Genomic DNA, 55,870 nt, shown 5'->3' with positions numbered 1-55,870 from the left:
TGGGCGGACGAGAAAGGCCGCATCGACCACGGCTCCTTCGTCGGGACGGCCGTGCGCGAGGGGCTGATCGACCCCGAAACGTCGATCCAGATCGGCATCCGCACCCATGCGCCTGATGATTGCGGCATCCGCATCCTCTATGGCTACGATGTCGAGGAGATGAGCGCCGGCGCGATCGCCGATGCGATCGTGCATCACATCGGCGATCGCGCGACCTACCTGACCTTCGATATCGACTGCCTCGATCCCGCCTTCGCCCCCGGCACCGGTACGCCCGTTTCGGGTGGCCCGTCGAGCGCGAAAATCCTGTCGGTCCTGCGCAAGCTTGGCGCGCTCAACATCGTCGGGTCCGATGTGGTCGAGGTCGCGCCGGCCTATGACCATGCGGACATCACGGCCATCGCCGCTTCCAACATCGCCATGTACATGCTGGGGCTGCACGCCGAAGCGCTCGCCGAACGACGCTGAAAACAGCACATTGAATGCGACGGACCAAGGGGCTATATCGGCCGGAAACCGCTTTCCGCAGGCGGCGACGCAAAACCGTCGCACGGTTCTGCTGGAATGCTTTCAGGCTTCTTGAAGGATTGGATTGCAGATGAAACCGAAGATCTTCATCGATGGCGAACACGGCACGACGGGCCTGCAGATCCGCACGCGCATGGCCGGCCGCGACGATGTCGAGCTGCTCTCCATCCCCGAAGCCGAGCGCCGCAATGCCAAGCTGCGCGAAGACCTCCTGAACAGTGCCGACGTTGCCATCCTCTGCCTGCCGGACGATGCGGCGAAGGAAGCTGTCGCCATGGTTGCCGGCAACAATTCCGTCCGCATCATCGACACCTCGACGGCGCACCGCATCCACCCCGACTGGGCCTATGGCTTTGCCGAGATGGACCGCGAGCAGCCGAAAAAGATCGCCGGCGCCCGCCATGTCGCCAATCCCGGCTGCTATCCGACGGGTGCGATCGGCCTCCTGCGTCCGCTGCGCCTCGCCGGCTTGCTGCCCGAGGACTATCCGGTCACGGTCAACGCCGTCTCCGGCTATACGGGCGGCGGCAAGCAGATGATCGCGCAGATGGAGGAGGCAGGCCATCCCGATCCCATCGACGCGCCGCACTTCCTTTATGGTCTGCCACTGAAGCACAAGCATGTGCCGGAAATGCAGGTGCACGGCCTTCTTGCCCGCGCCCCCCTCTTCTCGCCGTCGGTCGGAAAATTCCCGCAGGGCATGATCGTGCAGGTGCCGCTCTATCTCGCCGACCTCAACGACCACGCCTCGCTCGGCTCGATCCACGAGGCGCTGGTGGAGCATTATGCCGGCCAGGATATCGTCGAGGTCGTCGACCTCAAGGAAAGCGCCAACCTCGCCCGCGTCAACGCCGTGGAACTCGCCGATACGGACCGCATGAAGCTCTACGTCTTCGGCACCGCAGGTGCGCCGCACGTCAACCTCGTCGCCCTGCTCGACAATCTCGGCAAGGGCGCTTCGGGCGCGGCCGTGCAGAACATGGACCTGATGCTGAGGGGATGAGCAGCAGCCTGCCGCCCTTCCCCGCCGAATGGCGGATCGAAAATGCCGAGCCGATCGCCGATACCGTTGCCGGCAGCGTCTATGACGTGACGCTTGCCGAGGGTGTTCCTGCAATCGTCAAGCACCTGAAGCCGAAGGTTCTGGAAGACAGCCAGCGCGGCGCGGATTTCCTGGCCTGGCGCGACGGCGTCGGCTGCGTGAGGCTTCTTGCCCGCACCGGCACGATGCTGCTGATGGAACATGCCGGCAGGATAACCTTGCGGGACCATCTTGAAGCCCAGGGCGATGCGGACGCGACCCGCATCGCCGCGGAAGCGCTTCTCGCGTATCACCGCCCCTCCGAGACGCCACCGCCGACGAGCCTGCAACCGCTGCCGCGCTATTTCGCAAGCCTCTTCGACAAGGCCGAACGGGACCGCCGGGAGGGCTTCGCCGGCCCGTTCGCCGAAGCGGCGGACATGGCCGAGGCGCTGATTGCCGACCAGCGGGACATCAAGCCCCTGCACGGCGACCTGCATCACGAGAATATCGTCTACGGCCCGCGCGGCTGGCTCATCATCGATCCGGCCGGGCTGATCGGCGATGCGGCGCTCGATGTCGCCAACATGTTCTCCAACCCGCTCGACCGTTTCGACCTCAACCGCAGCGAGGAACGCATCGCCGCGATGGCCAGTGTCTTCGCCGAAACGCTCCAGCGCGATGTCCGCACCATCCTGCGCTACGCCTTCGCCTATGGCTGTCTGTCGGCGGCCTGGCATGACGAGGGAGGCGACACGGAAGAGTGCGACAACGAGCTTGCCGTTGCCGCCGCCATCCGCACCGTCCTCAGGCAGGTTTGAGCGGATCAGTCGTCCGCGATCTCCCTTGGATATTCACCGTAGAACCCGCGCCAATGGGCGATGGCAAAGCCGAGAACGACGAGCGCTCCCCCCTGATGCGCCAGCGCCCAGCCGAGCGGCACCTGCCAGATCAATGTCAGGATGCCGATCGTCGCCTGGAGACAGACGAGGCCGAACAGAACCAGCGCGCGGCGGGCATGCGTCGTTTCCGGCGCGGCACGCAGCGAGGCGATCATGTGCATGACGACGAGGGCAAAGAGCACGTAGGCGCCGATGCGATGGACGAACTGTACCGTCTTGGGGTTTTCGAAGAGGTTGATCCACCAGGGATTTTGCACGAAGAGGCCACCAGGCACGACGGCGCCGTCCATCAGCGGCCAGGTGTTGTAGGTGAGGCCCGCGTCGAGGCCGGCGACGAGCGCACCAAGATAGATCTGGAAGATCGCCATGCAGGCGATGATGCCGGCCATGCGGCGAGAACGGTCCGTCGGCGCGGCATCGTCGCTGTGCGGCGAGAGCACGCGCATCAACCATGCCGTCCAGGCGAAGATCAGACAGGCGATGGTGAGGTGCGTGGCGAGCCGGTACTGGCTGACCGAGACACGTTCGGCAAGGCCCGACGAGACCATCCACCAGCCGATGAAGCCCTGAAAACCGCCGAGCGCCAGGAGACCGACCAGCGGCCAGCGCAGCTTCTTCTCGATCCGGCCGGTCAGCCAGAAGAAGGCGAGCGGCACGGCGAAGACGAAGCCGATGGAACGGGCGATCAGCCGGTGGGCCCATTCCCACCAGAAGATCGTCTTGAACTCCTCGACGGTCATGTCCTTGTTGACCTGCTGGTACTGCGGAATGCGCTTGTAGAGGTCGAACTCCTCCTGCCACTCCACGTCGGTGAGCGGCGGCACGACACCGTGGATCGGCTTCCACTCGGTGATGGAGAGGCCCGATTCGGTGAGCCGCGTCGCGCCGCCGACAAGCACCAGCACGAACAGCGTGAACAGCACGAAACCGAGCCAGCGGCGCACCTGGCGGCGGTCGCGGTCGATCCTGTCCGTGTCACTGGGGCTGCGGTATGCGGTCGCGGTCGTGGCGCTCATCGTCTCGGCTCCTTTTCCGGAATGGCGGGCCGGCCGCCGTTCCGGTTCCTTTCTCGCGTCCTTCCGGGTGCAAAACCGCGCGCGCGGCTTCAGCGGGAAGGACTGTGGCGTTGATTTGCCTGACCGGCCCGTGCAAAACAAGGCCCGAACCTTTGCGGCATGCCGTCGCGCCATTTTGCCGCTACCCAATCGAAAGACTGCCTATGCCCCCTCGCCTCCGAAAACTGATCGGCACGATCCTGATCATCATCCTCGTGCTCGTCTATGCGCTGGTCGCGACCACCATTGCCGCCGCAACGCTTGGAGAAGCGCCCTGGTATATCCACCTTCTCTACTTCACCGTGACCGGCCTTTTGTGGATCCTGCCGGCCATGCTGATCATCAAGTGGATGGAAAAGCCCGGCAAGCCGCGCGACGAATAGGTCATTTTTCAAGATGGGCAGCAAGGCCGGTGGGGTACAGCTCCACGCCGGCCGGCAGCGCTAGCGGATAGAACCAGCGTGCTGTCCAGATGGAGCGGTCATGCTCGACGAGCGTGATCTCGGGCCGCCGATAGAGGCTTTCGTCGAGCAGGTAGATGTTCACGGCGAAAACGAATTCGTGGCCCTGCGCGCCTTCATGCCAGAAGATGTTCTCGAAGGTCGTCCATGGCCCATCTATGGCGATCTCGCAGCCGAGCTCTTCGCGGAACTCGCGGGCAAGCGCCTGCTCCCGTGTCTCTCCGAATTCGATGGAGCCGCCGGGCGGGCGCACCCCCTTGACCGTGCCGTCGTCGCGCGTCACTTCCGCCGCCAGCAGCCGGCCGGCGTGCCAGGCAAGGCCCAACACCTTCACGTGGATTTTCTGCGGCGGTCGCCAGGTCTGCATGGGCTCCTCCTGCCGGCGGGCGCTCCGCCCATTGTTCCCGTTATCGACTTGCTAACCGCTCCGGCCGATTTCACGGGGCATACCGGGCAGGGTCAGCGGATGTAAACCAATTGCGCAAGCCTAGCGCCTATGGTGTCGCTGCGGCAACCGAATGCACGAAAGCCAGGTATGGGAGCGATGCAACTCCATTTCCAGATTATGCCGTCCGAGCACGACCTTGCACACGGCAATCTGGCGCCGAGCGAGAGCGGCGGCCAAGCACGTTCACCGATGCCGCTGTCGATACGCCTGCACGAACAGATGGAACCGGTGGAGGCCTGCTGGCGGGCACTCGAAACGGAAAACGCGCTTTCGCTCCACCAGCGCTACGACTGGTGCCGTTCCTGGGTGGAAAGCCATGCCTGCAGGCTTCTGATTGTCGAGGGCTTTTCCGCCGGGTGCACGCATCTCCTGCTGCCTTTCGAAATCGTGCGCCGCGGGCCGATCCGCATCGCCCGCTTTCTCGCCGCCCCGTTCAGCAACATCAATACGGGCCTCTATTCGCGGGATTTCCGTACCCTTGCCGCCCCGCCCCGGCTTCGGCAGGCGCTTGAGACGGCGCGCAGCCAGCTTGCCCGGCACTGCGACATCCTCCTTCTGGAAAACATGCCGCTCGACTGGCGCGGCGAAGCCAGCCCCTTTTCCGATCTGCCCGCGGTGCTGAACCAGAACGCCGCCTTCCAGATCGAGCTCTTCGCCGATTTCGAACGCACGCTGGCGCAGGTCAATGCCCGTCGCCGCCGCAAGAAGTTCCGCGCCTCCGAACGCCGCCTGATGGCGCTTGGCGGCTACGAACACATCATCGCCGAGGCCGGCGCGGAAAGCCGGGCATTGCTCGAAACCTTCTTCCAGCAGAAGGCCGCCCGTTTCGACGCCATGGGCCTGCCGGACGTCTTTCGCGACGCGAGCACACGGAATTTCTTCCGGCGACTGGTATCGGTACCCGAGACGGACGGCAGCTACCCGCTGCAGCTCCACGCCGTGCGCCTCAGGGGCGAGAATGACGGCCGTATTGCTGCGATTGCCGGCCTGTCGCGCAAGGGCGACCATGTGATCTGCCAGTTCGGCTCGATCGACGACACGATCGCTGCGGATGCCAGCCCCGGCGAGTTCCTGTTCTACCTTGCGATCGGCAAACTGTGCGGTGAAGGCGTGCGCCTGTTCGACTTCGGCATTGGTGACCAGCCCTACAAGCGCTCCTGGTGCACGATCGAGACGCGGCAGCACGACGTGCTCTGGCCGACGACACTGGCCGGCGCGACGGTCGCCGCGCTGCACCGGGCCAAGGCCGGCGCGAAACGTCGCATAAAACAGAGCCCGCAGGTCTATGCCTTCCTGCAGCGCCTGCGCTCCGGCAAGGCAGCGCGTCCGCACGAGGACAGTGTGGACTGACCGCCTTTACGCCGCCCGACGGCCCGGATAGCGCGGCGGCTCGGCTCCCTCTCCCGTCATCAGCATGACTTCGCTGTAGCCAGCCTCGCCGAAGGCATCGATCAGTTCGACGATCTCGTCCTCCTCGGCCCCCGGAAGCGAGAGGAGAACATCCGTCTCCTGGTCGCGCGTCAGGCGCCGCACGCCCTCCACGTCGGCCGGGCCGCATTCGACGATCACCGTGTCATAGGCGTCGGCGAACGAGGAAATGACCATCGCCAGCCGGTCGATGCCGCGCATGGCGCGCTTGATATTGGCATTGCCGCGCGGAATGATGTGCGCGCCGGACAACCGGTCGCCATGGATGATGTCACCGAAGACGGCATCGCCGACGAGGAGATCAGTGATGCCCGGCATGTGGGCGGAATCAGCCATCAGACGCGTCGGGCAGGCAGAACCGGTCAGGTCGATGACCAGCGTCTTGCGGTGCTCCTCGGCAATACGGCGCGCCAACATGACGGTGGCGGTCGAACCACGGTCGCCGGAGGGCGAGACGGAGATCGCGACGGAAATGTTGTTCTCGATCATATAGCGGGCGACGGCGGCAATCGAGAACTCGACTTCCTCTTCCTCAGGCTCCGGCTCGTCGAGCAGCAGATCGTCTTCGCTCTCATCGGCCAGCAGCTCCTCCTCGTCCGGCTCGATATCGGCCAGCAGCGATTTCGTGGGGGCTTCGGCATCACGGACCGGAACATGGTCGAAGCGGGCAACCGGATCGCGGCGCACGACGGGCGTCTTCTGGACCACAGGCTCTTCCGCTGCAGCCTCCGGCTCGAGCGCATCCTCGACAACCTCTTCCTCGCGCCGCAGCGGCACCGCCGCGGCAGCACCGACCGGCTTCAGCGCGCGGCCGCTGAAAAGTTCGGCGAGGAGAATGGCGATCGCGCTCAGCATGAAGCCCGCAACGCCGCCGACGACGGTGATCGGCACGATCTTCGGGAAGGCCACCTCCGTCGGCTCGACAGCGGCCGAGATGATGCGGGCATCGGCCGGCGTGGAACCGCTGTCGGTGCGCGAGGTCGCCTCGCGGTAGCGGGCGAGATAGGTTTCGAGCAGCTGGCGCTGGGCGGTCGCCTCGCGCTCCAGCGCCTTGAGGCCGACTTCGTCCTCGCCGGCGCGCGCGCTGTTCGCCTTCACCGTGTTGAGCTGCTGCAGGAGCTGGGTTTCACGCAGCTGGGCGGTCTTGGCCTCGTTTTCGAGGCTCGACAGGATCTTCTGCGTTTCCGACTTGATCTGTCCGCGGATGCCGACGAGCTGCGAGCGCAGCCCCTTCAGACGCGGATGGCCTTCGAGCAGCGAGGTGGAAAGGTCGGAGATCTGCCCCTGGATCTGCGCTTCGCTTTCCTTCAGGCGCTGGATCATCTGCGAGCCGACGACATCGCTCAGCGTGTCGGGTGCGCCGCCGGTCTTGAGCACGGCGCGCACGCTTTCGGCCCGTGCCTCCGCATTGGCGCGCTCGCCGCGCACGCGGGCAAGTTCCGTCGAGATGTCGGTGAGCTGGCGCGCGGCGAAGTTGGAATTCTCGCCGGTCGGCAGGAGATCGGACTGCGAGCGATACTCGGCAACCTTCTGCTCGGCCTCGCGCACCTTCTCGCGCAGGTTGGCGATTTCCGGCTCCAGCCAGCGCGTCGCCTCGGAATTGGTGTCGAGTTTCGCCCCGCTCTGCAGCGAGAGGTAAACCTTTGCCATCTCGTTGGGGATTTCAGCAGCCAGGCGCGGGTCTTTCGAGGAGAACTCGATGCCGATGACGCGCGAGCGCTCCACCTGATAGACGGCAAGCTTGTCGGTGAATTCCTTCAACACGCGCTCTTCCGGTTCGGTGTCGAGCGGGCTTTTCTTCAAGCCCGAAAGAACGAGCAGGTCGGAAATGGCAGAGGGTTTTGCCGCCGGGTCGAACTCTTCCAGTTCATAGAGCTTCATGTTGCGCGCGACCTGCTTGATGAGGTCGGCGGATCTGAGGAGCTGGACCTGGCTGGCGATGCCGAGTTCGTCGAGCGCCGGCTGCGGATCGCGGCCCTGCGTGCGGTCGGAGCCGGTCGTGAAGGCCGGTTCGCGCGTTTCGATGAGAAGGCGTGCCTCGCTCTTGTAGCGAGGCGTGACCAGGCTGGCGCCGGCAAAGGCAATGCCGGCGCAGGCGACCGTGGCCAGCAGCACGCGCATGCGGTTGCGCCAGATCGCGCCGAAAAGGCCGCCAAGATCGATATCGACATCCTGCTGGCTGTTTGCGCCCGACATATCCCAACTCCAAACACCACGATTTCCGCGCAAGGTAAACAAACATGGTAACGCAAGGGTTAATTATCGGCGGTTGTCTTGCCCTTCCCTCTCACCACCCTTGCGAAAAAAATCCGTGTCCTCCTGCCCATCCTTGCTGCGCCTTTACCAGCCATTAACCCTAACGGATCGATAACGGGCTCCAGACTTCTGATTCCGGGATTGGGTAAAGCGAATGACATTCGCAACGATCAATAAGGGCATGCTGCTTGCGCTGGCGCTCATCGTGCCGGCCGTCGCCGGCTGCAGCGGCTACCGCCCCGCCCCAAAGGCATTCCACGAGGCAACCATTCAGCCCTACCGCCTCGACAGCGGCGACAGGCTGCGCATCACCGTCTTCGAGCAGGCGGGCCTCAGCAACACCTATTCGATCGATCAGGCCGGTTATGTCGCCTTCCCGCTCATCGGCGCAGTGCCGGCACGCGGCCAGACGATCCAGGAACTGGAGCGCGTCATCGCGACAAAGCTCAAGCAGGGATATCTGCGCGACCCGGACGTCTCCATCGAGGTCGACCGCTACCGCTCGATCTATGTCATGGGTGAAGTCGGCCAGGCCGGGCAGTACAGCTATGTCGCCGGCATGACGATCCAGAACGCCATTGCCGTGGCCGGCGGCTTCTCTCCGCGCGCCAACCAGGGCGATGTCGACGTTACCCGCAAGATCAACGGCAAGATTCTCACAGGCCGTGTGTCCATCTCCGATCCGGTGCTGGCCGGCGACACGATCTATGTCCGCGAACGGCTGTTCTAAGCACAATGGCGGACGATGGGCCCCTGCGCATCATTCACTGCTTTCGCTCCCCTATCGGCGGGATCTTTCGCCATGTGCGCGATCTCGCCGAGTTCCACGCGAAGGCAGGCCATGACGTCGGAATCGTCTGCGACAGTCTCACCGGCAGCTCCTACGAGGACGGCCTCTTCGATGAAATCCGCCCCTATCTCTCGCTCGGCCTCACACGCCTGCCGATCAGCCGGTCGATCAGCCCGCGCGACATCGGCGCGTTCTGGAGCAGCTATCACGAAATAAAAAGTTTGCAGCCGGATGTCCTGCACGGGCACGGCGCCAAGGGTGGCGCCATTGCCCGGCTCATCGGCTCAGCCCTGCGGGTCAACAGGTATCGCGTAGCCCGCCTCTATTCGCCGCATGGCGGCAGTCTGCACTACAATCGCCGCACGGCTACCGGCATGGCGATTCTCACCGCCGAGCGCCTCCTGGAAAGGCTCGGCGATGCGCTCGTCTTTGTCTGCGACTACGAGCGGGAGGCCTATGCCGCCCGTGTCGGCCGACCGCGCGTCAGGGCGGAGCGCATCTACAACGGCATCCACGACCGCGACTTCGAGCCCGTCTATTCCCGGGAGGACGCCGTCGACTTCCTCTATATTGGCATGCTGCGCGACCTGAAGGGCCCCGATGTCTTCGTCGAGGCCTTCGCCCGCACGGAGCGCCGGATTGGCCGTCCGCTTTCCGCCCTGATGATCGGCGACGGACCGGACAAGGCGAAATACGAGGACATGATGCTGCGCATGGGCCTCGGCCGGCGCATCGGCATGCTGCCGGCCATGAAGGCGCATGACGCCTTCGCGCTCACGCGCAACGTCATCGTGCCTTCGCGCGCCGAGGCCATGCCCTATATCGTGCTGGAAGCGCTCGCCGCGCGAAAGCCGGTCATCACCACCCGCGTTGGCGGTATTCCTGAAGTGCTCGGTCGCGACAGCATCGCCCTCACGGAACCGGGCGATCCAGACGGCCTCGCCGCCCTGATGGCCCGGGCCATCACCGATGCGGACTGGCCGCGCAGAGTGATGCCCGAACCGACGGGGTTCAAAGCGTCCTTCTCCGCCTCCACCATGTCCGGCGCCCTGCTCGACCTCTATCGTGACATCCTCACCCGGCAGACCGGCGGAAATCGGCACAGCACCTGACGCTGCGGCAACCGCAACGTAAACGTTTCTTAGGGGCTTCGTGCTATTTCCGGGACAGAGCTCCCTGCAGGTGCGTGCCATGAACCATGTCGATAAACCCGTCTCCTTCGATCCGGAAGCGCTGAGGCGCAAGGTATCCGAAATATCGGTCGCCGCACCCGGCGAGAACCAGGATGCCAACAGCCCTGTCGAGCTCAACCCGCTCGCCCGGAAGATCGCCGCACAGTTCCGCGTCGACACCTATTCGCCGAGCATGATCACCGGCCTCCTGCGCCTTTTCGAATTCGGTGCGCTGCTGGCGCTCGGCTATGGCATTCATGTGCTCTATGTCAGCGGGATGAGCCTGTCCGTCTTCTACCTTTTCGTTCTCGGCGGCGGAGCGGCGATCGGCGTCCTGATGCTCCAGCTGGCCGATGCCTATCAGGTTCCGGCACTGCGCTCGCCCTGGCGCATGACGCCGCGCATCCTCGCCGCCTGGGCGCTCGCCTTCGGCGCGATGGCGCTCATCGTCTTCTTCTTCAAGTCGGGTGAGGAATATTCCCGCGTCTGGTTCGCCTCCTGGTTCGTGGCAGGTGCCGTCTACCTCGTCATCGAGCGGCAGATGATCGCCTATTCGATCCGCCGCTGGGCACGCAACGGCACGATGGAGCGCCGCGCCGTCATCGTCGGCGGCGGCGAACCGGCCAAGGAGCTCATCCGTACGCTCGAACACCAGCCGGAGAACGACATCCGCATCTGCGGTATCTTCGACGACCGCGACGAGCGCCGCTCGCCGGCGATCATCGCCGGCTATCCGAAACTCGGCAATGTCGCCGAACTCGTCGAATTCGCCCGGCTTGCGCGGATCGACATGCTGATCATCTCGCTGCCGCTTTCGGCCGAGGCGCGCATCCTCTCGCTTCTCAAGAAACTCTGGGTTCTGCCGGTCGACATTCGCCTTGCCGCCCATTCCAAGGGCCTGCGCTTCCGCCCGCGCAGCTACTCCCAGATCGGCAGCCTGCCGATGCTCGACATCTTCGACAAGCCGATCGCCGACTGGGACAATGTCGCCAAGCGAATCTTCGACGTCTTCTTCAGCGTGGTCGCACTGCTTCTGCTCTGGCCGGTGATGCTCGGCGCAGCCATCGCCGTCAAGCTGTCCTCGCCCGGCCCGATCATCTTCAAGCAGAAGCGGCACGGCTTCAACAACGAGGTCATCGAGGTCTACAAGTTCCGCTCGATGTACACGCACCTTGCCGACCCGACGGCAAAGGCCGCCGTGACGAAGGGCGACCCGCGCGTCACCCGCGTCGGACGGTTCCTGCGCAAATCCTCGATCGACGAGCTGCCGCAGTTCTTCAACGTCCTCAAGGGCGACCTGTCGCTGGTCGGCCCGCGGCCGCATGCCATCCAGGCGCAGTCGAACGACCGCAAATATGTCGATGTTGTCGAAAGCTATTTCGCCCGTCACCGCGTCAAGCCCGGCGTCACCGGCTGGGCGCAGATCAACGGCTGGCGCGGCGAGATCGACCATGACGACAAGATCCGCTTCCGCACCGAATTCGACCTCTATTACATCGAGAACTGGTCGCTCTGGCTGGACCTGAAGATCCTGTTCATGACCCCCTTCCGTCTGCTCAACACGGAAAACGCCTATTGAGCGACGCGGTCCTCCCCTACGCTCCACCGTTCCAGCCGCAGCGTGCAGCCCTTGGCATCATCGGCTCGCTGCTGGTGGTGTTCGGGGTGTTCCTCTCCGGCTTCGTCATCAGCGAGCCGGCCCCCTATGAGCTCTTCATGGCCGGGCTGATCACCCTCTGGGCGATCGTCGGGCTGCGCATCTCACGGGCCATCACGCCGCTGCTCGTGCTGCTCGTCCTGTTCAACATCGGCGGCATGCTATCGCTGACGATGGTCGACGACCTCTCGGTCGGTCCGCTCTACATCGCCGTCTCGCTGTTCCTGGCGCTCTCCAGCGTATTCTTCGCCGCCATCATCGAGGCGAAGCCGGCGCGGCTTGAGCTGATCTTCCGCGCCTGGGTGGCCAGCGCGCTCATCACCGCCTCGCTCGGCATTCTCGGCTACTTCCACGCCTTTCCCGGCTCCGAGGCCTTCACGCTCTACGACCGCGCCAAGGGCGCCTTCCAGGATCCGAACGTCTTCGGCCCGTTCCTTGTCGGTCCCTCGCTCTACCTGCTCTACGGCCTGCTTTCCGGGCGCATCCTCGGCGCGCCTCTGAAGGTTGTCGGCGTGCTGATCCTGGCGCTCGGCATCTTCCTCTCTTTCTCGCGTGCGGCCTGGGGGCTCTATCTCCTTTGCGTCGGGGCACTCGTCTTCGTCATGCTGCTGAAGGAGCGCACCGGCGCCTTCCGGCTGAAGATCCTGATCCTCAGCCTTTCGGCAGCCGGCCTGATGGTCATGGCGCTCGTCGTCGCGCTGCAATTCGACAAGGTCGCGAACCTCTTTTCCAGCCGCACCCAGCTCGTGCAGGAATATGACGGCGGCCATCTCGGGCGTTTCGAGCGCCACCGCATCGGCTTCCTCATGGCGATGGAAAAACCGCTCGGCATCGGCCCGATGGAATTCAGCAAGATGTTTCCCGAGGACGAGCACAATATCTGGCTGAAATCGCTGACCACCTACGGCTGGCTCGGCTTCGTCTCCTACCTCACCCTGATCGTCTGGACGCTCGCCGCCGGCTTCAAGGCGCTCCTGCGCGACCGGCCCTGGCAACCCTTCCTGATGATCTCCTACATCACCATCGTCGGCCACACCGCGATCGGCTTCGTCATCGACACGGATCACTGGCGGCATTTCTATCTGCTGCTCGGGGTCGTCTGGGGATGCCTTGCCCTCGAGAAGCGCCACAACAGGCAGATCGCCCCGGACTGACCGCACCATGAGCAGAAAACAGGACAGGGTTCCACGGCAGATGCGCCTCCTGCAGGTGCTGGAGACCGGCGGCGGCGGATCCGGCCGGCATTTCATCGACCTGTGCCGCGGCCTGACGGCCCATGGACATGCCGTGCATGCCATCTATTCGCCATTGCGGGCGGAAACGCGTTTCGTCGAGGAACTGCAGGCGCTGGGCCTTGCCGGGCTGCACACCGTCGCCATGACGCGCGCCCCCGGTCCATCGGACCTCCGTGCCTGGCGGGCAATCCGCGCCGTCATGCGCAGCGCCGGCCCCTTCGACGTCATCCATGCCCACAGCTCGAAGGCGGGTGCGCTGGCGCGCCTGCGCCTGCCCGGCCGTCATGTCCCGCGGGTCTATACGCCGCACGCCTTCTACACGATGGATCCCGGCCTCGGCGCGCTCGGCCGCAAGGTCTACGGCTCGATCGAGAAGCTGCTCGCCCGCACCCTCACCGACCGGGTCATCTGCGTTTCCGCAGATGAATATGCCCATGCCCGCGCACTCGGCATGCCGCGCAAAAAGCTGTCGATCGTCGTCAACGGCGTCGAAACGCCGCCCGCCGATTCCCGCGCCACCGTCCGGCAGGCCCTCGGCATCCCCATGGATGCGCTGCTCTTCGGCTTCGTCGGCCGCCTCTGCCACCAGAAGGCGCCCGAGCGGCTGGTGGCGGCCTTCGTGCGCGTTGCCGAACGCGTGCCGCACGCCCATCTCCTGATGATCGGCACAGGCGATATGGAGGCGGAGGTGCGCCGGCAGGTCGCGGCAAGCGGCCAGGGCACACGCATCAACCTCACCACGGGCTTTACCGGCGTCGAGGCGATGGCGGCCATTGACGTGCTGACCATGCCGAGCCGCTACGAGGCCATGTCCTATGTGATGCTGGAGGGCGCGGCTGCCGGCAAGCCGTTGATTCTCACCGATGTCGGCGGCGTCTCCACGGTGCTGAAGGACGGCGAGAACGGTATTCTCCTGAAGAACGCCGATGATCCAGAGGCCCTCGCCGATGCCATGTTGCGCCTCAGCGAGCCCGGCCACCTCGCCCGCCACACCGCCGCCGCCCTCACCCGCGCCCACAGCCCTGAATACCGCCTCGACCGCATGGTGGGTGAAACGGAAGCCATCTATCGCAGCCTGATCACATGAAACGAAAAACCGCCGTCCCTTCGGAGCGGCGGTTCCTGACGATCGAACACGTCTTCCTGGCGCGGCATCTTACCGCCTGATCGCCCGTGCCAGCGCAATGAGAATGCAGGCGCCGATGAAGCCCGCGATCAGATAGCCGATCCAGCCACCGAGCGAGACGCCGATCAGGCCGAGCAAAAGGTTCGCAACCATCGCGCCGACGATGCCGAGCACGATGTTCATCAGCACGCCCATATTGCTTTTCATGAACATTTCGGCGAGCCATCCCGCAATACCGCCGATGATGATGGCCGCAATCCAGCCGACACCTGCATCTTCCATTTCCGTCTCCTCGCGCTGCCGATATCACCGGCAAACGACGCCGGCCGTCGAGAACGCGGGTGAACGCGCAAGGTTCCGTACGGAACTGCGTAAAGTGTAGAGGAGGAAGGAAAAATGGTCGGAATGGCGGGATTCGAACCCACGACCCCTTGACCCCCAGTCAAGTGCGCTACCGGGCTGCGCTACATTCCGGACCGCGGAAACCCCTATAGTCTCGGGCACTTGGATGCAAGCCCAAAAATAGGTGGCAGGGACGAAAGTGGACAAATGTCTCGCAGCAGGAACCACACGGTCAGAAAACTCCGCGGAAAATGCCATGCATTCCCGGACCATGCCGGGACGGCGGCCCGCGAAGACGATCAGCCGCGCCCTTCCCACTGTTGGCTTGTCGCCGACCTAAACACCGAAAAGTGCAATTTTTTTCACAACCGTACCGGAAACGCCGAATCAGACCTTCCCCGACATTAGACGAAAGTCTTATGGTGCCCTTGCTCGCTTGTCATTTGCGAGCACTCCCCCGCGTCACTGAGAGCCAAGCGTGACGCTTGTTTGCCCCGCCACTGTGCGGGGCCTTTTCCTTTTGCGGCCTCTCGTGTTTGTGCGCTTGACTCTGCAGCGCATGAGAACATAATAGGAACAAACAGAAGAACCTTCACCCGACCCCAAAAGTCCCCGACTTGCTGTGTCACCACAGGAGAATACCGACGTGCGACCGCTTCCCGAGTACGAAGCACCAATGGAACCGCCGGAAAGCGGGGATGACGCCGTATGCGCCGCCCTCGCCTGGCATGATGGCGATGCACATGCGACGATCGCGACGCTGCTTGCCGACTGCGCGCATCTCCGGCGCCAGCTCGCACTGACCCGTTCGGCGATGGGCCGCGGCTTCGTGCGCGGCTGGGAGCCCGTGCAGCAGCGGGATTGATGCGGCCTCTCGTCGATCAGTGACTGGTGCTGAGGCGTGTGAGCTGCGCGGTTCGTGCCCGTAGCAATGACAAGCCGATGCATACCCGCGCGCCACACCTCTTTCGATACGGCTATGGGCGCCGCTACAAACCCGACGTGAAAGGAGCGGATTCCAAGGACGACGACTCGGCTGCGTGCATGCCTCGGTGCACACAGGCCTGCTGTCAGCAGCAGGACGCGGAACGCCCCACCTTACAACGGCCCGCGGTAGAGAAACGGCGCTCAGCGCACCTGATCGAGCAGGCGCTTGCACTCCAGAAGATCGTAAAGCGCTTCCTGCAGGAGCGCGCGGTCTTCCTTGCCGACGCTGGTCTTGCCGATCGAGATTTCCGGCGTATCGTCCCCGCCGCCGACGAAGGAGAAGAAGCGGCGGCTGGCCGGTGCCTTGGCGCGGCCGACGATCTGGTCCTCGTCATTGCCCGCCTTGGGCGGGGTGGGCTCTTCGTGGCTGGCCGCGGCGAGCGCCTCGACGGTCGCGAGGTCCCCGCTGGCAATGGCGGCGACGAAGCGGTTGCCATTGACCTTCAGGAGCTTCTGGACGCCCTTGATCGTGTAGCCGTGGTCGTAGAGGAGATGGCGGATGCCCTTGAGAAGATCAACGTCCTCGGGGCGATAGTAGCGCCGCCCGCCGCCGCGCTTCATCGGCTTGATCTGCGTGAACCGCGTCTCCCAGAAGCGCAAAACATGCTGCGGCAGGTCGAGATCGTCGGCGACCTCGCTGATGGTGCGGAACGCGTCCGGACTCTTGTCCATTCTACCCTCGATGAAAGCGCGTGGCACGGCAAACGAAAGCGTTGCCGAATCGTATGCATTTCAGCGGGTTGCCGGACGATATTCAAGTTTCAAATTGCCGAACCGCCGGCAATCGGCAGAAAATCGCTCAGGAAGCGGGCGAAGCCGGCTTCTGTTTCGCCTTGCGCGAGAGATGGGACTTCAGCACCCGCTGCTTGAGCACGTTGGATGCCTTGAAGGTCATCACCCGGCGCGGCGAGATCGGCACTTCCTCGCCGGTCTTCGGGTTACGGCCGATGCGCTCGTTCTTGTCGCGCACCTGGAAGGTCGCGAAGGAGGAGAGTTTCACGCTCTCGCCCCGCACGATGGCATTGCAGATCTCGTCGATCACGGTTTCGACGAGCTCTGCGGATTCGGTCCTGGAAAGGCCGACCTTCCGGAAAACCGATTCGGCCAAATCTGCGCGTGTCACCGTCTTGCCGCTCATCGTTCCTCACCGATTTCCCATTGAAAGCCTATGGTTACGTGGCGGAAGAGTATTGTCCTTGCCCCCGCGGGTCAAGCGGCCCTGCGCCCTGATGCGGGAGAGGCCATTTCCCTGGCCACCAACCGGCGCTTCGGCACGACAAAGGAAGGCCGAAGCCCGCAGATTGCCCCTGTCCGTTTGCCGGGAAGTCGCCCTTCCATGGGAAAGGCGGCTGGAAACAGCTACCAGCGCAGCAGCACTGCACCCCAGGTAAAGCCGCCGCCCATGGCTTCCAGCAGCACGAGGTCGCCGTCCTTGATTCGTCCGTCGCTCGCCGCTGCAGCCAGTGCCAGCGGGATCGAGGCGGCAGAGGTGTTGCCGTGCAGGTCGACGGTGACGACGACCTTTTCGAGGGGAATGCCGAGTTTCTTAGCTGAACCGTCGATGATGCGCTTGTTTGCCTGATGCGGCACCAGCCAGTCGATATCCTCGGCGGTGAAGCCCGTCGCGTCGAAGGACGAGATGACCACGTCGGTGATCATGCCGACCGCATGCTTGAAGACCTCGCGGCCCTCCATGCGCAGATGACCGACCGTACCCGTGGTGGACGGGCCGCCATCGACATAAAGCTTCTCACGGTGCGCGCCGTCGGAGCGCAGCTGCGTCGTCAGGACGCCGCGGTCCTGGTTGGTGCCCGCCCCTTCCGCAGCCTCCAGCACGATGGCGCCGGCGCCGTCGCCGAAGAGCACGCAGGTCGTGCGGTCCGTCCAGTCAAGGATGCGCGAGAAGGTCTCCGCACCGATGACAAGCACGCGTTTTGCAAGGCCGCCGCGGATATAGGCATCGGCGGTCGTCACCGCATAGACGAAGCCGGAACAGACGGCCTGCACGTCGAAGGCAAAGCCATGGTGCATGCCGAGGCGGTTCTGGATGTTGACGGCGGTGGCGGGAAACGTGTTGTCCGGCGTCGAGGTGGCGACGATGATGAGGTCGATGTCGGCCGCCGTCAGGCCTGCCTTGTCGAGAGCGGCACGCGCGGCACCTTCGCCGAGCGACGCCGTCGTCTCGCCCTCGCCGGCGATGTAGCGCTGGCGAATGCCGGTGCGCTGCACGATCCAGTCATCGGACGTGTCGACCATGCTTTCCAGCTCGGCATTGGTAAGTACCCGCTTCGGAAGCGCCGTTCCGAAACCGCGGACCACTGAACGAATCATTCTATACCTCGTCGCTCATGCTCTGGGCGGCACCTTCGACGGGGCGGCCGGCATGATACTTCTGCAAATCTTTTTCGATCTTGTCCTTCAGGCCGTTGCGGGCCATGTCGTAGCCGACATCGACAGCCGCGGCAAAGCCCTCGGCGTCCGTGCCGCCATGGCTCTTGATGACGATGCCGTTGAGACCGAGGAACACGCCGCCATTCACCTTGCGCGGGTCCATCTTCTCGCGCACCCGGTCGAAGGCGCTCTTGGCGAGGATATAACCGAGTTTGGCCATCCAGGTGCGCGACATGGCCGCGCGCAGATACTCGGCGATCTGCCGCGCCGTGCCCTCGGCCGCCTTCAGCGCAATGTTGCCGGCAAAACCTTCCGTGACCACCACGTCCACCGTGCCGCGACCGATATCGTCGCCTTCCACAAAGCCGTAATAGTCAATCGTGTCGAAATTGGCCTCGCGGATGAGTTGGCCGGCAGCCTTCACCTCTTCCTGTCCCTTGATCTCCTCGACGCCGACATTGAGCAGGCCCAGCGTCGGCTTGTCGATCCCGAACAGCGCGCGCGCCATGGCGCCGCCCATCAGCGCGAAATCGAAAAGCTGGTTCGCATCGGCGCCGATCGTCGCGCCGATGTCGAGAACGATGCTCTCACCCTTCAGGGTCGGCCAGATGCCGGCGATCGCCGGGCGCTCGATATTGGCCATCATGCGCAGGCAGAACTTCGACATGGCCATCAGCGCGCCGGTATTGCCGGCGGAGACCGCAACATCGGCCTCGTTCTTGGCAACGGCATCGATCGCCTGCCACATGGAGGACTTTCCGCGGCCACGGCGCAGCGCCTGGCTCGGCTTCTCGTCCATGGCAACGGCGACGTCGCAATGGTGGAAGGTACTGGCGGCCTTCAGCTTGGGATGCTGCGCCAGAAGGGGCTCACATTCGGCGGCATTGCCGAAAAGCACGAAACGGATCTCGGGATGGCGCTCGAGAGCCTTGGCTGCGCCCGGGATAGCGACCTTGGGGCCGAAATCGCCACCCATGACGTCGACGGAAATTCTGACCACGCGTGTCTTGCCTTAATTCTTGTTTTCCAGGGACAGAGGGCTGCCGCGGCGGAATTCGGTCAAAATACCGCTTTTCGCCGGGGGCACAACTGAATTATCAGGCGCCTCAGGAGCCGTTCAGTCTTTTTTCCAGTCCTTCAGAACGGCAAAAGGCGACGGTTTTTTGTCATCCTTGTCCGTGCTCTCGATATGGCCGGAAAAGTCCACGTCGGACTTGCGCGGATAAGGATCGATGGCAAGCGCGGCATGTTCGGCAGCGACCACGCCGGCATCGATCGTATCGCCCGTGAAGATTTCCGGAGCATCCGGCCCATCGGGATCAAGCAGCATTTCGCCGGTCTCGCTTGCAACCGGAAGCCGCGCCAGCTTCGAGCCCTCGGGCACGAAGACCACCTCGACCGGCTCGTCGATATGCGCCTCGACGGGGTCGAGCGTGACGACGCAGGCCTGCACGACATCCGCCACGACGCGGCCCTTGAGGCGCACGCCGTCGCGCTTCCAGCGCTGCAGCTGGAAGGTGGCGGAAAGCGCCTTCACCTCCAGCACGGACCAGAGCTCGGCGAGGCCGGCGCACTCCTCGGCATTGGCGCTGATCGTCACCTCGACCGGGTTGGCGGAAATGTGCCCCACCTTGACCAGGTAGGAGAACGGCGTGTCGTCGTCTGTCTTCATTCTATTCCCTTTGGGCCGCCTTCAGGCGGCATGTCCTTGCGGGCCCGGCTCCACAACGCCGAGCGCTCCGACCCTGATATCGTCCTCGCTGACGGCCATCATCGCCCTTTCGGCCGCAAAGAGATAGAGGGCGAGCCCCGCCATCGACGGCGCGCCCTCGCCCGCCTCCGGATGGATGTTGCGCCGTAGCGCAGCAGCAAGACCGTCATGATCGTCGGAATCGAGCGCGCCGGCGTAGGACTCCAGCCGACCGTAGAACATGCCGGCGAACTTCTTCATGCGCTTGGGCACGCCGACATCGCCGACGCCGAGCTCGCGAATCGAATGATCGACATCCTCGAAGAAGGCATCGACGATCTCCTGGGCGATCTCCTGGCCGGACGTGCCGCTTGCACGGGTGCGCCGGAAGTAAAGGATCAGCATGGCCGAGAGCATCTCGAAACGGCCCATAACCGTGTCGGGAACATCAAGCACTTCATAGAGATAGGGATGGCGCGCCGCCTTTGTCAGCGTTGCGTACTGCTTTTCAACGATACGCCGGTTGCCGTTTTTTTTGCCGAACAGGCCGAAAATCATCATAAAGCCTAGTTTTGCCCGATTCAAACCATGGAGCCGTCGCAAGTCATGTTGCATGACGGTCGAAGCTGGTTTACCGAAGCAGGCATGAATTGCAATGGCTGCGCGGCCATCACAGTCCCGGGGATGTTGTTGAAGAGAGATGCTCTGAACATGAAGCTGTTGCGTAACGCCGCCATTGCCATCGCGCTTTCCTCGTCCGTTCTCGCAGGCTGCCAGGGTCCCGGCGAAGTACTGCACCAGGGCTACGTCGTCGACCAGGAGACGCTGGCGCTGGCCCCGGTCGGCTCCTCGCGCGAGCAGGTCATGCTCTCGCTCGGCTCGCCGTCCGCGACCGCGACCTTCGACAACGAGGTCTTCTACTACGTCTCGCAGAAGCGCACGCGCCCCGTTGCCTTCATGAAGCCGAAGGTCGTCGAGCAGAGCGTGCTCGCCATCTATTTCGACAAGGAAGGCGTGGTCGAGCGCCTCGCCCACTATACGCTGAAGGACGGTCGCGTCTTCGACATGATCTCGCGCGTCACACCGACCGGCGGCGTCGAGCTCACCTTCCTCGGCCAGCTGCTGCGCGGCACGGGCGGTGCACCAGGCGCGGCGATCCAGAACATCTTTGGCGGTGGCGGCCCGAAGTAAGACGCTTCAGCCCTTCCGGGAATCAAGAAACCGCGGGGATCGCTCCCCGCGGTTTCTTTTTTTGCAGCATGAACGGCGATGCCGGTCAGGCGAGAACGGCCAGCAGCAGGAGCGCCACGATGTTGGTGATCTTGATCGCCGGATTGACCGCCGGGCCTGCCGTATCCTTGTAGGGGTCGCCGACCGTGTCGCCGGTGACGGAGGCCTTGTGCGCTTCCGATCCCTTCAGGTGGCGCGTGCCGTCCTTGTCGACGAAGCCATCTTCAAAGCTCTTCTTGGCATTGTCCCATGCGCCGCCACCCGACGTCATGGAAATCGCCACGAAGAGGCCGTTGACGATGACGCCGAGCAGCGAGGCGCCGAGCGCCGCAAAGGCCGAGGCCTTGGAGCCGGAGAGGAGCAGCACGCCGAAATAGACGACGAGCGGCGCCAGCACCGGCAACAGCGAGGGCACGACCATTTCGCGGATTGCCGCCTTGGTAAGAATGTCCACCGCGCGCCCGTAGTCCGGTCGCTCGGTGCCCGCCATGATGCCCGGCTTGTCGCGGAACTGCTTGCGCACTTCCTCGACGATGGAGCCCGCTGCACGGCCGACGGCCGTCATGGCGATGCCACCGAAGAGATAGGGGATGAGGCCGCCGAAGATGAGGCCGGCCACGACGTAGGGGTTGGAGAGGTCGAAGGAGATCGTGCCGATGCCGGCGAAATAGGGATACTTGTCCCCGTTCGCCGCGAAATAGGCAAGGTCGTTCGAGTAAGCGGCGAAGAGCACCAGCGCGCCGAGGCCCGCCGAACCGATCGCATACCCCTTGGTGACGGCCTTGGTCGTGTTGCCGACCGCGTCGAGCGCGTCCGTCGACTTGCGCACTTCCGGCGGCAGGTGCGACATCTCGGCGATGCCACCGGCATTGTCGGTGACCGGGCCGAAAGCGTCGAGCGCCACGATCATGCCGGCAATGCCGAGCATGGCGGTGACCGCGATACCGGTGCCGAACAGGCCGGCAAGCTGGTAGGTCGCGATGATGCCGCCGACGATGACGATGGCCGGCAGCGCGGTCGATTCCAGCGAGACCGCAAGGCCCTGGATAACGTTGGTGCCGTGACCGGTGACGGATGCCTGGGCGATGGAGTTCACCGGGCGCTTGTTGGTGCCGGTGTAATACTCGGTGATCACCACGATGAGCGCTGTCACCACAAGCCCCAGCAGGCCGCAGATGAACAGGTTCGTCCCGGTGATCTCCCTGCCCGCGACGGTGCCGACAACGCCCCAGCCGATGGTGAGCGACGTGGCGACAGCGAGGCCGACGATCGACAACAGGCCCGTGACGATAAGGCCCTTGTAGAGGGCGCCCATGATGGAGCCGTTCGTGCCGAGCTTGACGAAGAACGCGCCGACGATCGAAGTGATGATGCAGGCGCCGCAGATCGCGAGCGGATAGATCATCACGCTGGAGAGAACCGGCGTGCCGGCAAAGAAGATCGCCGCGAGCACCATGGTGGCGACGACGGTCACCGCATAGGTCTCGAAGAGATCGGCGGCCATGCCGGCGCAGTCGCCGACATTGTCGCCGACATTGTCGGCGATGGTGGCCGGATTGCGCGGATCGTCTTCAGGAATGCCGGCTTCCACCTTGCCGACAAGATCGCCGCCGACATCCGCACCCTTGGTGAAGATGCCGCCGCCGAGGCGGGCAAAGATGGAAATCAGCGAGGCACCGAAACCGAGCGCGACGAGCGCGTCGATGACCTCACGCGAGGCCGGCTCCTGACCGAGCAGGCCGGTGAGAATCCAGTAGTAGATCGAGACGCCGAGCAATGCGAGGCCGGCGACAAGCATGCCGGTGATCGCACCCGACTTGAAAGCGATGTCAAGGCCGGAGGACAGGCTGACGGATGCGGCCTGTGCCGTGCGCACATTGGCGCGGACGGACACATACATGCCGATAAAACCGGCAGCACCCGACAGGACGGCGCCGATCAGGAACCCGATGGCAGCCGTTGCGGAAAGCAGTAGCCAGGTGCCGACGAAGACGACGACCCCAACGATGGCAATGGTCTTGTACTGCCGGGTGAGATAGGCCTGCGCCCCTTCCCGGATATAACCTGCAATTTCCTGCATGCGGGCATTCCCCTGATCGGCGGCAAGCACCGACCGTGTCGCCCAGATGGCATAGACCACCGAAAGCAACCCGCATGCGATAACGCCCAACAATATGGTCATTTCGCTCTGTCCTCCTTGGAGGCCGCGGGGTCCTCTCCCCGCAGCCGATACGCGCCCGCTCCCGTTTGCCTCCTCACAAGACAGGGGCCGGCGCGGGGTCAGAGTGCGTTTGCGAATCGGTTGCGTCAAGCCGCCGCACTGCGGCAAGCCGTGCGCTGCGCTGGATTTTTCGACGTCGGTCTGCGGGCGGGCTCAGGCAGCCGGTCGGCGGCCGCGCAAAAGCAGGAGGAGAACGAGAACGAGGCTCACCCCGGTGATCGGCCAGAACAGGAGGTTGATCGCCTGCCAGCCATAGGTGTTGAACACCTTGCCCGAGGAGAAGGAGGCAAGTGCCACCGTGCCGAACAGGATGATGTCGTGGAAGCCCTGCACCTTGTCCGCCTCATGCGGCTTGTAGCTGGAGGCGACGATGGCGGTTGCACCGATGAAGCCGAAATTCCAGCCGACGCCGAGCAGGATCAGCGCGCCCCAGAAATTCCACAGCGCGATGCCGGCATGGGCGACCGCGGCGCAGGCCATGAGGATGAGGAGACCGGCAGCGACGACCCTTTCCGTGCCGAAGCGCTGGATCAGCATGCCCGTGAAGAAGCTCGGCGCGAACATGGCGAGCACGTGCCACTGGATGCCGAGCGTCGCCATCTCCGGCGAGAAACCGCAGCCGATGACCATGGCCAGCGGCGCGCCGGTCATCATGAAGGTCATCAGGGCGTAGGAGGAGATGCCGCAGATCATGCCCGTCATGAACCGCTGGGTCAGCACGATCTCGCGGAGCGGCCGCGCCGCCTCCCCCGTCGCGACAGCCGCCGCCTTGTGGTCAGGTAGACGCAGGAAGAGGAAGAGCCCGATGGCGGCAAGGCAGAGCGGCGCGAGCGCCACGAAGGCACCGGCAAACAGCACCGGCTCGAACAGGTCCTTGGTGAGGATGACCACCTGGGGGCCGAGCACGGCGGAAATGACGCCGCCGGCAAGGATCCAGGAAATGGCGCGCGGCTTGTAGAAGGACGGCGAGGCATCGGCCGCGGCAAAGCGGATCTTCTGGGCAAAGCCGCTGGAAATGCCGACGAGCACGAAGCCGAGGGCAAAGAGCCAGAAATCGCCGCGGAACAGCGCAATGGCAGCCAGAAGGCCGCCCCCGGCGCCAATGAGCGCCCCGACGATAAAGCCGTAGGTGCGACCGAGCATGCGGGCCGCGATGGCGACGAGCACGGCGCCGAGCGCCACGCCGACATTGAAGCCGGTCAGCGGCGCGGTGGCGAGCGACTTGTCCGCGCCGAGCAGGTTGTAGCCGGCAAGGCCACCGACAGAGAAGACGATCGGCCCGGCCGAGGCGAGCAGGGCCTGTGCAATCGTCAGGAGGAAGACATTGCGGCGCGCGGCCGAAAGTTCCTGTTCAAGACCTTCGACCGTACCCGTGCTCATGTCGCCTACCGTTTACTTGCGTGTGTCCGGCCGAAGCTGCTTGGCGATGCGGTCAAGCACCGCATTCACCAGCTTCGGCTCCTCGTCCTCGAAGAACGCCTTGGCGATCTCGACATATTCCGTGACGATCACGGCGACCGGCACGTCCCTGCGCTCCTTCAGCTCGAAGGTGCCGGCACGCAGGATGGCACGCACGGTGGAGTCGACCCTGGACAAGGCCCAGTCGTCCTGCAGCGCCGCGCCGATCATCGGGTCGAGCAAGCGCTGGTCGCGCACGACACCCGAGACGATGGAACGGAACCAGGAGGCATCCGCCTTGAGATAGGTATCGCCGTCGACCTCCTGGCCGAGACGATGCGCTTCGTATTCGGCGACGACTTCGAGAACACCGCTGCCGCCGATATCCATCTGATAAAGCGCCTGAACGGCGGCAAGGCGCGCCGCGCCGCGCTGGTTGGCCGGTTTCACCGGCTGATGATCCCTGTCCGTCGTCACTGTTCGCCGCCCAGTTTCTTCTTCAGATCAATCATGGTGAGCGCCGCGCGCGCCGCAAAGCCGCCCTTGTCGCCTTCCGAACGGCGGGCGCGGGCCCAGCCCTGCGCATCGTTCTCGACGGTCAGGATGCCGTTGCCGATCGGCAGGCCTTCGCTGACCGAAAGGTCCATCAGCGCACGGCTCGATTCGTTGGCGACGATATCGAAATGGTAGGTCTCGCCGCGGATGACCATGCCGAGGGCGACGAAGCCGTCATACCAGGTGCCGGCATTTTCCATGCCGTCGAGGGCCATGGAGATGGCGGCAGGAATTTCGAGCGCGCCCATGACGGTCACGATGTCGTAGGTTGCGCCCGCGGCATCGAGCGCATGCTTGGCGCCGTCGAGCATCGCGTCGGCCATGTCGTCGTAGAAGCGCGCCTCGACGATGAGGAGATGGGGATTATCGGTGTTGGCCATAAATCACCTGAACATTGGAGGCAGGCCACGCATCAGCGGGCAGAGGCAGCGGTCAAACCACGACGGGCGAAGCTTGGCAAGCATTTTCCACCCCCCGCGTCGATTTCGGCGCCCCGGCGGGAGCCGCTTCGACCGAACGGGATTGACACAATGGAACAAAGTGCGAACAATATGTCAAGAGTCATAAAGGAGATGCGAATGGACGCCCAGAAACCGCCGATCGTCAATCTCGCGAGGCTGGCGCTGGAGCACTGGACGCAGGGAACGCTCTACGAATCCCGCGACACATCCTTCGGCGCCCGCCTCGGCCTGAAGGATCTCGGCATCGGCTATGGCGAGGTCCCGCCCGGCAAGTCTGGCTGTCCCTTCCACAGCCACCATGTCGAAGACGAGCTCTTCGTCATCCTGGAGGGCCACGGCACCTATCGCTACGGCAGCGAACGCCATCTCGTTGGCCCCGGCGACGTGCTGGGCGCGCCGGCCGGCGGACCGGAGACGGCGCACCAGATCCTCAACACCGGCACCGTGCCGCTGAAATACCTGTCCATTTCGTCCATGGCGGCGACCGAGATCTGCGAATATCCGGATTCCGGAAAATTCCTCGCCAAGACGCGCCTTGCCACGGGCGGGCGGACGGAGTTCCGCACCATCGGCCGCGCGGGCGAGACCGTCGACTATTGGGAGGGCGAGCCCGGCGCCTGACATCCCCTCAGGCGGCGAGCGACACACGGTTGCGGCCGTTGCGCTTGGACATGTAGAGCGCCTCGTCGGCATTGCTGAGGAGGGAATCGAAACTCGTGCCGTTTTCTCCGGCAAGAGCGATGCCGGCACTGACGGTGCACGTGATGGACCGGCCCCCGATCGGGATGAGTTTGGCAGCGAAATCTTCGCGGACGCGTTCGGCGATGCGCTGCGCGCGTTCCGGCAAGGTTCGCTCCAGAACGACGACGAACTCTTCGCCGCCAAGGCGGGCGAGGCAGGCCGCCACCCCGCAGGAATCGCGCAGGATATCGGCGAAGACCATGAGCACCGCGTCGCCCGCCGCATGACCGTGCCTGTCGTTGACCGCCTTGAAGTTGTCGAGGTCGAAGGCGATTGCCGCCTGGTGCTCACCGACGGGAAGCGCCCCGTAGCGATCGAAAAGGGCGCGACGGTTGAGTAAGCCGGTCAGGGCATCGGTCATGGCGGCGTGGCGGTGGCTGCCGGCAACCCGCCACTGGTTGAGCGCGAGCGACATGGCCCCGATACCGGTGATGCCCATGATTGCCGCGACCAGATTGAGATTTTCCGCCCAGTTGTCCGGCGCGTGTCCCATCACCCAGCGGCCGTCGTGAATCAGCACGCCGGCGCAGAGCAGGAAGGAAACGGCGGTCAGGAGGTAGAGGATGACGATGCCGGTCAGCGGCAGCGGCGCTTCCGCGCGGCCGCGCCAGTACTCCCGGGCCGTCGCGGCGAGGCAGGCCGTGATAAGCAGATTGAGCGCAATGAAGGCGATGCCGTCATAGCCGGCGACCAGCGGCGGCAGAGCGATGGCGAGGCAGGCCGCAAAGACGGTGGCAATGCGCCGGCGGGCGGAGGCGCCGGAGCGGAACCTGTAGGCTGCGCCATAGATGAAGGCGAAGCCGAGGAACTGCAGCGTGAAGGCGAGGCACCCGATCGCGACATTCGCCTGATCGATATAGAGGCTGTAGACCGCAACCGCGGGTACAATGCAGCCGATACCGATGGACCAGCTGAGAAGGAAGCGCTCGACGCGGGCGGACATCCACGAGGCGAACAGCGTGGCCGACAGGCAAAAACCCGCGAGCCCGATCGCCAGCAGAAGGGTTTGGTAATCAGGCGCCATGCGGCAACGGTCTCCAGCGGTCCGATGCGCGCACACTAGGGAGCAAGAAGTATCGATATCGTTACCTTGCAGGCTGGCCGTCACGCCGGTTTGTGCCGATCCGTGACGGTGCCCGCGAAAGTCACGCTGCCGTCACGCCTTGGGGGCGGGAAACTCGGCAAGCCGCGCCGCATACCGTGCCATGGTGTCGACCTCGAAGTTGACGAAGTCGCCCGCCTTGCGCTCGCCCCAGGTGGTGACGTCGAGCGTGTGGCGGATGAGAAGCACGTCGAAGACGGCGCCATCGACGGCGTTGACGGTGAGGGATGTGCCGTCGAGCGCGACCGATCCTTTTGGCGCCACGAAGCGCTCCAGCCCCGTGGGCGCGCGGATGCGGAAACGCGTCGCGTCGCCCTCGGCCTCGACGGAGAGGATCTCGGCCTTGCCGTCGACATGGCCGGAAACGATGTGGCCGCCGAGCTCGTCGCCGATCTTCAACGAGCGTTCGAGGTTGATGCGGGTGCCGGCCGTCCAGCCGGCGATGGTCGTCAGCCGCAGCGCCTCTTCCCAGGCCTCCACTTCGAACCAACGGGCGTTCGAGCCCGCTTCGGGCAGCGCCGTGACGGTGAGGCAGGTGCCGGAATGGGCGATGGAGGCCCCCATGTCGATGGTGGCCGGGTCGTAGGCCGTGCGCACGCGCAGGCGTACGCCCTCGTTCATGGGCTCGACCTTCTCGACCGTTCCGATGTCAGTGACAATGCCGGTAAACATCAATCGTCTCTTTCGTATTCGTGCAAACTGTCCGCGCCGAGGCGCGCCGTGTTCCGGAGCGAAAAGCCATCCGGCATGCGCCCGGACACACATGGGGATGCGATCCCGTCTTTGCCAATGGTACCGGTGCCCGCAAACAGCAGGATGCGATCGACGAGGCCGGCTTCGATGAAGGATTGCGCCGTGCGCGCGCCGCCTTCGACGAGCAGCGAGGAGGTTCCGCGGGTGGCGAGCGCCATCAGGAGATCGTCGAGCCGGCGCGGGTCGCAGGTCAGGATTTCGACGCCCGCGGCTTCGAGGGCGCCGGCGCGCGCGTCGTCGGCCGGCAGGCCAGAGGGGGGTATCTCCGTCCCCTTGGTCGTCACAACGATAACAGGCACATCCTTCGCCGTCCGCGCCAGCTTCGAGGCCGGCGACAGTTCCAGCCGAGGATCGAGCACGATGCGCACGGGCGAGCGGGCTTCGAGCCCCGGAAGACGGCAGGTCAGCTCCGGATCATCGGCCAGCGCCGTGCCGATGCCAATGAGGATCGCATCTGTCTCGGCACGCAGACCATGCACCTGCCCGCGCGAAACCGGCCCCGTGATCGCCACCTGCCCCGCACCGAGGCGGCCAAGCATGCCATCGGCGGAAACGGCAAGCTTGAGAGTCACATAGGGGCGCTTCTTCGTCTGGCGTGTGAGATAGGCGGCGAGCGCCGCACGGCCTTCCGCTTCCAGAACGCCCGTCTCGACCACGATGCCGGCATCGCGCAGCATCGAAAGCCCCCTGCCCGCCACGCGCTCGTCCGGATCCGTCACCGAGACCACGACGCGGGCGATGCCAGCGGCGATCAGCGCATCGGCGCAGGGCGGCGTCTTGCCGTGGTGCGAGCACGGTTCGAGCGTGACATAGGCCGTCGCGCCGCGCGCGGCTTCCCCCGCCTCGGCGAGCGCCTGCGTTTCGGCATGCGGCCGCCCGCCGCGCGCGGTCACGGCGGCGGCGAGGACCACACCGTGCTTGACGATCAGGCAGGCAACGGAGGGGTTTGTGGCAGTCAGGCCGAGATGACGGCGGCAGAGGCGGATGGCCGCTGCCATGAAGCGTGCGTCGTCTGTCGCCGCGCCGGACATCTAGCCGTCGGCGCCCGGATCCCGGGCGATCTTGGCGGCGACTTCGGAAAGGATCTTCTCGAAATCATCGACATGGGAGAAATCGCGGTAGACCGAGGCGTAGCGCACGAAGCCGACGTCATCGAGCGCCTTCAGCGCCTCCAGCACCTGGAGGCCGATTTCCTCGGAAGAGATTTCCGTCTCGCCGGAACTTTCAAGCCGGCGGACGATGCCCGAGACCGCGCGTTCGATGCGGTCCCGGTCGACGGGTCGCTTGCGAAGCGCGATCTCGAAGGAGCGCAGCAGCTTGTCGCGGTCGAAGGGGGCCTTGCGGCCCGTCTTCTTGGCGACCATCAGCTCACGCAGCTGCACCCGTTCGAAGGTCGTGAACCGGCCACCGCAATCCGGGCAGATGCGCCGGCGGCGAATGGCGGCCCCGTCCTCTGCAGGACGGGAATCCTTCACCTGCGAATCTTCCGAACCGCAATAGGGGCAGCGCATGAAGTCTCCTTGCTTTACGCGGTTCCTGACGGAAAACCGCGCGGCACTTTTCCTGGTACTGCTGTCTTACATATACGAGTACATCGGGAAGCGGTCCGTCAGCGCGACGACCTTCTCCCGAACGCCAGCTTCGACAGCCGCATTGCCCTCGTCGGAATTGGCGATCTTCAGGCCGTCGAGAACCTCGACGATCAGGTTGCCGATTTCCTTGAACTCGGCTTCCTTGAAGCCGCGGGTCGTGCCGGCCGGGGTACCGAGGCGGACGCCCGAGGTGACGAACGGCTTTTCGGGGTCGAACGGGATGCCGTTCTTGTTGCAGGTGACATAGGCGCGGCCGAGAGCGGCTTCCGCACGCTTGCCGGTGGCGTTCTTCTTGCGCAGGTCGACGAGCATCAGATGGTTGTCGGTGCCGCCCGAGACGATATCGAGACCACCGGCCTTCAGCGTCTCGGCAAGCGCCTTGGCATTCTTGACGATCTGCGCGGCATAGTCCTTGAACTCCGGCTGCAGCGCCTCGCCGAAGGCGACCGCCTTGGCGGCGATGATGTGCATCAGCGGACCGCCCTGCAGGCCCGGGAAGACCGCCGAGTTGACCTTCTTGGCAATCGTCTCGTCATTGGTAAGCACGATGCCGCCACGCGGGCCGCGCAGCGACTTGTGCGTGGTGGTCGTGGCAACATGGCAATGCGGGAACGGCGACGGGTGCTGGCCGCCGGCAACGAGGCCGGCAATGTGCGCCATGTCGACCATGAGATAGGCGCCGACTTCATCGGCGATCTCGCGGAAGCGCTTCCAGTCCCAGATGCGGGAATAGGCGGTGCCGCCGGCAATGATCAGCTTCGGCTTGTTGGCGCGGGCCTTTTCGGCAACGTCGTCCATGTCGAGCAGGTGATCTTCTTCACGCACGCCGTAGGAGACGACATTGAACCACTTGCCGGACATGTTGACCGGCGAGCCGTGCGTCAGGTGGCCGCCCGAGTTGAGGTCGAGGCCCATGAAGGTGTCGCCCGGCTGGAGCAGCGCAAGGAAGACGGCCTGGTTCATCTGCGAACCGGAATTCGGCTGCACGTTGGCGAAATCGACGCCAAACAGTTTCTTCGCGCGCTCGATGGCGAGTTCTTCGGCAATGTCGACGAACTGGCAGCCGCCGTAGTAGCGCTTGCCCGGATAGCCTTCGGCATACTTGTTCGTCATGATCGAGCCCTGGGCTTCGAGCACGGCGCGCGAAACGATGTTTTCCGAGGCGATCAGTTCGATCTCATGGCGCTGGCGACCGAGTTCCTTCTGGATCGAGCCGAAAATCTCCGGGTCGGTGTCGGCAAGGGAACGCGTGAAGAAAACGTCGGTAGCGGAAGAATTGCTCATCCTCGAGGCTCCTTAAGGGTGGGTGGCACGGTGTTTAACGTCCTCGCATGGCAAGGGCAATATCCGCTCCACGGTTTGCGCCATTTCCGCGCGTGTTCTGCGATAAAAACGACAGACGCAAAAAGCCGCAAAACAGAAAGGCCCCGCATTCCAAAGGGAAACGGGGCCTCGCAAAAGTCAGACAAATTGCCTTATTGCGGCAGAAGGTCGCTGTCGACGGCCTGGCCGCCTTCCTGGTTGTAGTTGGTCTGGAGGGCAAGCTCGGTGGCGCCGTCCTTCTGGTAGATGTCGTCGCGGAACTGCACGACGCGGTCCTTGGCAGACCAGGCGGTGATGTAGGTGAAGAAGACAGGCACCTCTTCCGCCAGCTTGATCGGCGTGTTGACGCCGCTCTTGATCGTCGCCTCCATCTGCGAGCGCGACCAGCCGGCCGTATCCTTCAGCAGCCAGACCGAAAGGTCGCGCACGTTCTGCACGCGCACGCAGCCGGACGATTCGAAGCGCATCAGCTTGTTGAACAGGCCCTGCTGCGGCGTGTCGTGCATGTAGACCTGATGCTCGTTGTGGAAGTTGATCTTCGTCGAGGACATCGCGTTGATCTTGCCCGGGTCCTGACGGAACATCAGGTTCGGCGCCTTCTCGGCGTTCCAGTCGACCGTTTCCGGCGAGACTTCGCCGCCGTTGCCGTCGAAGAGGCGGATCGAGTTGCGCGAGAGGTACGTCGGATCCTTGCGCATCAGCGGCATGATATCCTTCTGGATGATCGAGCGCGGCGCGGTCCAGTAGGGATTGAGGATCACTTCATAGATCTTGGAGTTCAGCACCGGCGACTGGCGGTCGATCTTGCCGACGATGGCGGTGTGGCGCGAGGCGACGCGGCCGTTTTCGACAGCCTCGATATAGGCGGCCGGGATATTGACCATGACATAGCGGCGGCCGAGGTCGCCCGACATGGCCTGCAGGCGCACGAGGTTTGTCTGAAGCTGGCCGAGGCGCGTGACTGCCGGGACGTTCAGTGCCTTCAGCGTGTACTCGCCGACGGCACCGTCGGCCGGCAGGCCATGGCGCGCCTGAAAGCGCTTGACGGCGCCATCCACATAGGAATCGAAGGCGCCGTTCGTGCCGGCGGAACGCGGCAGGTCGCCGGAGATGATCAGGCGCTGACGCAGCTGCTGCACGGCGGGATCGGCGACGCCCATCTCCATCTTCTGCTGCGTGTTGACCGTCGGCCAGCCGCCGTTCGAGACGATGTTCTGGTAATCGACGATCGCCTGCTGGAGATAGCCCGTGGTGCCGGAGCCGAAGATCGGATTGTTGGAGACGACGGCGGTCGCGGTGCGCGATGCCTCTGCGTCAAACTGGTCGTCCCAGTTGCCGCGGCGCGGAGCATTGAGGATGTCGTCGAGCGCTGTCTGGGCGAGCGCCTGACCGGCCACGGCGGCGGCGCCGAAGGTTGCGGCAGAGCGCAGGAATGCGCGGCGCGAGAACACATCAAATCCGGTTTTGCGAGACATTTATCCTACCATCTCCTGAGCGCCGCTGAAGGCGGCGAGGTGCACGCGGCACGGTGACCTCAAGGGTCCATACCCGATGCAGCTATCACGAACAGGGTTAACAAACGCAAACCGGCCCTGCCGCCCGCGCATACCTTAGCCCAGTTTCCGGGTGTCACAGCAATATGGCCAATTCGTGTCTCGGCAGGCACACGTCACCCTAACCCCCCGCACGAAAACGTGAAAAGCCGGACGCGCAGGGGACGCGGCCGGCTTTTATGGAGGAGGTCGAAAACGGCGCCCGAACTTACAGGCGGTAGAGGATCGAGTCGTTCCAGAAGCGATCGAGGCGCTGGAGCAGCTTGTTCATCTGGTTGAACTCGCCTTCGCCGATACCGCCGACCTTCTGGATCGAGCCGATATGGCGCTCGTAGAGCTTTGCCACGGTCTCGGCGATTTCCTGGCCGCTTTCCGTCAGGCTGATGCGGACGGAGCGACGATCGATGCGCGAACGCTGGTGGTTGATGAAGCCGAGGTCGACCAGCTTCTTGACGTTGTAGGAAACGTTCGAGCCGAGATAATAGCCGCGGCTGCGCAGCTCGCCTGCCGTCAGTTCCGAATTGCCGATGTTGAAGAGGAGCAGCGCCTGGACGGCGTTGACATCCGAGCGGCCGGCGCGGTCGAACTCGTCCTTGATGACGTCGAGCAGACGACGGTGCAGACGCTCGACGAGGTGGAGGGATTCCAGGTAGAGATTGCGGATCGCGTCTTCCTGCGGGTCGACGACGGGGGCCTGCTGCGGCTTCATCTTGGTGTTCATGGTTTCTGCCTCACTGTTTTGTTTGGCGGTGTGGTTTGTTTTCCCGCCTTGAGTGAGAACCTAACGAATGCATCTAAAATTCTACTTAAACCGCAGCCTTAACAGCGCCTTACCGGAAGGCGACTCTGTCTCAGGGTGAATCAGTTCTTACCGTGCGGGCCTGCCGGCGGCGCTGGACGAAGAGCGCGACGCGGAAAAGAACGAAGACAAGCGCGATGGCACCGTGGGTCAGAACCAGCAGCCGGTTGACGCCGAAGGTCGAGGGATAGACCTCGTGCATGGCGATCTCGGTGGCGGCCGCGATGAGCCAGATCACCGGCCCCCAGGAGACGAGAAGCCAGAGGCCGACGGCCGCAACGGGAAACAGCACGGCGAGCGCCGTGTAGGCCGCCTTCCAGGCCGGCGGCAGCAGGTCGAAACGCCCCTGCCCGCCGAAGGAGAAGCCCGTCAGCATCGCCCAGTACTGCAGCGCGAACCACAACGAGCCGACCGCCACCAGCCGCAGGAACAGCGCGAACAGCGTCTCGGTCAGGCTGGGCCTCGGGCCCTTTGCAGAATCAGCAACCATGGCGCGGACAGTAAGGGCAAGGCCGGCCGGCATAAAGCCCGTAACCGCGATCATGCACGGCCATATGCCGCACGCCCCCGTATCGCTGGCGATTTGATTGACGCATGCAGCATGATAAGGAGGCGAAAACAGGCCCACGCAAGGAAATGGCATCATGACCGGCAGCAGGAACATCGTCGACGAGATCACCGGCCACCGCCGCATGCGGCGCAACCGGAAGGCCGACTGGACGCGCCGGCTGGTCCAGGAAAACCGTCTGACGGTCGATGATCTCATCTGGCCGGTCTTCGTGGTGCCCGGCGAGAATGTCATTGACCCCGTCACCGCCATGCCCGGCGTCAACCGCATGAGCGTCGACAGGCTGGTGGAAGCGGCAAAGGAAGCCGCAGATCTCGGCATTCCCGCCATCGCCACCTTCCCGAACATCGAGATGCACCTGCGCGACGAGACCGGCTCGAACAGCCTTGCGGCCGACAACCTCATCAACGCCGCGACGCGCGCCATCAAGAAGGCCGTGCCCAATATCGGCGTCATCACCGACGTCGCGCTCGACCCCTTCACCAGCCACGGCCATGACGGCGTGCTGCGCGGCGACGTCATCGTCAACGACGAGACGGTCGAACTTGTGGCGCGCGCCGCGGTCATCCAGGCCGATGCGGGCTCCGACATCATCGCGCCGTCGGAAATGATGGACGGCCGCATCGGCGTCATCCGCCAGGCGCTCGACGCCGCCGGCCACCAGGATGTCGGCGTCATGTCCTATGCAACGAAATTCGCTTCCGCCTTCTACGGCCCGTACCGCGACGCGATCGGCACCGGCGGCCTCCTGAAGGGCGACAAGAAGACCTACTACATCGACCCGGCCAACGGCACGGAGGCGATCCGCGATGCAGCGCTCGACGTGGAGGAAGGCGCCGACATGCTGATGGTCAAGCCCGGCCTTCCCTATCTCGATATCTGTTGGCGCATGAAGGAGGCCTTCGGTCTTCCGGTCTTCGCCTATCAGGTCTCGGGCGAGTACAGCCAGATCAAGGCCGCCGCGATGAACGGCTGGATCGACGGCGAACGCGTGATGCTGGAGACCCTCCTGGCGTTCAAGCGCGCGGGGTGTGACGGCATCCTGACGTACTTTGCGATGGACGTGGCGCGGCATCTCGCCCGCAAGGGCTGAAATCCGATTTGCCCCTCCCCCTAACCCTCTCCCCGCAAGCGCGGAGAGGGGACGTGCCCAACTCTACGGCAGAGAGTTCGGAAAACGGCGCGGCATATCCCCCTCGCCCCACTTGCGGGGAGAAGGTGGCCGGCAGGCCGGATGAAGGGCATACGCCCCCAACCCCAATCACCGTTGTTTTCCCCCAAGAGCCTCCCCATATAACAGGCATGTTCCATTCGGGAGACAATGAGATGAGCGCCGACTTCAACGAAACGCGGGTTCCGACGACAGACTGGCAGGCCTATCGCGGCGTGCTGTCGCGCCGGATTTTTGCGTTTCTGATCGACTATGCGATCGTCGCCCTGCTCTGGATCCCGGCCGCCGTGATCGTGTTCTTCCTCGGCATCCTGACACTCGGCCTCGGCTTCTTCCTCTATCCGGCGCTCTTCGCCATTGTCGCCATGCTCTATTTCGGCCTGACGATGGGCGGCCCGAGCCAGGCGAGCGCCGGCATGAACGTGATGGGCCTCGCACTTGCCCGTGTGGATGGGCGCCCGATCGACTTCCTGACGGCGATCGTGCATCTCGTGCTGTTCTGGATCGGCAACGCGCTTCTGACGCCGTTCATCGTGCTCGTCGGCCTCTTCACCGACCGTGGCCGCCTGTTGCACGACCTCCTGCTTGGCACCGTGGTGGTGCGCCGGGACCGTTACTGAGGACGGGGCGCCCTCACCGCGCGCGCAATCCGTTGTCCCGGTCGATTCCGGCCGGAAGGGTCGCGCCCCAGTTGACCTTTTTTTGAACTAGGCCATGGTATTGGCATAGAAGTGTCACACAGCGACGGAGTCGCCCCACGGCCGATGAATACGCAGGCAACACCCTCTCCGCAATTCTATCTCACCGCGCCGGCGGCCTGTCCCTATCTGCCGCAGGAGATGGAGAGGAAGGTGTTTACCCATCTGGTGGGCGAGCGTGCGCCGGAACTGAACGACCTCCTGACGCAGGGCGGGTTCCGCCGCTCGCAGAACATCGCCTATAGACCTGCCTGCGAGACCTGCCGCGCCTGTATTTCCGTGCGCATTCTCGTCAATGAGTTCGAACCGCGCCGCTCGATGCGCAAGGTGCTGGCCGCCAACGCCGATCTCATTTCGCACGAATATCCGGCCGAGCCCTCCAGCGAGCAATACTCCCTCTTCCGTCATTATCTCGATGCCCGCCACCAGAAGGGCGGCATGTCCGACATGTCGGTGCTCGACTATGCGATGATGGTGGAGGACACCCATGTGCACACCAAGATCATCGAATACCGCCTGCGCGAGGAAGGCTCGGGTCTGAAGGAACGGCCGCAGGGCGAATTGCTCGCCGTGGCGCTGACGGACCGCATGGGCGACGGCCTCTCCATGGTCTATTCCTTCTACAATCCCGAGGTGGCGGACCGCTCCCTCGGCACCTTCATGATTCTCGACCACATCCGCCGCGCCAGAATGCTCGGCCTGCCGCATGTCTATCTCGGCTACTGGGTCAAGGGATCGCGCAAGATGGACTACAAGACGAAGTTTCTGCCGCAGGAACACCTGATGCCACGCGGCTGGGAGCGCTATGACGGCGAGACCAACGATACCTGAAGCCATATCGGCGAAAGCCCGACCTGCTCCAGAAACATTGTATTCAACGCCTTTCCAGCTTCCAAAACCGGTTCCGCCGTGCCCTCGACAAGCGATCCCGCCCTTCACCGCAAGGGTCTTCTCATCACCGCCATCGGCGGCCTCGCCCTCTCCTTCGACATTCCGCTGATCCGCGCTGCCGGCGGCGACGTCTGGTCAATGGTCGCCGTGCGGAATATCTCGGTTTTTGTTGTGGCGATCGCGCTCTGGGCCGGTCTGAACTTCGTCCTGCGCCGCAGGACGGTGCTCGTTCCCGGGCGCATCGGCCTGCTGATCGGCCTGTGCTACGGCATCAACGGGCTGACCTTCATGCTGGCGGTGTTCAACACGACGACGGCCAATGTCGTCTTCATCCTCGCCTTCACGTCGATGTTCGCCGCCATCCTCTCCTGGATCTTCCTCGGCGAGCGCCCGAGCAACGCCACGCTGCTCACCATGGCCGCCATGGTCGCGGGCGTGCTTTTGATCGTGCATGACGGGCTTTCGAGCGGAAACCTCTTCGGCGACGCCATGGCCCTCTGCTCGGCGCTGGTGCTGGCGACCTCCTTGACACTCAGCCGCAGGAGCAAGGCCGACATGGGCTTCGTTCCGCTCGTTGCCGCCGTGCTCTCGGGCGTCGTTGCGCTGTTCTTTCTGCCGCCCGGCGGCCTTTCGATCGCCGAGCCGGTCTATATCCTCCTCAACGGCCTCGTGCTCCTCCCCCTCGCCTTCTGGTGTCTTGCAACCGGCCCGCGCTACCTTTCCGCCCCGGAAGTCGGCATGTTCTATCTCGTCGAGACGGTGCTCGCCCCCATCTGGGTCTGGGTCGCCTTTGCCGAAACACCCACCACGCAAACCCTGATCGGCGGCTCGATCCTCATCCTCGCACTGCTCGCCCACTCGCTGTGGCAGCTGCGCTCCAGGGCCCGCGCTGCGGAGAGGGATGCCGCGGTTGAGCTTCCGTCTGCGGGGTAAATTGAAGTGAGGGGCGAGCCGTGTTATAACTAGGTTATAACAAGGTGCACCATGAACATCACTATTCGCAAGATCGGCAATTCCGAGGGCATAATCATCCCGAAAGACGTCCTTGACCGTATGGGTGTCAAGGCTGGCGATGAACTGATCCTTTCTGAGGAGGACGGCAAGATCAAGCTGGTCCCGCAAAATACCGACCTTGCGGAACAGTTGAAGGCCGCTCGCCTCGGCATGGAGAAATATCGCGTCGCCCTGCGCGAACTCGCCAAATGAGGGACATCAAATGGCTTTCGCGCCAAACCGTCGAGGTCATGCGTGATGAGCAGCTTCGCGAGCATGGCGGGCTGGCTGGCCTCAAGGACGAGAACGCCCTCGAAGCCGCGTTAGCTCGCCCGATCAACAAGGCCATCTATAGTCAGCCCGATGTTTTTGAACTCGCCGCGGCCTACCTGTACGGTATTGTACAAAACCGTCCATTTTCAGACGGGAACAAGCGAACCGGCTTCCTCGCCGCGTTCACATTTCTGATGCTGAACGGTTTCTTGATCGAAGCATCACAAGCCGATGTCATCGCGTTCGTCCTCGCCGTCGCAGCCGGCGAGATCGATGAGGAAGGCGCGACGCGCTTCCTGCGCGACGTCAGCCTTCCCTATTCCGTTTGATCAGCCACTGAACTTTCCGCTGCGCGGGAAACCCTTGGGAACAGTGCGGCCGGCGCCGGCGCGGTCGGCGAGCCACTCGGCGAGTTCGTCCTTGCTGCGCACGAAGTTGCGGCCGGCGCTGTCGTCCCAGGTGAGGCCGTCGGCGATGGCGAAGCAACGCAGATCCGACACGCCGCCGTCCTTGTAGCGCTGCAGGCGGACGCCCTTGCCGCGCGACATCTCGGGAAGCTGCGCCAGCGGGAAGACCAGCATCTTGCGGTTCTCGCCGACGACGGCGACGTGATCGCCGCGCACCGGCACAACCAGTTTGGCCTCGTCGGGCATGCCCACATTCATCACCTGCTTGCCCTTGCGGGTGTTGGCGACCATCTCGGTTTCGGCGACGACAAAACCGTTGCCGGCCTGCGAGGCGACGATGACCTTGCGCGAGGCGTCATGCACGAAGGCGGTCAGCACGTCCTGGTCGTTCTCCATGTCGACCATGATGCGCAAGGGCTCGCCATGGCCGCGACCGCCGGGCAACTTGTCCGCGCCGAGCGTGAAGACCTTGCCGCCCGTCGTCATGATCAGCACCTTGTCGGTCGTCTGCGCCGGGAAAGCCACCTTCAGGGCGTCGCCCTCCTTGAACTGGAGGCCGGACGTATCGGCGATATGTCCCTTCAACGCGCGGATCCAGCCCTTTTCCGAGATGACGACCGTAACCGGCTCCTTCTCGATCATCGCCTGCTGGATGGCCTCGACATCGGCCTCCGGAGCGCTGGCGAACTGGGTGCGGCGGCGGCCGATCTCGGTGGCCTTGGCGAATTTCTTGCGGACCTCGCCGATTTCCCAGGCGACGGTCTGCCACTGCTTCTCGTCGGAGGCGAGCAGCGCCTCGATCTCCGCCTTCTCCTTCGACAGCGTGTCGAATTCGGTGCGGATCTCGAATTCTTCCAGCTTGCGCAGCGAGCGCAGGCGCATGTTGAGGATCGCCTCGGCCTGCACGTCGGTGAGCGAGAAGGTCTCCATCAGGGAGGTCTTCGGCTCGTCCTCCTCGCGGATGATGCGGATCACCTCGTCGAGGTTGAGATAGGCGACGAGGTAACCGCCGAGGATTTCGAGGCGGCGGTCGATGGCGGCAAGGCGATGGCGCGAACGGCGCTGGAGCACCTCGCGCCGATGGGCGAGCCACTCGACGAGCACGTCCTTCAGGCCCATGACCTTCGGCACGCGTCCCATCGAGAGCACGTTCATGTTGAGCGGAATGCGGTTTTCCAGCTCCGACAACTTGAAGAGCGATTCCATCAGGATCGTCGGATCGACGGTGCGGCTCTTCGGCACCAGCACGATGCGCACGTCCTCGGCCGATTCGTCCCTGATATCCTCGAGCAGCGGCAGCTTGCGGGCGATAAGCAGCTCGGCGATCTTCTCGATCAGCCGCGACTTCTGCACCTGGTAGGGAATTTCGGTGACGACGATCTGGTAGCCGCCGCGGCCGAGATCTTCCGTCTCCCACTTCGAACGCACACGAAAACCGCCGCGTCCCGTCTTGTAGGCCTCGATGATGCTTTCGCGGCTGTCTATGATGATGCCGCCGGTCGGGAGATCGGGGCCGAGCACGAACTCGGTGAGCTTTTCGACATCGGCATCCGGATGACGGATGAGATGCAGCGCCGCGTCGCACAGTTCATGCACGTTGTGCGAAGGGATCGACGTCGCCATGCCGACGGCGATGCCGGAGGAACCGTTTGCAAGCAGGTTCGGGAAGGCGCCCGGCAGAACGATCGGCTCCTCGTCCTCCTCGTTGTAGGTCTTGCGGAAATCGACGGCGTCCTGGTCGATGCCTTCGAGCAGCAGCGTCGCGACCTCGGTCATACGCGCTTCTGTGTATCGGTAGGCGGCGGCGTTGTCGCCGTCGATATTGCCGAAATTCCCCTGGCCGTCGACGATCGGGTAGCGCTGCGAAAAATCCTGCGCGAGGCGCACCAGCGCGTCATAGACCGACTGGTCGCCGTGCGGGTGGAACTTACCGATGACGTCGCCGACGATACGCGCGCATTTCTTGAACGAGGAATTGGACCTGAGGCCCATTTCGCTCATCGCATGGATGATGCGGCGGTGCACCGGCTTCAGGCCGTCGCGCACATCCGGCAGCGCGCGCTGCGTGATGGTCGACAACGCATAGGCAAGGTAGCGCTCTTCCAGCGCCGCCTTGAGGTCGACCGGCAGGATATTGTCGTCTCCGCCATCCGGCGGCAAAGTGTTCTGTCCCATGGGTCTTGACTAGCGTTCCTGCCGATTCGCGGCAAGGAAACCGGGCGTTCAGCCTGTGGATAGCGCTTTGTAAAGCCTAAGTCGGAAATCCGGCCGGCGGCAGAGATTTCCATGGAAAGTTCCAACGGCCCGAATATAGTCGCCGCGCCGCACGTATAGATGCGGTAACGGCAAGGCAGCCGTCCAAAAATCCAGAAAGAGAGCCTAACATGATGCGCACCTCCCATTTCCGCACCCTCCTCGCCGGCGCCGCGCTCGCCTCCCTGGCAAGCCCCGCCTTCGCGCTCGATGGCGCGGATCTGCTGGCCAAGCTGAATGCCACCTATGCCACGAGCGGCGTCACCATCAGCTCCTCGAACGTCGCCGTCGACGGCTCGACCGTGACGCTGGACAGCGCCGAACTGAAGGCCACCGGCTCGGAAGCCCCGGTCAAGCTCGGCACCATCACCATGGATGGCGTCGAGGAAGACGGCGAAGGCGGCTACACCGTCGAGACCGTTTCGTTCCAGGACATCAACGTCACCGAAGCGGATGCCACGGTTTCGGCCAAGGACATCGCCATCAACGGCGTCATCATTCCCGGCACGGTCGTTCCCGGCACGCTGGAATCGCTGCTGATGTACGAATCGGCCACCGCCGGCCCGGTCTCCGTCACCTCCAAGGGCAAGGAAGTCTTCTCCATGTCCGGCATGGAGGCGAACATCAAGCGCATGGACGCCGATGCCGGCCTCGAATTCGACGCCACGCTGTCGGACCTGAAGGCCGACCTCACCTCGGTCGAAGACCCGAAGGCCAAGGACACGCTCGCCAAGCTGAATATGCAGACACTGGAAGGCAAGGTCTCGATGTCGGGCAGCTGGGAACTTGCCAGCGGCAAGCTCGCCGTCGACGAATACGCCTTCGACTTCAAGGATGTCGGCCGTCTCAACCTGGCGCTGGAGTTCTCCGGCTACACGCTCGACTTCCTGAAGAGCATGCAGGAGGCCATCAAGGCCGCCGAAGCCAATCCGAACAAGGAAGAGGCCAACGCCGCCATGGGCATGTCCATGATGGGCCTCGTGCAGCAGCTGACCTTCAACAGCGCCTCCATCTCCTTCGAAGACGCCTCGATCACCAAGAAGCTGCTTGACTATGCCGGCAGCGAACAGGGCGTTTCCGGCGACCAGATGGCCCAGTCGCTGAAGGGCCTCATCCCGATCATGCTCGCCCAGTTGAACATGCCGGATCTGCAGAACCAGATCGCGGAAGCCGCCAACGCCTATCTCGACGATCCCAAGAGCATCACGATCAGCGCCGAGCCGAAGGAGCCGGTACCGTTCCCGATGATCATGGGCGCCGCCATGGGGGCACCGCAGACCATCCCGCAGGTTCTCGGCGTCACGGTTACGGCCAACGACGAGATGTAAGACATTCGGTTGATCGACCGAAAAGGAAAGGCCCGGAGCTGACGCTCCGGGCCTTTTGCGTTGAGAGCCTTGCCTCAGCGAGCCGGGGCCGCCTGCGGCACCGACCATTCGACGCGGCGCGTCGCGTACATCGTCGCTGCGATGGTGACGAAGGAGATCAGCGCGCCGGCGAGCAGCGCGTATTCGTCCTCGCGCAGCACCAGATACATGACGCCATAGGCCGAGAGCAGCACCGCGCCGAGCGACAGGCCGTTCCTGCGGCTGCCCGTCGCGCTGCCGAGATAGGCGGCGATCAACAGGGTCGTGGCGAGCGAGGCTGCGGCATAGGCGATGGTGAAACCGGTGTGTTCGGCAAGCGCCAGAAGCAGTACGTAGAACACGATGAGCGCAAGCCCCGTCAGCACATACTGGATCCAGTGCACCATGCGCCCGCCCTTCAGCTCCACAACGAAGACGGCGAGAAAGACGAGCGAAATGAAGCCGATCGAGTATTTCAGCGTCCGCGACACCACCTGATAGAACTGCACGGGCTCCACGAGGTTGATGCTCATCATGCTGCCCGACAACGGCAGGGTCGGGCCGGCAGCGACGCGGTCGATGCCGCGGGCGAGATAGGGGATCGTCCACTTGGCCGAAAAATCCGACGCGGTGACGGTCTTCTCCTCCGGCAGGAAGAGGCCTTCGAAACCGGGATGCGGCCAGTTCGCCTTGGCCGAAAAGGTCGTCGTCTGGCCGGCGGGCGCGACGGCGAAGCTGCGCGAACCGTTGAGCGACAGGGCGATCTCGAAGACGAAACCATTTTCGATGAGCGGGCGTTCGATGAACCGGTGCACGCCTGCGCTCGTTTGTGGTGTGGCATAACCCTCCACGCCCGTGCTCGCCATCGCGGAAATCTGCCGCATGCCGGGATCGAACGGGCGTGCGACCCCGTTGTCGATCCTCACACCGGCATCGGAGCGAATGCCGGTGATGTCGTTGATGTTGAGCACCAGAAACGCCCGGTCGAGCTGCGGCGTACCGTCGAATTGCGCAAGGTCCTGCAGGATGTTGCCGGCAAAGCGGCCCTTCAGCGTCAGCGCGCCGTTATAGACCGGCAGCGTGTAGATGGAGAGCTTGCGCTCCTCCGCCTTCAGGTCGGCCGTCACGTCGAGTGTTTCCGGCATGACGAGCACCCATTCGGTCACCCGCTCGACAACCGTGCGCGCATCCATCGTGCGGCTGCGCTCGACCTCGAAGGGTACCGCAAGATAGGGGCCGTTGATCGCCTGGTCGCCGCCCCAGCCGTTGGCGATGCGCCGCGAGACATCGGCCGCGCGCTGTGCGCGCTCCTCCGTCAGGCCCCAGACCAGGAGCAGCGGCACCAGCAGCGCCACCGAAATGATGCCGATCATGATGAATTTGACGCCGGGCGAGCGCAGGAACGTGGCAAGATTGCCGCGCGGCTCGATGGGCGGCATCTGCCTGCCCGATACGGGAATGGGATCGTCCGCTTCCGTCGATGTCATGAAAAGTCCCTCCAGTCGTGAATCGCCTCTTTCGGGCGCATCTTCACGCTAGGGGTGCATTTCGACTGATTGTGCGCGGAATTGGGATCGACTGGCGGCGAATTCACGGCATTGTGGCGTCCGCGCAAAAGGAAAGGGCCGGTGTTTCCACCGGCCCTTTCACAGGAGACAGCCGCGAAGGCTCAGTCCTTCTTCTGCGAGGGAACGACGCGCAGCGCCAGTTCCCGCAGCTGCGCCGGGGCGGCCGGCGACGGGGCGTTCATGAGGAGGTCCTGTGCCTGCTGGTTCATCGGGAACAGCGAGATCTCGCGCAGGTTCTTCGCGCCGACGAGCAGCATGACCACGCGGTCGATGCCGAAGGCGCAACCGCCATGCGGCGGAGCACCGTACTGGAAGGCGCGGTAGAGGCCGCCGAAGCGCTCTTCCACGTCGCCCTGCGAGAGGCCGACCTTCTCGAAGGCCTTGACCATCAGTTCCGGCGACTGGTTACGGATCGAGCCTGAGGCGATTTCGAAGCCGTTGCAGACCGCGTCATACTGGTAGGCCTTCAGCTCCAGCGGATCCTTGCTGTCGAAGGCCTCGAGGCCACCCTGCGGCATGGAGAAGGGGTTGTGCGCGAAGTCGATCTTCTTTTCGTCTTCGTTGTATTCGTAGAACGGGAAATCGACGATCCAGCACATTTCAAAGCGATCGCGGTCGACGAGATTCAGCTCCTCGCCGGCGCGCGTGCGGGCTTCGCCGGCGAACTTGTAGAACTTCGCGGGATCGCCGGCGACGAAGAAGCAGGCATCGCCGTCATCGAGACCGAGCTGCGTGCGGATGGCTTCCGTGCGCTCCTCGCCGATGTTTTTCGCCAGCGGGCCGGCGCCTTCGAGCTTCTCGCCCTCCTTGCGCCAGAAGATGTAGCCGAGGCCGGGCTGGCCCATCGACTGTGCCCAGGCGTTCATGCGATCGCAGAAGGCACGGGAACCGCCGGTCTTGGCCGGGATCGCCCAGACCTGGACCTTCGGGTTCGAGGCGATCATGTTCGCGAAGACCTTGAAACCGGAACCGGCGAAATGATCGGTGACGGCCTGCATGACGATCGGGTTGCGAAGGTCCGGCTTGTCGGAGCCATACTTGCGGATCGCCTCGTCATAGGGGATGCGCGGCCACTTCTTGGTGACGGGCTTGCCCTCGGCGAATTCTTCGAAGACGGCCGTCATCATCGGCTCCATCGTTTCCCAGACGTCTTCCTGAGTGACGAAGCTCATCTCGACGTCGAGCTGATAGAATTCGCCCGGCAGGCGGTCGGCACGCGGATCTTCGTCGCGGAAGCACGGCGCGATCTGGAAGTAGCGGTCGAAACCGGCAACCATCAGGAGCTGCTTGTACTGCTGCGGGGCCTGAGGCAGGGCGAAGAACTTGCCTTCGTGGATGCGCGAGGGCACGAGGAAGTCGCGCGCGCCCTCGGGCGAGGAGGCGGTCAGGATCGGCGTCGTATATTCGGCAAAACCCGCCTCACCCATGCCCTTGCGCATGGAGGAGATGATCTGCGTACGCTTGACGATGTTCTTGTGCAGCGTCTCGCGGCGCAGGTCGATGAAGCGGTACTTCAGGCGCACGTCTTCCGGATAGTCCGGCTCGCCGAAGACCGGCAGCGGCAATTCCTTGGCGGCCGAGAGGACTTCGATGTCCTGCGCGTAGAGCTCGATCTCGCCGGTCGGCATGCCCTTGTTGACGGTATCCTCGGTGCGCGCCTTGACGAGACCGTCGATGCGGATCACCCATTCGCCGCGCACGGTCTCGGCTTTCTTGAAGGCCGGCGAATCGGGATCGGCGACGACCTGGGTGATGCCGTAATGGTCGCGCAGGTCGATGAAGAGCACGCCGCCATGATCTCGAACGCGGTGAACCCAGCCGGAAAGACGGACGGTCTGGCCGACATCGGACTTGCGGAGGGCGGCGCAGGTGTGGCTGCGGTAACGGTGCATCGTGGTATCCTGAAATGCTGATAGGCCGCGCGGGAAGAACCCGGCGCGGCGACCAAGAAAAATCGCGCGGAAAAGCGCATGGCCGACGCTGTTTGTCAAGGCTTGCGGGTCTTTTGCCGGGAGGGTGCCGCGTGTCCCCGCCCCTCATCCGGCTGCCGCCACCTTCTCCCCGCAAGCGGGGCGAAGGGGATATGCCGCACCGTTTTCCTTCGTCATCACCGGTTCGTGGGGCACGTACCCTCTCCCCGCTTGCGGGGAGAGGGTCAGGGTGAGGGGCTACGCCTTGCTTCCAGCCGCGCCCCGGAAACGTTCTGCATCCCGACCGCGAACATAATCCCGGCGAAGAATCAGCCGAACTCCCCACGGTGCAGCATCAGCCATTGCAGCATGACGATGGTCTTCGCATCCTGGATACCACCCGTGGCGATGAGGCCGTAGGCTTCGTCGATCGGCAGTTCGACGACCTCGATATCCTCGCCCTCCCCGTCGACGCCGCCGCCCTCGCCGTCACGCGCCGTCGCGTCGATACGGGCAACGAAGCAGCCGACGCGCTCCGTCAGCGTGCCGGGGCTGGAATAGATGTCGAAGAGGTGGCGCACGTCGCGCACCGCATAGCCGGTCTCCTCCATCGCCTCGCGGGCGACGGCCGCCTCGGGCGCATCGTCGTCGAGCAGACCCGCCGGCACTTCCGCAAGGAAACCGTCCGGATGGCCGCCGAAGAAGGCGCCGGGGCGGAACTGCCGCACCAGGATGACCGACTGGCGGACCGGATCGACCAGCAGCACGCAGGCCGCCGGGCCATGGTCGTGCACCTCGCGATCCAGCTGCTCCACCCGGCCGTCCGCCCGCCTCTGCTCGACCACGACAGTGCGAAGATGGATGAAGCGCTTCCAGACCGTCTGCTGATCGACGATACGGACGGCGGAGGACATGTCGGACGTCATGAAAAATCCTCGCGTGACGTTCAGGCCTTACGCAGCCAGACGCGGTTGTCGTGGAAGGCAGCACCGCCATAGGGCGCGACCGGGTCGGCGCCGGTCAGGACATTGATGCCCTCCCCGTCGAGATGGGCGGAATTCGGCCAGATCCCTTCGGCGATCAGTACACCCGGCTTCACGCTGTCTGTCACCTTGGCGTGCAGGCGGATGTCGCCGCGGACGTTGCCAAGCTGCACGATATCGCCCTCGACTACACCGCTCGCCGCCGCATCCTCGGGATGGATCATCACCTCCGGCCGGCCCTCGCGTTCGCGCGAGCCCTTCGTCTCCGTGAAGGTCGAGTTGAGGAAGGTTCGGGCAGGCGACGTGGCGAGACGGAAAGGGTGATCGGCATCCGGCGTCTCGATGATCGCCACATGATCCGGGAAGGTCGGCAGCGCCTCATGCGGACCGAAGGCGCCAAGCACCTTCGGCGGCCGGTTGGGCGCGGGCGTGTTCGTCCAGTTCGGCCGGAAGCGGAACTTGCCATCGGGAAAGCCGAAGCCCTTGGAAAAATGCGCGGTTTCGAAATCCGGCTGACAGTCGATCCACTTCTCCTCCTTCAGGCCGTCGAAATCCCGCTCGTAGTAGGGCAGCATGCGGGTGATGTGCTCCTGCTCGGAAAGCCCGAAGCCCGGCATGTCGCCGACGCCGAGACGCCTGGCGAGCTCTTCGATGACGAAAAGATTGGTGCGTACCGTTTCGGGCGGCTCGACGAGCTTCGGCCCGAGCAGGATGTGCTGGTGGCCACCGCCGCGATAGATGTCGTCATGCTCGACGAACATGGTGGCCGGCAGCACGATATCGGCAAGCTTCGCCGTATCGGTCATGAAATGCTCGTGCACCGCCACGAAAAGGTCGTCGCGCAGAAAGCCCTGCTTCACCAGGCGTTGCTCCGGCGCGACATTCGCCGGATTGGTGTTCTGGATCAGCATGGCGTTGACCGGGCCGCGCCCGCGCAACGCGACGGCATCGCCTGTCAGGATGCGGCCGATCTGCGACTGGTCGAGCATGCGGATATCGGGATCGACGAGCTTCGCGCCCGTCAGCTCGCCCTTGCGCAGATGGAAGATCGCGGAATTGCTGTGGAACGCACCGCCGCCCTCATACTGCCAGGAACCGAGCACGGTGGCGATGGAGAGCGCCGCATGCATGGAGACGGCACCGTTGCGGCTGCGGGTAAAACCATAGCCGAGGCGGAAAAAACTCCGTTTTGTTTGCCCAACGAGAGCGGCGAAGGCCTCGATTTCGTCCACCGTCAGACCGGTGATTCCGGCCGCCCAGGCCGGATTGCGGCTGGCAAGATGCGTCTCGAGACCGGCCGGGTCGTCGGCGAATGCCTCCATATAGGCACGGTCGGCATAACCGTCGCGGAAGGCGACATGCATGACGGCGCAGGCGAGCGCGGCATCGGTGCCGGGCCGAAGTTTTAATGCAAGGTCGGCCTGCTTCATCGTGGGGTTGTCGTAAATGTCGACAACGACGATCTTCGCCCCGCGCTCCTTGCGCGCCCTCACCGCATGGGTCATCACGTTGACCTGGGTGGAGACGGCGTTTGTGCCCCAGATCACCACGCAGTCCGATTTTGCCATCTCGCGCGGATCGGGTCCGCGCAGCGTTCCGGCTCCCATGGAAAAGCCGGTCCAGGCGGGATTGGTGCAAATCGAATCGAAGAAGCCGGAATAGCGTTTCGCATGACGCAGGCGCTCGATGGAATCGCGCTGCACCAGACCCATCGTTCCGGCATAATAATAGGGCCAGACCGCCTCGCTGCCATGGGCCTGCTCGGCCCTGACGAAGCTTTCCGCAATGGCGTCGAGCGCCGCCTCCCAGGAAATGTCGGCCCATTCGCCACCGCCCTTCTCGCCCCTGCGCACCAGCGGCTTCATCAGCCGGTCCGGATGGTAGAGGCGATCGGCATAGCGGGCGACCTTGGCGCAGATGACGCCGGCCGTGTAGCTGTTGTCGGCGCTGCCCTTGACGCGGCCGATGCGTCCGTCTGCGCCGATCTCGACATCGAGGGCGCAGGTGGAGGGACAGTCATGCGGACAGGCCGAGTGGCCGATACGCGGTTTTCCGAGATGGGGGGTCGCAACGTTCATGGCTTTTCTATATTGCAGAGCACGAAGTGCCAAAAGGCAAATCATTCTACCATTGCAACAATTCATCGTCGCATCAGCGCGGATGATCGTGGGCGTCGCACGGGGCCTCAAATGAACTACCGCCACATCTATCACGCCGGCAATTTCGCGGATGTGCTCAAACACGCCGTGCTCGCTCGCCTCGTCCTCTACATGCAGGGCAAGGACAAGGCGTTCCGCGTGCTCGACACCCATGCCGGCATCGGCCTCTACGATCTTTCGAGCGGGGAAGCGCAGAAGACAGGCGAATGGCGCAACGGCATCGGCCGGCTGCTCGACGGCGACCTGCCGGCGGCGGTGACGGAAATTCTCGCGCCCTACCTGAAGGCTGTTCACGAGTTGAATCCGCAAGGCGGGCTAACCTATTATCCAGGCTCGCCAAAACTGGCGCGCCTGCTCTTCCGCCCGCAGGACCGGCTCTCCGCCATGGAACTGCATCCGGACGACTACGAGACGCTGCATCGCCTGTTCGACGGCGACTTCCAGAGCCGCATCACCCGGCTCGACGGCTGGCTGTCGCTCGGCGCGCACCTGCCGCCGAAGGAAAAGCGCGGCATCGTGCTGGTCGATCCGCCCTTCGAGATCGAGGGCGAGTACGAGCGGCTGGTCGACGGGCTGCAAAAGGCCGTGCGCCGCTTTCCCGGCGGGGTCTATTGCCTGTGGTATCCTCTGAAAAAGAACGCTCCCATCGCCGCCTTCCACAAGGCGCTGAAGGAGACAGGCATCCCCAAGATGCTCTGCGCGGAGCTTTCGGTGAAGAGCGACCGCGAGACGACGGGACTGACGGGCTCCGGCCTCATCGTCGTCAATCCACCCTATACGCTGAAGCAGGAACTCGACGTTCTGCTGCCCTTCCTCAAGGAACGGCTGGCGCAGGACCGCTTCGCCTCGGCCCGCGCCTTCTGGATCGCCGGGGAGACGAAGGCCTCTTGACCTTTGCCGTCCGGCGGCAACAATCGCGCGCCGAACCGGGAGACCTCAATGACGCCTTTGCCTGCCGCCGCCGAACAATGAGCCGCCCGCCTTCCTTCCCCCTCGCCCGCCCCCTGTGCCTGCTCCTCGCCGGGCTGGCCGCGCTTGCCGGCTGCAGCGAGGACAAGCCGGCCGAAAAACAGAAGACCGAGGCGAGCCGCAAAGCGCCGGAAACGCGCGCGGCCGTGCCGCTCGGCACGGGCTTCGATTTCTACGTGCTGTCGCTCTCCTGGTCACCGACCTGGTGCGCGGACAACGATGCAGGCGGCCGAACGCAACAGTGCCGGCGCGGCGAGAACAACGGCTTCATCGTGCACGGGCTCTGGCCGCAGAACGACCGCGGCTACCCGGAATTCTGCCCGACGCGCCAGCCGGACCGCGTGCCGGAGAAGCTCGGCCGCACCGTGCTCGACATCATTCCCTCCATGGGGCTGGTCGGCCACCAGTGGCGCAAGCACGGCTCCTGCTCTGGCCTCAGCCAGAAGGACTATTTTGCCGTGACCCGCGCGGCCTTCGAGCGCATCGACATTCCCGCCGACCTCGCGCCACAGCGCGGCGGTGCCCGGTTTTCCCCCGATGCGGCGGAGGCCGCCTTCATCGCGGCCAATCCCGGGCTCGATCGCAAGGGCATCGCCGTGACCTGCGAGGACGGGCGGCTGGAGGAGATCCGCATCTGCATGACGACGGACCTTTCCTTCCGCACCTGCCCTGCCGTCGACCGCGCGGGCTGCCGCGCCAAATCCATCGAACAACCGCCCATTCGCTAGAACAGGATGCCGCTGATGAAGATCTTCTATTCGAGTGCCTCGCCCTATTCCACCAAGGTGCGCATGGCCGCGCATTTCGCAGGCCTTGCCGCGCAGTCGGTCGCAGCCGACACCAATGCCGACCCGGCGGAGCTGCTGGCTGCCAATCCCCTCGGGAAGATCCCGACGCTCGTGACCGACGAGGGCCTTGCTGTCTATGACAGCCGTGCGATCATGAACTACATCGACCGCCAGACGAAGGGTACGCTCTACCCCCGCAATGCGGCAAAACGCACGGAAGTGGATATACTGGAGGCGACGGCCGACGGTATCTGCGACAGCCTGCTCGCCATCGTCTACGAGCGCCGCTCGCGACCGGAAGAGAAGGTCCACCAGCCCTGGATCGACCGGCAGTGGCAGAAGGTGGAGCGTGCGCTCGACCATCTCGAAGAGAACATGCCGCGCCTCGGCAAGAAGCCGAATGCCGGCCATTTCGCGCTAGCCGCCATGCTGCGCTACATCGAGCTGCGCTTTGCCGGCAAATGGCAGCGTGGCCGGCCGAAGCTGAAGCGCTTCCTCTCCCGCTTCGAGGCGGTTTTCCCTGACTATGCGCAGTTCAAAGACTGACGGCTCGATTGCAAGGCCCCTCATCCGGCCTGCCGGCCACCTTCTCCCCGTAAACGGGGCGAAGGAGATATGCCGCGCCGATTTCCCCAGGCAATGACCATTTGCAGGGCACATCCCCTCTCCCCGCTTGCGGGGAGAGGGTTAGGGTGAGGGGCAATCCCATCCCTCCAAAACAGAAAAAGCCGGGCTTTCGCCCGGCCTTTTCGTCTTGCTGGAGCCGTGAGGCTTAGAACTTCACGCCGAGACCGACGCGAACGCTGTGGTCTTCGAAGCCCGACTTGACCTTGTCGCCGCCGAGGTTGAAGCTCTTCTTCTGGTAGTCGCTGTAGCGGTACTCGATACGCGCCGTGACGTTGTTGGTCACGAAGGCTTCGGCACCGGCACCAGCGGTCCAGCCGACCATGTTGCGGTCGTCCTTGCCGTTGGCGTTCTTCATCTCGACGTTGGTACCGGCGATACCGGCCGTGCCGTAGACGAGGACCGGGTTCAGGTCGATACCGACTCGGCCGCGGATCGAGCCGTTGACGCCCTGCTTACCCTTGAGGCCGTTGCGCTCGGCATCGACGCCCGAGTAGTTCAGGTCGGTTTCACCGCCGTAAACGAGCTGGCCGCTCTGCATGTTGTAGCCGCCGTAGACGCCGCCGCCGAGGCCGTTCGCCTTGGCGTCGCCCTGACGGTTGAAGTCACCGCGCTGCCAGCTTGCCGTACCACCGGCATAGGCGCCGGCCCAGTTGCCGCTGGCAACCGGCTCGGAATATTCAGCGGCCGGAGCCTGCGGAATTTCGTCGATGGCGTCAGCAGCGTGAGCAGCCTGGAAAGCGACCATGGAAACGGTCGAAGCGATGAGGGTGGCGATAAGTGTACGCATGATATTCTCCTTTACTAAACGACGCCCTCTCTGGGAGGCGATCGGGCATCGTCATTTCCAATTCAGTCCCGCCCGGTTGAGCGGAAATTGAATAAAGATTGAGGAATTGAAAGAGCCAAAATGTGAAATGATTGTGGCAACGGCGCGGCACAAATGGGATGTGACTTTTGCGCACCAGGGTATTTGTTAACCACGATTTCATCAATCGGAAAAATCAATAAAATATACTTCAAATTACTTTGAAGTCGCTTTTGCAATTAATTTTTCTGCAACCAATTGTCAGGGGGAGTTTAAGCCTGCGCTGGGATGTCTATATCTTGGGCCGGTTAATCAAATGAATCGGCAGGATGGATTTTCGTGAACAAGCCCCTCAGGACAGCCCTCGTGACGGGCGGCGCGAAACGCATCGGCAAGGCCATCGTGGAAGACCTCATCGCGAACGGTTTCGCCGTCGCCATCCATGCCAACACATCTCTGGAAGACGCCGAGGCGATGGCCAGCGCCGTCAATGAGGCCGGCGGAAGGGCCGTCGCCGTGCAATGCGACCTCGCGGACGGGGCGGCGACCGGGCGACTGATCGGCACTGCGGCAGCGGCGCTCGGCCCCATCGACCTCCTTGTCAACAACGCCTCCCTCTTCAAGCCCGACACGGTCGAGGCGTTCGACGATCCCTTGTGGGACCGGCATTTCGCCGTGCATGTGAAGGCGCCGTCGATCCTTGCACGCGACTTCGTTCGCCAGCTTCCCGAGGGCACAGCGGGCTCGATCGTCAACATCATCGACCAGCGCGTCTGGAACCCAACGCCGCGCTACTATTCCTATACGCTTTCCAAATCGGCGCTGTGGATGGCGACCCGCACCATGGCGCAGAGTTTTGCGCCGCGCGTGCGCGTCAATGCCATCGGCCCCGGCCCGTCGCTGCCGAACGAGCGGCAGGACGATGCCGCCTTCCAGGCGCAGGTGGAGGGCCTGATCCTGCGCCGGGGACCGGATCTTGGGGAATTTGGCCGCACAGTTCGCTTTTTGTTCGACACGCCATCTATTACCGGGCAAATGATAGCGCTCGATGGTGGGCAGCATCTCGCCTGGGAAACACCCGATGTCGGGGGAATAACCGAATGAATGGCCGGAAGGTGGAGGATGGTGGCATCCTCTATGACGAGAACGAAACGGACGACGAGGACGAGCTGCAGGAATCCCCCGCGGCGACCGGCGCCGTCACGCCCGGCATCGCCACTCCCGGAATCGATTGGAACGAAGGCGGCGATACGCCCGAGGGCATCATCGGCGCCGAGCTGATCCAGCACTTCGTCAAACGCCTGCCGAACAGCCCCGGCGTCTATCGCATGTTCAACACGGCGGGCGACGTGCTCTATGTCGGCAAGGCGCGCAGCCTGAAGAAGCGCGTGACGAACTATGCGCAGGGCCGCGGCCATTCCAACCGCATCTCCCAGATGATCCGCCAGACGGCGAACATGGAGTTCGTCACCACGCGCACCGAAACCGAGGCGCTGCTGCTGGAAGCGAACCTCATCAAGCGCTTGCGCCCGCGCTTCAACGTGCTCCTGCGTGACGACAAGTCCTTCCCCTACATTCTCGTGACGGGCGATACGCGTGCGCCGGCAATCTTCAAACATCGCGGCGCGCGCAGCCGGAAGGGGGACTATTTCGGCCCCTTCGCTTCCGCCGGCGCGGTGGGGCGCACGATCAACTCGCTGCAACGCGCCTTCCTCCTGCGCACCTGCACGGACAGTGTCTTCGAGACGCGCACACGGCCCTGCCTGCTCTACCAGATCAAGCGCTGTTCCGGCCCCTGTACCCATGAGATCCGCGATGCCGACTATGCGGAGCTGGTGCAGGAGGCGCAGGACTTTCTTTCCGGCAAGAGCCAGAAGGTGAAGGCGCACATGGCCGAGGCCATGAATGCCGCTGCCGAAGACCTCGATTTCGAGCGCGCCGCCGTCTATCGCGACAGGTTGGCGGCGCTGAGCCACGTCCAGAGCCACCAGGGCATAAACCCGGCCGGCGTCGAGGAAGCCGATATCTTCGCCATCCACCACGAGGGCGGCGTCTCCTGCATCCAGGTGTTCTTCTTCCGCACCGGGCAGAACTGGGGCAACCGCGCCTATTTCCCGAAGGCCGACCCGCAGCTTTCAGGCGCCGAAGTGCTGAACGCGTTTCTCGCCCAGTTCTACGACGACAAACCCTGTCCCCGGCAAATTCTTCTCTCCGAATCCGTCGAGGAAATGGACCTGCTCAGCCAGGCTCTTTCCGAACGCTCGAACTACAAGGTCGCCATCTCCGTGCCGCAGCGCGGGGAAAAGAGGGACCTCGTCGACCATGTCGTCGCCAATGCCCGCGAGGCCCATGGCCGCAAGCTGGCGGAGACGGCCTCGCAGTCCCGCCTGCTCGATGGCTTCGCCGCAACGTTCAAGCTCTCCTCCGTACCGCGCCGCATCGAGATCTACGACAACTCGCACATCATGGGCACCAATGCCGTCGGCGGCATGGTGGTGGCGGGGCCGGAAGGCTTCGTGAAGGGGCAGTACCGCAAGTTCAACATCAAATCGACCGACATCACGCCCGGCGACGATTTCGGCATGATGAAGGAAGTGATGACCCGGCGCTTCTCCCGCCTCATCAAGGAAGAAGGACTGCCGGACCGCACCGCCGACCAGAGTGCGGACGCGGCGGACCTGCCCTTCCCCGCCTGGCCCGACGTCATTCTCATCGACGGCGGCCAGGGCCAGATGACGGCGGTGCGCGCCATCCTCGAAGACCTTGGCATCACCGACCAGGTCGTCGCCATCGGCGTCGCCAAGGGCGCCGACCGCGAGGCCGGGCGCGAACGCTTCTTCATGAAGGGCCTTGCCGACTTCTCCCTGCCGCCGCGCGATCCCGTGCTCTATTTCGTGCAGCGCCTGCGCGATGAGGCGCACCGCTTCGCCATCGGCTCGCACCGGGCACGGCGCAAGAAGGAAATGGTGAAGAACCCGCTCGACGAGATCGGCGGCATCGGCCCGACGCGCAAGCGTGCCCTGCTCCAGCATTTCGGCACCGCCAAGGCCGTTTCCCGCGCGGCGATGGCCGACCTCATGGCGGTCGCCGGCATTTCCGAAAGCGTCGCCCGCATCGTCTACAACCATTTCCACGACGACGCCGCGGGATAGCTGGCCCGTCCTGCCGGTGGGTGCTAGGGTGCCTCCACGGCATTCCTTCACCCGGAGCGACATCATGACCGCCTTCCGCCGGATCACGCCCTTCGGCGTCTGTCTTCTCGCGACAGCCGCCGCCGCGCAGACGCAGGTCGGCGATGCGCAGATGCTGGGTGTCAGCGGAACCTGTAGCGAACTCATCGTCGGCGACCTGGAATTCAGCAAGGCCTGTTCGCAAAAGCTGCTCAACGTCACCTATCCGGACGGCCGCGTCGGTTTCTATTTCGTTCTCGACGACAGCCGCATCATTACCTTCACCGGCATGGACGGCGACAATCCGACACCGGAGACGGACGTGGTCAAGCTCGACAAGGTGATCGTCAGCCGCACGGACACGCCGGACCAGCCGGACGTCTTTCCGGCGACGGGCACCTGCGGTTTCGGCAACCCGATGAAAGGACCGGCGACAATTGCCTGCGAGGGCACGCTGCCGGATGGCAAGCGCTTTTCCGCCGCCTTCACGACGGACGGAAAACCTCCGACGTGAACCCGCCAGAACCGGAGAATCCGCAGCGTTTTGCGACAATGGCTGCGACATTCGTCCACGCTCCGTAAAATCGCCAAGAATTGCCGGAAACAAAGGTTGACGGCGATGTCACAAAGACCTCATCTAGCCGCAAACCTGTCGAGACTGAAGAATCCATGGCTTCCCGCGCATACAGCATACCGAACCTCCTCACCTACGCCCGCATCGTGGCCGTGCCCCTGATCGTTCTCTGCTTCTTCGTCGAAGGGCGGCTGGAATCGTCGGACTTTGCACGCTGGGCGGCCTTCTGGCTGTTCGTCGTCGCCTCGATCACCGACTATCTTGACGGCTACCTCGCCCGCATCTGGAACCAGACGTCGAACATCGGCCGCATGCTGGACCCGATCGCAGACAAGCTGCTGGTCGCCTCGGTGCTGCTGTTGATGGCCGCCGACGGCACCATCGCCGGCTGGACGATCTGGGCCGCGATCATCATCCTATGCCGCGAGATCCTCGTCTCGGGCCTGCGCGAATATCTCGCCGACCTCAAGGTCAGCGTACCCGTCACGCGCATCGCCAAG

General features: G+C 64.0%; 54 protein-coding genes, 1 tRNA gene and 1 pseudogene (2 of these 56 cut by a window edge). 27 read left to right on the top strand and 29 right to left on the bottom strand.

The window, feature by feature from the left end:
* The 3 genes from speB to EXZ48_RS07120 form a co-directional block, all read left to right on the top strand.
* Positions 1 to 468: the 3' end of an agmatinase gene (gene speB / locus EXZ48_RS07130; protein ID WP_130515012.1), read on the top strand. The gene continues 486 nt to the left of window position 1, outside the view; 468 of the gene's 954 nt are visible here — the last part of the coding sequence; its start codon lies beyond the left edge, outside the window; the stop codon is at positions 466 to 468.
* Between the two features lie 130 nt (positions 469 to 598).
* Entirely contained in the window at positions 599 to 1,531 is a 933-nt protein-coding gene (argC, locus tag EXZ48_RS07125; RefSeq protein WP_023513726.1) for an N-acetyl-gamma-glutamyl-phosphate reductase, read from the top strand.
* Complete coding sequence (locus EXZ48_RS07120) at positions 1,528 to 2,370, top strand: aminoglycoside phosphotransferase family protein (RefSeq protein ID WP_130515010.1); 843 nt, start codon at positions 1,528 to 1,530, stop codon at positions 2,368 to 2,370. Before argC ends, EXZ48_RS07120 begins: the two co-directional genes overlap by 4 nt.
* A gap of 5 nt (positions 2,371 to 2,375) precedes the next feature.
* Here the strand turns inward: EXZ48_RS07120 and EXZ48_RS07115 are convergent, their stop codons facing one another.
* The gene (locus EXZ48_RS07115) at positions 2,376 to 3,467 is read right to left on the bottom strand and encodes a COX15/CtaA family protein (RefSeq protein ID WP_130515008.1); all 1,092 of its coding nucleotides are present in this window, start codon (positions 3,465 to 3,467) and stop codon (positions 2,376 to 2,378) included.
* A gap of 203 nt (positions 3,468 to 3,670) precedes the next feature.
* Between EXZ48_RS07115 and EXZ48_RS07110 the strand changes: the two genes are divergently transcribed.
* Entirely contained in the window at positions 3,671 to 3,889 is a 219-nt protein-coding gene (locus EXZ48_RS07110) for a DUF2842 domain-containing protein (RefSeq protein ID WP_023513723.1), read from the top strand.
* 1 nt (position 3,890) lies between these two features.
* On the opposite strand, the gene EXZ48_RS07105 is transcribed toward EXZ48_RS07110, so the two are convergent.
* Entirely contained in the window at positions 3,891 to 4,334 is a 444-nt protein-coding gene (locus EXZ48_RS07105; protein ID WP_023513722.1) for an NUDIX hydrolase, read from the bottom strand.
* 177 nt (positions 4,335 to 4,511) lie between these two features.
* Between EXZ48_RS07105 and EXZ48_RS07100 the strand changes: the two genes are divergently transcribed.
* Positions 4,512 to 5,765: a GNAT family N-acetyltransferase gene (locus EXZ48_RS07100; protein ID WP_245461965.1), complete on the top strand. Its 1,254-nt coding sequence runs from the start codon at positions 4,512 to 4,514 to the stop codon at positions 5,763 to 5,765.
* Positions 5,766 to 5,771: 6 nt separating this feature from the next.
* Here EXZ48_RS07100 and EXZ48_RS07095 read toward each other — a convergent pair whose 3' ends face one another.
* Positions 5,772 to 8,039 carry an exopolysaccharide transport family protein gene (locus EXZ48_RS07095; RefSeq protein WP_130515006.1) on the bottom strand — a complete coding sequence of 756 codons (2,268 nt, stop codon included), beginning with the start codon at positions 8,037 to 8,039 and terminating at the stop codon, positions 5,772 to 5,774.
* Positions 8,040 to 8,280: 241 nt separating this feature from the next.
* Between EXZ48_RS07095 and EXZ48_RS07090 the strand changes: the two genes are divergently transcribed.
* The 5 genes from EXZ48_RS07090 (at position 8,281) to EXZ48_RS07070 (ending at position 14,040) form a co-directional block, all read left to right on the top strand.
* Entirely contained in the window at positions 8,281 to 8,829 is a 549-nt protein-coding gene (locus EXZ48_RS07090) for a polysaccharide biosynthesis/export family protein (RefSeq protein WP_371260038.1), read from the top strand.
* Between the two features lie 5 nt (positions 8,830 to 8,834).
* Entirely contained in the window at positions 8,835 to 10,001 is a 1,167-nt protein-coding gene (locus EXZ48_RS07085; RefSeq protein WP_130515005.1) for a glycosyltransferase family 4 protein, read from the top strand.
* Positions 10,002 to 10,080: 79 nt separating this feature from the next.
* Complete coding sequence (locus EXZ48_RS07080; protein ID WP_023513717.1) at positions 10,081 to 11,640, top strand: undecaprenyl-phosphate glucose phosphotransferase; 1,560 nt, start codon at positions 10,081 to 10,083, stop codon at positions 11,638 to 11,640.
* Entirely contained in the window at positions 11,637 to 12,872 is a 1,236-nt protein-coding gene (locus EXZ48_RS07075) for an O-antigen ligase (RefSeq protein WP_050743004.1), read from the top strand. The genes EXZ48_RS07080 and EXZ48_RS07075 overlap by 4 nt, the downstream gene beginning before the upstream one ends.
* Positions 12,873 to 12,879: 7 nt before the next feature.
* The gene (locus tag EXZ48_RS07070; protein ID WP_130515003.1) at positions 12,880 to 14,040 is read left to right on the top strand and encodes a glycosyltransferase family 4 protein; all 1,161 of its coding nucleotides are present in this window, start codon (positions 12,880 to 12,882) and stop codon (positions 14,038 to 14,040) included.
* Positions 14,041 to 14,109: 69 nt separating this feature from the next.
* Here EXZ48_RS07070 and EXZ48_RS07065 read toward each other — a convergent pair whose 3' ends face one another.
* Entirely contained in the window at positions 14,110 to 14,361 is a 252-nt protein-coding gene (locus EXZ48_RS07065) for a GlsB/YeaQ/YmgE family stress response membrane protein (protein WP_050743002.1), read from the bottom strand.
* Between the two features lie 115 nt (positions 14,362 to 14,476).
* A tRNA-Pro gene (locus tag EXZ48_RS07060) sits at positions 14,477 to 14,553 on the bottom strand.
* Positions 14,554 to 15,067: 514 nt separating this feature from the next.
* On the opposite strand from EXZ48_RS07060, the gene EXZ48_RS07055 reads away from it, so the two are divergent.
* Positions 15,068 to 15,286 carry a hypothetical protein gene (locus tag EXZ48_RS07055; protein ID WP_024270684.1) on the top strand — a complete coding sequence of 73 codons (219 nt, stop codon included), beginning with the start codon at positions 15,068 to 15,070 and terminating at the stop codon, positions 15,284 to 15,286.
* Between the two features lie 263 nt (positions 15,287 to 15,549).
* Here EXZ48_RS07055 and EXZ48_RS07050 read toward each other — a convergent pair whose 3' ends face one another.
* The 6 genes from EXZ48_RS07050 to EXZ48_RS07025 form a co-directional block, all read right to left on the bottom strand.
* The gene (locus tag EXZ48_RS07050; protein WP_024270685.1) at positions 15,550 to 16,080 is read right to left on the bottom strand and encodes a MerR family transcriptional regulator; all 531 of its coding nucleotides are present in this window, start codon (positions 16,078 to 16,080) and stop codon (positions 15,550 to 15,552) included.
* Between the two features lie 127 nt (positions 16,081 to 16,207).
* Positions 16,208 to 16,546, bottom strand: coding sequence for an integration host factor subunit alpha (locus EXZ48_RS07045; protein WP_023513396.1), 339 nt, complete (start codon positions 16,544 to 16,546; stop codon positions 16,208 to 16,210).
* 221 nt (positions 16,547 to 16,767) lie between these two features.
* A complete protein-coding gene (locus EXZ48_RS07040) occupies positions 16,768 to 17,739 on the bottom strand; it encodes a beta-ketoacyl-ACP synthase III (RefSeq protein ID WP_050742932.1) in 972 nt (323 codons plus the stop codon).
* Between the two features lies 1 nt (position 17,740).
* The gene (plsX, locus tag EXZ48_RS07035; protein ID WP_023513394.1) at positions 17,741 to 18,799 is read right to left on the bottom strand and encodes a phosphate acyltransferase PlsX; all 1,059 of its coding nucleotides are present in this window, start codon (positions 18,797 to 18,799) and stop codon (positions 17,741 to 17,743) included.
* A gap of 117 nt (positions 18,800 to 18,916) precedes the next feature.
* Positions 18,917 to 19,471, bottom strand: a complete 555-nt coding sequence (locus EXZ48_RS07030) for a DUF177 domain-containing protein (protein ID WP_024270686.1) — start codon at positions 19,469 to 19,471, stop codon at positions 18,917 to 18,919.
* A gap of 21 nt (positions 19,472 to 19,492) precedes the next feature.
* On the bottom strand, positions 19,493 to 20,047 hold the full coding sequence (locus EXZ48_RS07025) for a ubiquinol-cytochrome C chaperone family protein (protein WP_023513392.1): 555 nt from the start codon (positions 20,045 to 20,047) through the stop codon (positions 19,493 to 19,495).
* Positions 20,048 to 20,200: 153 nt separating this feature from the next.
* On the opposite strand from EXZ48_RS07025, the gene EXZ48_RS07020 reads away from it, so the two are divergent.
* Positions 20,201 to 20,680 carry an outer membrane protein assembly factor BamE gene (locus EXZ48_RS07020; protein ID WP_130515001.1) on the top strand — a complete coding sequence of 160 codons (480 nt, stop codon included), beginning with the start codon at positions 20,201 to 20,203 and terminating at the stop codon, positions 20,678 to 20,680.
* Between the two features lie 85 nt (positions 20,681 to 20,765).
* Here EXZ48_RS07020 and EXZ48_RS07015 read toward each other — a convergent pair whose 3' ends face one another.
* The 4 genes from EXZ48_RS07015 to ribH form a co-directional block, all read right to left on the bottom strand.
* The gene (locus EXZ48_RS07015; RefSeq protein WP_023513390.1) at positions 20,766 to 22,901 is read right to left on the bottom strand and encodes a sodium-translocating pyrophosphatase; all 2,136 of its coding nucleotides are present in this window, start codon (positions 22,899 to 22,901) and stop codon (positions 20,766 to 20,768) included.
* Between the two features lie 192 nt (positions 22,902 to 23,093).
* Positions 23,094 to 24,320, bottom strand: coding sequence for an MFS transporter (locus EXZ48_RS07010; protein ID WP_023513389.1), 1,227 nt, complete (start codon positions 24,318 to 24,320; stop codon positions 23,094 to 23,096).
* 12 nt (positions 24,321 to 24,332) lie between these two features.
* Entirely contained in the window at positions 24,333 to 24,815 is a 483-nt protein-coding gene (gene nusB / locus EXZ48_RS07005) for a transcription antitermination factor NusB (RefSeq protein ID WP_130514999.1), read from the bottom strand.
* Positions 24,812 to 25,273, bottom strand: a complete 462-nt coding sequence (gene ribH / locus EXZ48_RS07000) for a 6,7-dimethyl-8-ribityllumazine synthase (RefSeq protein WP_023513387.1) — start codon at positions 25,271 to 25,273, stop codon at positions 24,812 to 24,814. The genes nusB and ribH overlap by 4 nt, the downstream gene beginning before the upstream one ends.
* A 198-nt stretch (positions 25,274 to 25,471) precedes the next feature.
* Between ribH and EXZ48_RS06995 the strand changes: the two genes are divergently transcribed.
* The gene (locus tag EXZ48_RS06995; RefSeq protein WP_050742929.1) at positions 25,472 to 25,975 is read left to right on the top strand and encodes a cupin domain-containing protein; all 504 of its coding nucleotides are present in this window, start codon (positions 25,472 to 25,474) and stop codon (positions 25,973 to 25,975) included.
* A 7-nt stretch (positions 25,976 to 25,982) separates the two neighbouring features.
* Here EXZ48_RS06995 and EXZ48_RS06990 read toward each other — a convergent pair whose 3' ends face one another.
* From EXZ48_RS06990 to EXZ48_RS06955, 8 genes are all read right to left on the bottom strand, one after another.
* Positions 25,983 to 27,119, bottom strand: coding sequence for a diguanylate cyclase (locus EXZ48_RS06990; protein WP_130514997.1), 1,137 nt, complete (start codon positions 27,117 to 27,119; stop codon positions 25,983 to 25,985).
* Between the two features lie 132 nt (positions 27,120 to 27,251).
* The gene (locus tag EXZ48_RS06985) at positions 27,252 to 27,869 is read right to left on the bottom strand and encodes a riboflavin synthase (protein ID WP_130514994.1); all 618 of its coding nucleotides are present in this window, start codon (positions 27,867 to 27,869) and stop codon (positions 27,252 to 27,254) included.
* On the bottom strand, positions 27,869 to 28,981 hold the full coding sequence (gene ribD / locus EXZ48_RS06980) for a bifunctional diaminohydroxyphosphoribosylaminopyrimidine deaminase/5-amino-6-(5-phosphoribosylamino)uracil reductase RibD (RefSeq protein WP_130514992.1): 1,113 nt from the start codon (positions 28,979 to 28,981) through the stop codon (positions 27,869 to 27,871). Before ribD ends, EXZ48_RS06985 begins: the two co-directional genes overlap by 1 nt.
* A complete protein-coding gene (gene nrdR / locus EXZ48_RS06975; RefSeq protein ID WP_023515610.1) occupies positions 28,982 to 29,461 on the bottom strand; it encodes a transcriptional regulator NrdR in 480 nt (159 codons plus the stop codon).
* 66 nt (positions 29,462 to 29,527) lie between these two features.
* Positions 29,528 to 30,826 carry a serine hydroxymethyltransferase gene (gene glyA, locus EXZ48_RS06970; RefSeq protein ID WP_023515611.1) on the bottom strand — a complete coding sequence of 433 codons (1,299 nt, stop codon included), beginning with the start codon at positions 30,824 to 30,826 and terminating at the stop codon, positions 29,528 to 29,530.
* A 191-nt stretch (positions 30,827 to 31,017) separates the two neighbouring features.
* On the bottom strand, positions 31,018 to 32,340 hold the full coding sequence (locus tag EXZ48_RS06965; protein ID WP_050742925.1) for a murein L,D-transpeptidase: 1,323 nt from the start codon (positions 32,338 to 32,340) through the stop codon (positions 31,018 to 31,020).
* 286 nt (positions 32,341 to 32,626) lie between these two features.
* Complete coding sequence (gene ldtR / locus EXZ48_RS06960; RefSeq protein WP_024270688.1) at positions 32,627 to 33,139, bottom strand: transcriptional regulator LdtR; 513 nt, start codon at positions 33,137 to 33,139, stop codon at positions 32,627 to 32,629.
* Positions 33,140 to 33,269: 130 nt separating this feature from the next.
* A complete protein-coding gene (locus tag EXZ48_RS06955; RefSeq protein ID WP_037407643.1) occupies positions 33,270 to 33,707 on the bottom strand; it encodes a DUF6163 family protein in 438 nt (145 codons plus the stop codon).
* Positions 33,708 to 33,861: 154 nt separating this feature from the next.
* On the opposite strand from EXZ48_RS06955, the gene hemB reads away from it, so the two are divergent.
* The 6 genes from hemB (at position 33,862) to EXZ48_RS06925 (ending at position 38,140) form a co-directional block, all read left to right on the top strand.
* Complete coding sequence (hemB, locus tag EXZ48_RS06950; protein WP_023513588.1) at positions 33,862 to 34,878, top strand: porphobilinogen synthase; 1,017 nt, start codon at positions 33,862 to 33,864, stop codon at positions 34,876 to 34,878.
* Positions 34,879 to 35,111: 233 nt separating this feature from the next.
* Positions 35,112 to 35,576, top strand: coding sequence for an RDD family protein (locus EXZ48_RS06945; RefSeq protein WP_023516918.1), 465 nt, complete (start codon positions 35,112 to 35,114; stop codon positions 35,574 to 35,576).
* A gap of 144 nt (positions 35,577 to 35,720) precedes the next feature.
* The gene (locus EXZ48_RS06940) at positions 35,721 to 36,485 is read left to right on the top strand and encodes an arginyltransferase (RefSeq protein WP_023516919.1); all 765 of its coding nucleotides are present in this window, start codon (positions 35,721 to 35,723) and stop codon (positions 36,483 to 36,485) included.
* A gap of 78 nt (positions 36,486 to 36,563) precedes the next feature.
* A complete protein-coding gene (locus EXZ48_RS06935; RefSeq protein ID WP_023516920.1) occupies positions 36,564 to 37,478 on the top strand; it encodes a DMT family transporter in 915 nt (304 codons plus the stop codon).
* Positions 37,479 to 37,529: 51 nt separating this feature from the next.
* Positions 37,530 to 37,751, top strand: coding sequence for an AbrB/MazE/SpoVT family DNA-binding domain-containing protein (locus EXZ48_RS06930; protein WP_024270876.1), 222 nt, complete (start codon positions 37,530 to 37,532; stop codon positions 37,749 to 37,751).
* Entirely contained in the window at positions 37,748 to 38,140 is a 393-nt protein-coding gene (locus tag EXZ48_RS06925) for a type II toxin-antitoxin system death-on-curing family toxin (protein WP_050742921.1), read from the top strand. The genes EXZ48_RS06930 and EXZ48_RS06925 overlap by 4 nt, the downstream gene beginning before the upstream one ends.
* Here EXZ48_RS06925 and parC read toward each other — a convergent pair whose 3' ends face one another.
* A complete protein-coding gene (gene parC, locus EXZ48_RS06920) occupies positions 38,141 to 40,393 on the bottom strand; it encodes a DNA topoisomerase IV subunit A (protein WP_023512799.1) in 2,253 nt (750 codons plus the stop codon).
* A 209-nt stretch (positions 40,394 to 40,602) separates the two neighbouring features.
* On the opposite strand from parC, the gene EXZ48_RS06915 reads away from it, so the two are divergent.
* Positions 40,603 to 41,799 (top strand): hypothetical protein, encoded by a 1,197-nt coding sequence (locus tag EXZ48_RS06915; RefSeq protein WP_023512798.1) that lies wholly within the window; start codon positions 40,603 to 40,605, stop codon positions 41,797 to 41,799.
* A 74-nt stretch (positions 41,800 to 41,873) separates the two neighbouring features.
* Here the strand turns inward: EXZ48_RS06915 and creD are convergent, their stop codons facing one another.
* The 4 genes from creD to EXZ48_RS06895 all read right to left on the bottom strand — a co-directional run bounded on the left by creD (position 41,874) and on the right by EXZ48_RS06895 (position 48,401).
* A complete protein-coding gene (gene creD, locus EXZ48_RS06910; protein WP_165909296.1) occupies positions 41,874 to 43,304 on the bottom strand; it encodes a cell envelope integrity protein CreD in 1,431 nt (476 codons plus the stop codon).
* Positions 43,305 to 43,486: 182 nt separating this feature from the next.
* The gene (gene aspS / locus EXZ48_RS06905) at positions 43,487 to 45,277 is read right to left on the bottom strand and encodes an aspartate--tRNA ligase (protein ID WP_130514990.1); all 1,791 of its coding nucleotides are present in this window, start codon (positions 45,275 to 45,277) and stop codon (positions 43,487 to 43,489) included.
* Positions 45,278 to 45,624: 347 nt separating this feature from the next.
* A complete protein-coding gene (locus tag EXZ48_RS06900) occupies positions 45,625 to 46,221 on the bottom strand; it encodes an NUDIX domain-containing protein (RefSeq protein ID WP_050742919.1) in 597 nt (198 codons plus the stop codon).
* Positions 46,222 to 46,241: 20 nt separating this feature from the next.
* Positions 46,242 to 48,401 carry a molybdopterin-dependent oxidoreductase gene (locus tag EXZ48_RS06895; protein WP_371687643.1) on the bottom strand — a complete coding sequence of 720 codons (2,160 nt, stop codon included), beginning with the start codon at positions 48,399 to 48,401 and terminating at the stop codon, positions 46,242 to 46,244.
* On the opposite strand from EXZ48_RS06895, the pseudogene EXZ48_RS06890 reads away from it, so the two are divergent.
* The 3 genes and pseudogenes from EXZ48_RS06890 to EXZ48_RS06880 form a co-directional block, all read left to right on the top strand.
* A pseudogene (locus tag EXZ48_RS06890) lies at positions 48,297 to 49,298 on the top strand (23S rRNA (adenine(2030)-N(6))-methyltransferase RlmJ); the annotation flags it as partial. The gene EXZ48_RS06895 and the pseudogene EXZ48_RS06890 sit on opposite strands and share 105 nt — an antisense overlap.
* A gap of 26 nt (positions 49,299 to 49,324) precedes the next feature.
* Complete coding sequence (locus EXZ48_RS06885; protein ID WP_371687642.1) at positions 49,325 to 50,134, top strand: ribonuclease T(2); 810 nt, start codon at positions 49,325 to 49,327, stop codon at positions 50,132 to 50,134.
* Positions 50,135 to 50,146: 12 nt separating this feature from the next.
* Positions 50,147 to 50,740, top strand: coding sequence for a glutathione S-transferase (locus EXZ48_RS06880; protein ID WP_197032903.1), 594 nt, complete (start codon positions 50,147 to 50,149; stop codon positions 50,738 to 50,740).
* Between the two features lie 226 nt (positions 50,741 to 50,966).
* Here the strand turns inward: EXZ48_RS06880 and EXZ48_RS06875 are convergent, their stop codons facing one another.
* Positions 50,967 to 51,608 (bottom strand): outer membrane protein, encoded by a 642-nt coding sequence (locus EXZ48_RS06875; protein WP_024271289.1) that lies wholly within the window; start codon positions 51,606 to 51,608, stop codon positions 50,967 to 50,969.
* 357 nt (positions 51,609 to 51,965) lie between these two features.
* Here EXZ48_RS06875 and EXZ48_RS06870 point away from each other — a divergent pair, with 357 nt between their 5' ends.
* From EXZ48_RS06870 to pgsA, 4 genes are all read left to right on the top strand, one after another.
* A complete protein-coding gene (locus EXZ48_RS06870) occupies positions 51,966 to 52,730 on the top strand; it encodes an SDR family oxidoreductase (RefSeq protein WP_130514986.1) in 765 nt (254 codons plus the stop codon).
* Positions 52,727 to 54,778, top strand: coding sequence for an excinuclease ABC subunit UvrC (gene uvrC / locus EXZ48_RS06865; protein WP_130514984.1), 2,052 nt, complete (start codon positions 52,727 to 52,729; stop codon positions 54,776 to 54,778). Before EXZ48_RS06870 ends, uvrC begins: the two co-directional genes overlap by 4 nt.
* Positions 54,779 to 54,842: 64 nt before the next feature.
* Positions 54,843 to 55,310 carry a hypothetical protein gene (locus tag EXZ48_RS06860; RefSeq protein ID WP_130514982.1) on the top strand — a complete coding sequence of 156 codons (468 nt, stop codon included), beginning with the start codon at positions 54,843 to 54,845 and terminating at the stop codon, positions 55,308 to 55,310.
* Positions 55,311 to 55,465: 155 nt separating this feature from the next.
* Positions 55,466 to 55,870, top strand: the 5' portion of a protein-coding gene (pgsA, locus tag EXZ48_RS06855) for a CDP-diacylglycerol--glycerol-3-phosphate 3-phosphatidyltransferase (RefSeq protein ID WP_023515486.1). 180 nt of this gene lie beyond the right edge of the window; only the first 405 of its 585 coding nucleotides appear in the window; it begins with the start codon at positions 55,466 to 55,468; its stop codon lies beyond the right edge, outside the window.

Origin of the sequence: Shinella sp. JR1-6, from assembly GCF_004284735.1 — a bacterium.
Taxonomy (GTDB): domain Bacteria; phylum Pseudomonadota; class Alphaproteobacteria; order Rhizobiales; family Rhizobiaceae; genus Shinella.
The sequence above is the reverse complement of the archived record's forward strand: the minus strand, read 5'-3'. Positions and strand labels throughout refer to the sequence as shown.

Bases quoted from the DNA above. Each gene is read 5' to 3' on its own strand.
- creD (WP_165909296.1), bottom strand. From the start codon at position 43,304: ATGACATCGACGGAAGCGGACGATCCCATTCCCGTATCGGGCAGGCAG.
- EXZ48_RS07030 (WP_024270686.1), bottom strand. From the start codon at position 19,471: ATGAAGACAGACGACGACACGCCGTTCTCCTACCTGGTCAAGGTGGGG.
- EXZ48_RS07050 (WP_024270685.1), bottom strand. From the start codon at position 16,080: ATGGACAAGAGTCCGGACGCGTTCCGCACCATCAGCGAGGTCGCCGAC.
- EXZ48_RS07010 (WP_023513389.1), bottom strand. From the start codon at position 24,320: ATGAGCACGGGTACGGTCGAAGGTCTTGAACAGGAACTTTCGGCCGCG.
- EXZ48_RS07085 (WP_130515005.1), top strand. From the start codon at position 8,835: ATGGCGGACGATGGGCCCCTGCGCATCATTCACTGCTTTCGCTCCCCT.
- ribD (WP_130514992.1), bottom strand. From the start codon at position 28,981: ATGTCCGGCGCGGCGACAGACGACGCACGCTTCATGGCAGCGGCCATC.
- EXZ48_RS07080 (WP_023513717.1), top strand. From the start codon at position 10,081: ATGAACCATGTCGATAAACCCGTCTCCTTCGATCCGGAAGCGCTGAGG.
- EXZ48_RS07115 (WP_130515008.1), bottom strand. From the start codon at position 3,467: ATGAGCGCCACGACCGCGACCGCATACCGCAGCCCCAGTGACACGGAC.
- EXZ48_RS07090 (WP_371260038.1), top strand. From the start codon at position 8,281: ATGCTGCTTGCGCTGGCGCTCATCGTGCCGGCCGTCGCCGGCTGCAGC.
- EXZ48_RS06955 (WP_037407643.1), bottom strand. From the start codon at position 33,707: ATGGTTGCTGATTCTGCAAAGGGCCCGAGGCCCAGCCTGACCGAGACG.
- EXZ48_RS07120 (WP_130515010.1), top strand. From the start codon at position 1,528: ATGAGCAGCAGCCTGCCGCCCTTCCCCGCCGAATGGCGGATCGAAAAT.
- ribH (WP_023513387.1), bottom strand. From the start codon at position 25,273: ATGGCCAACACCGATAATCCCCATCTCCTCATCGTCGAGGCGCGCTTC.
- EXZ48_RS07070 (WP_130515003.1), top strand. From the start codon at position 12,880: ATGAGCAGAAAACAGGACAGGGTTCCACGGCAGATGCGCCTCCTGCAG.
- EXZ48_RS06930 (WP_024270876.1), top strand. From the start codon at position 37,530: ATGAACATCACTATTCGCAAGATCGGCAATTCCGAGGGCATAATCATC.
- uvrC (WP_130514984.1), top strand. From the start codon at position 52,727: ATGAATGGCCGGAAGGTGGAGGATGGTGGCATCCTCTATGACGAGAAC.
- EXZ48_RS07025 (WP_023513392.1), bottom strand. From the start codon at position 20,047: ATGATTTTCGGCCTGTTCGGCAAAAAAAACGGCAACCGGCGTATCGTT.
- EXZ48_RS06940 (WP_023516919.1), top strand. From the start codon at position 35,721: ATGAATACGCAGGCAACACCCTCTCCGCAATTCTATCTCACCGCGCCG.
- EXZ48_RS07065 (WP_050743002.1), bottom strand. From the start codon at position 14,361: ATGGAAGATGCAGGTGTCGGCTGGATTGCGGCCATCATCATCGGCGGT.
- EXZ48_RS07110 (WP_023513723.1), top strand. From the start codon at position 3,671: ATGCCCCCTCGCCTCCGAAAACTGATCGGCACGATCCTGATCATCATC.
- EXZ48_RS06995 (WP_050742929.1), top strand. From the start codon at position 25,472: ATGGACGCCCAGAAACCGCCGATCGTCAATCTCGCGAGGCTGGCGCTG.
- EXZ48_RS07100 (WP_245461965.1), top strand. From the start codon at position 4,512: ATGCAACTCCATTTCCAGATTATGCCGTCCGAGCACGACCTTGCACAC.
- EXZ48_RS07095 (WP_130515006.1), bottom strand. From the start codon at position 8,039: ATGTCGGGCGCAAACAGCCAGCAGGATGTCGATATCGATCTTGGCGGC.
- EXZ48_RS06945 (WP_023516918.1), top strand. From the start codon at position 35,112: ATGAGCGCCGACTTCAACGAAACGCGGGTTCCGACGACAGACTGGCAG.
- ldtR (WP_024270688.1), bottom strand. From the start codon at position 33,139: ATGAACACCAAGATGAAGCCGCAGCAGGCCCCCGTCGTCGACCCGCAG.
- hemB (WP_023513588.1), top strand. From the start codon at position 33,862: ATGACCGGCAGCAGGAACATCGTCGACGAGATCACCGGCCACCGCCGC.
- parC (WP_023512799.1), bottom strand. From the start codon at position 40,393: ATGGGACAGAACACTTTGCCGCCGGATGGCGGAGACGACAATATCCTG.
- argC (WP_023513726.1), top strand. From the start codon at position 599: ATGAAACCGAAGATCTTCATCGATGGCGAACACGGCACGACGGGCCTG.
- EXZ48_RS06900 (WP_050742919.1), bottom strand. From the start codon at position 46,221: ATGACGTCCGACATGTCCTCCGCCGTCCGTATCGTCGATCAGCAGACG.
- nrdR (WP_023515610.1), bottom strand. From the start codon at position 29,461: ATGCGCTGCCCCTATTGCGGTTCGGAAGATTCGCAGGTGAAGGATTCC.
- EXZ48_RS06915 (WP_023512798.1), top strand. From the start codon at position 40,603: ATGATGCGCACCTCCCATTTCCGCACCCTCCTCGCCGGCGCCGCGCTC.
- EXZ48_RS06990 (WP_130514997.1), bottom strand. From the start codon at position 27,119: ATGGCGCCTGATTACCAAACCCTTCTGCTGGCGATCGGGCTCGCGGGT.
- glyA (WP_023515611.1), bottom strand. From the start codon at position 30,826: ATGAGCAATTCTTCCGCTACCGACGTTTTCTTCACGCGTTCCCTTGCC.
- EXZ48_RS07105 (WP_023513722.1), bottom strand. From the start codon at position 4,334: ATGCAGACCTGGCGACCGCCGCAGAAAATCCACGTGAAGGTGTTGGGC.
- EXZ48_RS07020 (WP_130515001.1), top strand. From the start codon at position 20,201: ATGAAGCTGTTGCGTAACGCCGCCATTGCCATCGCGCTTTCCTCGTCC.
- EXZ48_RS06895 (WP_371687643.1), bottom strand. From the start codon at position 48,401: ATGATTTGCCTTTTGGCACTTCGTGCTCTGCAATATAGAAAAGCCATG.
- EXZ48_RS07040 (WP_050742932.1), bottom strand. From the start codon at position 17,739: ATGATTCGTTCAGTGGTCCGCGGTTTCGGAACGGCGCTTCCGAAGCGG.
- aspS (WP_130514990.1), bottom strand. From the start codon at position 45,277: ATGCACCGTTACCGCAGCCACACCTGCGCCGCCCTCCGCAAGTCCGAT.
- EXZ48_RS06875 (WP_024271289.1), bottom strand. From the start codon at position 51,608: ATGCGTACACTTATCGCCACCCTCATCGCTTCGACCGTTTCCATGGTC.
- EXZ48_RS06965 (WP_050742925.1), bottom strand. From the start codon at position 32,340: ATGTCTCGCAAAACCGGATTTGATGTGTTCTCGCGCCGCGCATTCCTG.
- EXZ48_RS07045 (WP_023513396.1), bottom strand. From the start codon at position 16,546: ATGAGCGGCAAGACGGTGACACGCGCAGATTTGGCCGAATCGGTTTTC.
- EXZ48_RS06860 (WP_130514982.1), top strand. From the start codon at position 54,843: ATGACCGCCTTCCGCCGGATCACGCCCTTCGGCGTCTGTCTTCTCGCG.
- EXZ48_RS06985 (WP_130514994.1), bottom strand. From the start codon at position 27,869: ATGTTTACCGGCATTGTCACTGACATCGGAACGGTCGAGAAGGTCGAG.
- EXZ48_RS06925 (WP_050742921.1), top strand. From the start codon at position 37,748: ATGAGGGACATCAAATGGCTTTCGCGCCAAACCGTCGAGGTCATGCGT.
- EXZ48_RS07015 (WP_023513390.1), bottom strand. From the start codon at position 22,901: ATGACCATATTGTTGGGCGTTATCGCATGCGGGTTGCTTTCGGTGGTC.